Annotated in this window: 58 protein-coding genes (2 of these 58 cut by a window edge); 1 reads left to right on the top strand and 57 read right to left on the bottom strand. The window is 27.9% G+C overall.

Annotated elements, in window-relative coordinates:
- The 52 genes from aroE to BLP75_RS11105 form a co-directional block, all read right to left on the bottom strand.
- Positions 1-835, bottom strand: partial view of a shikimate dehydrogenase gene (aroE, locus tag BLP75_RS10850; RefSeq protein ID WP_092726018.1) — the 5' portion only. It extends 14 nt beyond the left edge of the window; only the first 835 of its 849 coding nucleotides appear in the window; it begins with the start codon at positions 833-835; the stop codon falls past the left edge of the window.
- A gap of 52 nt (positions 836-887) precedes the next feature.
- Positions 888-3,200, bottom strand: a complete 2,313-nt coding sequence (locus BLP75_RS10855) for a sensor histidine kinase (protein WP_170827947.1) — start codon at positions 3,198-3,200, stop codon at positions 888-890.
- Between the two features lie 172 nt (positions 3,201-3,372).
- Complete coding sequence (locus BLP75_RS10860) at positions 3,373-5,730, bottom strand: PAS domain-containing sensor histidine kinase (RefSeq protein WP_170827948.1); 2,358 nt, start codon at positions 5,728-5,730, stop codon at positions 3,373-3,375.
- A gap of 255 nt (positions 5,731-5,985) precedes the next feature.
- Complete coding sequence (gene sigK, locus BLP75_RS10865; RefSeq protein ID WP_092726024.1) at positions 5,986-6,636, bottom strand: RNA polymerase sporulation sigma factor SigK; 651 nt, start codon at positions 6,634-6,636, stop codon at positions 5,986-5,988.
- 88 nt (positions 6,637-6,724) lie between these two features.
- Positions 6,725-8,395 carry a peptidoglycan D,D-transpeptidase FtsI family protein gene (locus BLP75_RS10870; protein ID WP_092726026.1) on the bottom strand — a complete coding sequence of 557 codons (1,671 nt, stop codon included), beginning with the start codon at positions 8,393-8,395 and terminating at the stop codon, positions 6,725-6,727.
- Positions 8,396-8,481: 86 nt separating this feature from the next.
- Complete coding sequence (gene udk, locus BLP75_RS10875; RefSeq protein ID WP_092726028.1) at positions 8,482-9,111, bottom strand: uridine kinase; 630 nt, start codon at positions 9,109-9,111, stop codon at positions 8,482-8,484.
- A 36-nt stretch (positions 9,112-9,147) separates the two neighbouring features.
- Positions 9,148-10,074, bottom strand: coding sequence for a peptidase U32 family protein (locus tag BLP75_RS10880; RefSeq protein WP_092726030.1), 927 nt, complete (start codon positions 10,072-10,074; stop codon positions 9,148-9,150).
- On the bottom strand, positions 10,067-10,735 hold the full coding sequence (locus BLP75_RS10885; protein ID WP_092726032.1) for an O-methyltransferase: 669 nt from the start codon (positions 10,733-10,735) through the stop codon (positions 10,067-10,069). The genes BLP75_RS10880 and BLP75_RS10885 overlap by 8 nt, the downstream gene beginning before the upstream one ends.
- 76 nt (positions 10,736-10,811) lie before the next feature.
- Entirely contained in the window at positions 10,812-11,864 is a 1,053-nt protein-coding gene (gene mltG / locus BLP75_RS10890) for an endolytic transglycosylase MltG (RefSeq protein WP_092726033.1), read from the bottom strand.
- A gap of 273 nt (positions 11,865-12,137) precedes the next feature.
- Positions 12,138-13,463: a pyrimidine-nucleoside phosphorylase gene (locus BLP75_RS10895; RefSeq protein ID WP_092726034.1), complete on the bottom strand. Its 1,326-nt coding sequence runs from the start codon at positions 13,461-13,463 to the stop codon at positions 12,138-12,140.
- Positions 13,464-13,608: 145 nt separating this feature from the next.
- Positions 13,609-14,430 carry a purine-nucleoside phosphorylase gene (locus BLP75_RS10900; RefSeq protein ID WP_330385807.1) on the bottom strand — a complete coding sequence of 274 codons (822 nt, stop codon included), beginning with the start codon at positions 14,428-14,430 and terminating at the stop codon, positions 13,609-13,611.
- A gap of 17 nt (positions 14,431-14,447) precedes the next feature.
- Positions 14,448-15,620 carry a phosphopentomutase gene (locus BLP75_RS10905; RefSeq protein WP_092726035.1) on the bottom strand — a complete coding sequence of 391 codons (1,173 nt, stop codon included), beginning with the start codon at positions 15,618-15,620 and terminating at the stop codon, positions 14,448-14,450.
- Positions 15,621-15,643: 23 nt separating this feature from the next.
- Entirely contained in the window at positions 15,644-16,519 is an 876-nt protein-coding gene (locus tag BLP75_RS10910) for a tyrosine-type recombinase/integrase (protein ID WP_092726037.1), read from the bottom strand.
- An 11-nt stretch (positions 16,520-16,530) separates the two neighbouring features.
- Positions 16,531-17,136 (bottom strand): stage II sporulation protein M, encoded by a 606-nt coding sequence (locus BLP75_RS10915; RefSeq protein WP_092726038.1) that lies wholly within the window; start codon positions 17,134-17,136, stop codon positions 16,531-16,533.
- A gap of 61 nt (positions 17,137-17,197) precedes the next feature.
- The gene (locus tag BLP75_RS10920) at positions 17,198-17,728 is read right to left on the bottom strand and encodes an NUDIX hydrolase (RefSeq protein WP_092726039.1); all 531 of its coding nucleotides are present in this window, start codon (positions 17,726-17,728) and stop codon (positions 17,198-17,200) included.
- A complete protein-coding gene (locus BLP75_RS10925; protein ID WP_092726041.1) occupies positions 17,703-18,797 on the bottom strand; it encodes a DUF3866 family protein in 1,095 nt (364 codons plus the stop codon). Before BLP75_RS10925 ends, BLP75_RS10920 begins: the two co-directional genes overlap by 26 nt.
- Before the next feature lie 4 nt (positions 18,798-18,801).
- Positions 18,802-19,626: an MraY family glycosyltransferase gene (locus BLP75_RS10930; RefSeq protein WP_092726042.1), complete on the bottom strand. Its 825-nt coding sequence runs from the start codon at positions 19,624-19,626 to the stop codon at positions 18,802-18,804.
- 7 nt (positions 19,627-19,633) lie between these two features.
- Entirely contained in the window at positions 19,634-20,326 is a 693-nt protein-coding gene (locus tag BLP75_RS10935) for a glycosyltransferase family 2 protein (protein WP_092726043.1), read from the bottom strand.
- 18 nt (positions 20,327-20,344) lie between these two features.
- A complete protein-coding gene (locus BLP75_RS10940; RefSeq protein WP_092726045.1) occupies positions 20,345-21,220 on the bottom strand; it encodes a copper transporter in 876 nt (291 codons plus the stop codon).
- A 16-nt stretch (positions 21,221-21,236) separates the two neighbouring features.
- On the bottom strand, positions 21,237-22,358 hold the full coding sequence (gene steA / locus BLP75_RS10945) for a putative cytokinetic ring protein SteA (RefSeq protein WP_092726046.1): 1,122 nt from the start codon (positions 22,356-22,358) through the stop codon (positions 21,237-21,239).
- 141 nt (positions 22,359-22,499) lie between these two features.
- A complete protein-coding gene (locus tag BLP75_RS10950) occupies positions 22,500-23,804 on the bottom strand; it encodes a CCA tRNA nucleotidyltransferase (RefSeq protein ID WP_092726048.1) in 1,305 nt (434 codons plus the stop codon).
- Positions 23,805-23,931: 127 nt separating this feature from the next.
- Positions 23,932-24,762: a sporulation transcription factor Spo0A gene (gene spo0A / locus BLP75_RS10955; RefSeq protein WP_092726049.1), complete on the bottom strand. Its 831-nt coding sequence runs from the start codon at positions 24,760-24,762 to the stop codon at positions 23,932-23,934.
- Positions 24,763-24,893: 131 nt separating this feature from the next.
- Positions 24,894-25,934 (bottom strand): SpoIVB peptidase S55 domain-containing protein, encoded by a 1,041-nt coding sequence (locus BLP75_RS10960; RefSeq protein ID WP_092726050.1) that lies wholly within the window; start codon positions 25,932-25,934, stop codon positions 24,894-24,896.
- 238 nt (positions 25,935-26,172) lie between these two features.
- On the bottom strand, positions 26,173-27,849 hold the full coding sequence (recN, locus tag BLP75_RS10965; RefSeq protein ID WP_092726052.1) for a DNA repair protein RecN: 1,677 nt from the start codon (positions 27,847-27,849) through the stop codon (positions 26,173-26,175).
- Positions 27,850-27,909: 60 nt separating this feature from the next.
- Positions 27,910-28,722, bottom strand: coding sequence for a TlyA family RNA methyltransferase (locus tag BLP75_RS10970; protein ID WP_092726055.1), 813 nt, complete (start codon positions 28,720-28,722; stop codon positions 27,910-27,912).
- A 17-nt stretch (positions 28,723-28,739) separates the two neighbouring features.
- Positions 28,740-30,596, bottom strand: a complete 1,857-nt coding sequence (gene dxs / locus BLP75_RS10975) for a 1-deoxy-D-xylulose-5-phosphate synthase (RefSeq protein ID WP_092726056.1) — start codon at positions 30,594-30,596, stop codon at positions 28,740-28,742.
- Positions 30,597-30,910: 314 nt separating this feature from the next.
- Entirely contained in the window at positions 30,911-31,342 is a 432-nt protein-coding gene (locus BLP75_RS10980) for a divergent PAP2 family protein (RefSeq protein ID WP_092726057.1), read from the bottom strand.
- Positions 31,343-31,358: 16 nt separating this feature from the next.
- The gene (locus BLP75_RS10985; RefSeq protein ID WP_092726059.1) at positions 31,359-32,246 is read right to left on the bottom strand and encodes a polyprenyl synthetase family protein; all 888 of its coding nucleotides are present in this window, start codon (positions 32,244-32,246) and stop codon (positions 31,359-31,361) included.
- A 2-nt stretch (positions 32,247-32,248) separates the two neighbouring features.
- The gene (xseB, locus tag BLP75_RS10990) at positions 32,249-32,464 is read right to left on the bottom strand and encodes an exodeoxyribonuclease VII small subunit (RefSeq protein ID WP_092726061.1); all 216 of its coding nucleotides are present in this window, start codon (positions 32,462-32,464) and stop codon (positions 32,249-32,251) included.
- A 2-nt stretch (positions 32,465-32,466) separates the two neighbouring features.
- A complete protein-coding gene (gene xseA, locus BLP75_RS10995; protein WP_092726063.1) occupies positions 32,467-33,672 on the bottom strand; it encodes an exodeoxyribonuclease VII large subunit in 1,206 nt (401 codons plus the stop codon).
- A complete protein-coding gene (locus BLP75_RS11000) occupies positions 33,644-34,630 on the bottom strand; it encodes an O-sialoglycoprotein endopeptidase (RefSeq protein ID WP_092726064.1) in 987 nt (328 codons plus the stop codon). The genes xseA and BLP75_RS11000 overlap by 29 nt, the downstream gene beginning before the upstream one ends.
- The gene (gene nusB / locus BLP75_RS11005; protein ID WP_092726065.1) at positions 34,611-35,114 is read right to left on the bottom strand and encodes a transcription antitermination factor NusB; all 504 of its coding nucleotides are present in this window, start codon (positions 35,112-35,114) and stop codon (positions 34,611-34,613) included. The genes BLP75_RS11000 and nusB overlap by 20 nt, the downstream gene beginning before the upstream one ends.
- Before the next feature lie 79 nt (positions 35,115-35,193).
- Positions 35,194-35,556, bottom strand: coding sequence for an Asp23/Gls24 family envelope stress response protein (locus BLP75_RS11010; protein ID WP_092726067.1), 363 nt, complete (start codon positions 35,554-35,556; stop codon positions 35,194-35,196).
- A 135-nt stretch (positions 35,557-35,691) separates the two neighbouring features.
- Entirely contained in the window at positions 35,692-36,345 is a 654-nt protein-coding gene (locus tag BLP75_RS11015) for a SpoIIIAH-like family protein (protein ID WP_092726068.1), read from the bottom strand.
- Between the two features lie 38 nt (positions 36,346-36,383).
- Complete coding sequence (locus tag BLP75_RS11020; protein WP_092726069.1) at positions 36,384-36,938, bottom strand: stage III sporulation protein AG; 555 nt, start codon at positions 36,936-36,938, stop codon at positions 36,384-36,386.
- Between the two features lie 14 nt (positions 36,939-36,952).
- Entirely contained in the window at positions 36,953-37,537 is a 585-nt protein-coding gene (locus BLP75_RS11025; protein WP_092726071.1) for a stage III sporulation protein AF, read from the bottom strand.
- A gap of 10 nt (positions 37,538-37,547) precedes the next feature.
- The gene (gene spoIIIAE / locus BLP75_RS11030; protein WP_092726072.1) at positions 37,548-38,735 is read right to left on the bottom strand and encodes a stage III sporulation protein AE; all 1,188 of its coding nucleotides are present in this window, start codon (positions 38,733-38,735) and stop codon (positions 37,548-37,550) included.
- A 14-nt stretch (positions 38,736-38,749) separates the two neighbouring features.
- Positions 38,750-39,127: a stage III sporulation protein AD gene (spoIIIAD, locus tag BLP75_RS11035; protein WP_242872427.1), complete on the bottom strand. Its 378-nt coding sequence runs from the start codon at positions 39,125-39,127 to the stop codon at positions 38,750-38,752.
- Between the two features lie 24 nt (positions 39,128-39,151).
- On the bottom strand, positions 39,152-39,349 hold the full coding sequence (gene spoIIIAC, locus BLP75_RS11040; protein ID WP_092726075.1) for a stage III sporulation protein AC: 198 nt from the start codon (positions 39,347-39,349) through the stop codon (positions 39,152-39,154).
- A gap of 10 nt (positions 39,350-39,359) precedes the next feature.
- Positions 39,360-39,881, bottom strand: a complete 522-nt coding sequence (locus BLP75_RS11045; RefSeq protein ID WP_092726076.1) for a stage III sporulation protein AB — start codon at positions 39,879-39,881, stop codon at positions 39,360-39,362.
- Positions 39,871-40,839 (bottom strand): stage III sporulation protein AA, encoded by a 969-nt coding sequence (spoIIIAA, locus tag BLP75_RS11050; RefSeq protein WP_092726078.1) that lies wholly within the window; start codon positions 40,837-40,839, stop codon positions 39,871-39,873. The genes BLP75_RS11045 and spoIIIAA overlap by 11 nt, the downstream gene beginning before the upstream one ends.
- A gap of 161 nt (positions 40,840-41,000) precedes the next feature.
- Positions 41,001-42,242, bottom strand: coding sequence for a beta-ketoacyl-ACP synthase II (fabF, locus tag BLP75_RS11055; protein WP_092726079.1), 1,242 nt, complete (start codon positions 42,240-42,242; stop codon positions 41,001-41,003).
- Positions 42,243-42,256: 14 nt separating this feature from the next.
- On the bottom strand, positions 42,257-42,481 hold the full coding sequence (acpP, locus tag BLP75_RS11060; RefSeq protein ID WP_092726081.1) for an acyl carrier protein: 225 nt from the start codon (positions 42,479-42,481) through the stop codon (positions 42,257-42,259).
- A gap of 116 nt (positions 42,482-42,597) precedes the next feature.
- Entirely contained in the window at positions 42,598-43,347 is a 750-nt protein-coding gene (gene fabG, locus BLP75_RS11065) for a 3-oxoacyl-[acyl-carrier-protein] reductase (protein WP_092726082.1), read from the bottom strand.
- Positions 43,344-44,297 carry an ACP S-malonyltransferase gene (gene fabD / locus BLP75_RS11070; RefSeq protein WP_092726085.1) on the bottom strand — a complete coding sequence of 318 codons (954 nt, stop codon included), beginning with the start codon at positions 44,295-44,297 and terminating at the stop codon, positions 43,344-43,346. The genes fabG and fabD overlap by 4 nt, the downstream gene beginning before the upstream one ends.
- Positions 44,298-44,312: 15 nt before the next feature.
- A complete protein-coding gene (gene fabK / locus BLP75_RS11075; protein WP_092726087.1) occupies positions 44,313-45,242 on the bottom strand; it encodes an enoyl-[acyl-carrier-protein] reductase FabK in 930 nt (309 codons plus the stop codon).
- On the bottom strand, positions 45,235-46,239 hold the full coding sequence (locus BLP75_RS11080; protein WP_092726089.1) for a beta-ketoacyl-ACP synthase III: 1,005 nt from the start codon (positions 46,237-46,239) through the stop codon (positions 45,235-45,237). The genes fabK and BLP75_RS11080 overlap by 8 nt, the downstream gene beginning before the upstream one ends.
- 29 nt (positions 46,240-46,268) lie before the next feature.
- Positions 46,269-47,282 carry a phosphate acyltransferase PlsX gene (gene plsX / locus BLP75_RS11085; protein WP_092726091.1) on the bottom strand — a complete coding sequence of 338 codons (1,014 nt, stop codon included), beginning with the start codon at positions 47,280-47,282 and terminating at the stop codon, positions 46,269-46,271.
- Positions 47,283-47,293: 11 nt separating this feature from the next.
- The gene (gene fapR / locus BLP75_RS11090) at positions 47,294-47,851 is read right to left on the bottom strand and encodes a transcription factor FapR (RefSeq protein ID WP_092726093.1); all 558 of its coding nucleotides are present in this window, start codon (positions 47,849-47,851) and stop codon (positions 47,294-47,296) included.
- A 383-nt stretch (positions 47,852-48,234) separates the two neighbouring features.
- Positions 48,235-48,411, bottom strand: coding sequence for a 50S ribosomal protein L32 (gene rpmF / locus BLP75_RS11095; protein ID WP_092726095.1), 177 nt, complete (start codon positions 48,409-48,411; stop codon positions 48,235-48,237).
- Between the two features lie 13 nt (positions 48,412-48,424).
- Complete coding sequence (locus tag BLP75_RS11100) at positions 48,425-48,952, bottom strand: YceD family protein (RefSeq protein ID WP_092726097.1); 528 nt, start codon at positions 48,950-48,952, stop codon at positions 48,425-48,427.
- Between the two features lie 168 nt (positions 48,953-49,120).
- A complete protein-coding gene (locus tag BLP75_RS11105; protein WP_092726098.1) occupies positions 49,121-50,317 on the bottom strand; it encodes an acetate/propionate family kinase in 1,197 nt (398 codons plus the stop codon).
- 390 nt (positions 50,318-50,707) lie between these two features.
- Here BLP75_RS11105 and BLP75_RS11110 point away from each other — a divergent pair, with 390 nt between their 5' ends.
- On the top strand, positions 50,708-51,985 hold the full coding sequence (locus BLP75_RS11110) for a nucleotidyltransferase (protein WP_092726099.1): 1,278 nt from the start codon (positions 50,708-50,710) through the stop codon (positions 51,983-51,985).
- Between the two features lie 38 nt (positions 51,986-52,023).
- Here BLP75_RS11110 and BLP75_RS11115 read toward each other — a convergent pair whose 3' ends face one another.
- The 5 genes in view from BLP75_RS11115 to BLP75_RS11135 are tightly spaced (at most 22 nt apart) and all read right to left on the bottom strand, a layout consistent with a single transcriptional unit that may run on beyond the window.
- Positions 52,024-53,415 (bottom strand): FAD-binding oxidoreductase, encoded by a 1,392-nt coding sequence (locus BLP75_RS11115; protein ID WP_092726101.1) that lies wholly within the window; start codon positions 53,413-53,415, stop codon positions 52,024-52,026.
- 13 nt (positions 53,416-53,428) lie between these two features.
- A complete protein-coding gene (locus tag BLP75_RS11120; protein WP_092726102.1) occupies positions 53,429-54,640 on the bottom strand; it encodes an electron transfer flavoprotein subunit alpha in 1,212 nt (403 codons plus the stop codon).
- A gap of 12 nt (positions 54,641-54,652) precedes the next feature.
- Positions 54,653-55,441 carry an electron transfer flavoprotein subunit beta/FixA family protein gene (locus tag BLP75_RS11125; protein WP_092726103.1) on the bottom strand — a complete coding sequence of 263 codons (789 nt, stop codon included), beginning with the start codon at positions 55,439-55,441 and terminating at the stop codon, positions 54,653-54,655.
- 16 nt (positions 55,442-55,457) lie between these two features.
- Positions 55,458-56,732 (bottom strand): nickel-dependent lactate racemase, encoded by a 1,275-nt coding sequence (larA, locus tag BLP75_RS11130; RefSeq protein WP_092726105.1) that lies wholly within the window; start codon positions 56,730-56,732, stop codon positions 55,458-55,460.
- Between the two features lie 22 nt (positions 56,733-56,754).
- Positions 56,755-57,671 carry the 3' portion of an L-lactate permease gene (locus tag BLP75_RS11135; protein ID WP_092726106.1) on the bottom strand. It continues 640 nt past the right edge of the window, so 917 of the gene's 1,557 nt are visible here — the last part of the coding sequence; its start codon lies beyond the right edge, outside the window; its stop codon occupies positions 56,755-56,757.

A 57,671-nucleotide genomic window follows, 5' to 3' on the forward strand; every position in this document is an offset into this window, starting at 1 on the left:
ATAAGTCTTTTATATATTCTTCATCCTCTTTAGTTGCTTTTATTCCAGTCCATATATAAAATGCATGTAAGCCTTGATTTATAAGCATATCTATGCCATGAACTACATCCAAATTATTTTTTTTAGCCCAATTTAAAAAAGCAGTATTATGCGGTTTATAAACTATATCACACACTAACAAATTACCTTTTGGAATTAATCTTTCATCTATAGGACATAGATTGCTTTCCATACCAATTGGAGTTGTATTTATCAATATATCTATTTTATTTAAATCATTTTCATCTATAGGCTTAGTATCATAAACTACATCTAAGTTGAAATTTGTTTTAACTATTTTTCCAATTTCCTCAGCTTTATCTATGCTTCTATTTCTTATCTCTAAATATGAAATTCCTTCTGAGGCTAATTCTACACATATACTTCTACATGCTCCTCCAGCTCCAATTATTAGTACTTTTTTATTTTTTAATGTATACCCTTTTTCCAAAATAGATTTTACAAACCCTACTCCATCAGTATTGAAACCAATTAATTTGCCATCTATATTTTTTATTGTATTTACAGCACCAATTATGCCAGCATTTTTATCTATTTTATCTATATATCTCATAATATCTACTTTATGTGGAATAGTTACATTACATCCTATCATATCAAGCGTTTTTATACTTTCCACTGCTGATTTTAATTTTTTATTTTCTACATCAAAACAACAATATATATTATTTTGCTTATATTTTTCGCATAGATAGTTATGAATTTGTGGTGAAAAACTATGTTTTACAGGGTGTCCTAAAAGACCTATTATTTTAGTCATTGAATTTGTGTTCATATTTACTCCTACCTCTTTTATTATCATTTATTTAGTAATATATACCATTTATCTAGAAATTACACATTCTAAGATACTCCGTATAAATAAAATCATCTCCATCTAATTTTACTCTTTTTTTATATTCTTGCATATTTTCATTTACTTCTATATCTATCTCTACTTCTATATCTTTTTTAGATCCTACTTTTATATCTATTTTTCCATTGTATAATTCTATTATAGATTTTGCTACAGTTACGCCTATATCTAAGCTTCTTCTTTCCTGATCATTTATATATCTATCATAATCATATCCACCTTTATTTTTAATAGCTATATTTGTTTTACCTCTTGTGCTACTTAAATCTACATTAATTATACTATTCGAATATGAATATCTAATAACCATAGATAATAAAGTTAGTATTATCTTTTCTATATCATCCGGATCTACATCTGCTATTCTTTCTTCTTCATCTGTATCAAATAAAATTTCAATTCCATTGACGCCCACGTATTTACTAAACTCATCACAAACATCTTCAACTATACTAACTATATTATAATTATCTTTATTACACTCATGAAATTGAGATTCAAGTTTTGCCAAATCCATGATATTATCAATTAACCCCATCAACATATACGTATGTTTTTTTACAATATCAACAGACTTAGAAATTTCACTATTAGGATTTTTTGTTATATATTCTTTATTCATAATCTCTAATAATTGATTAGATGATGTTATAACATTTAAAGGCGTTTTGAGCTCATGAGATATATTAACAAAGAATTCCGATTTTATTTTATGCTCCTTTTTCTTTATTTCTATTTCTCTTTCAATAGTTTCAGCTTTAACTTGTTCTGTTATATCCCTTACGATACCAATTTTATTCATTTTTTTATTGATTTCAATTAGCATTTCTCCACATTCAATATAAGTATCTTGTCCATATTTATCTTTTATTGATTTTCGTTTAAAGTTTATATTTTCAGCATTTTTATTTGCCACTTGTAACTTTAATTCATCTTCTAAATTTATAACATTAAAGTCATTGAATTGTAGTAATTCTGATAGTACCTTATTAGAATAGTTAATATTTTTATTATCAATATCAGATATATATATTCCTTCTGGTATTACATTTACCAATGATTCATATTTTTCCTTACTATACTCTACAGTCTCTAAAAGCTTTCTATATTCTGTTATATCTCTTATAACTATTAAACTTTTTTCACTTTCTCCATCATTAAATTTAGCTCTATCAATATTTAAGCAGTATTCTTCATTTGATTCATTTTTATAAGATACTTCTCCTATAATAGAATTATTTAATAATATTTTTTTCATATTATCTCTATAAAAATCTACATTTTTATTTTTATTATTATTGTATAAAATTCTATTTTCATCTGTTATAAGTATTGTATAAGGAATTGTATCTACTATTTTACTGTATTTTATATTATTTTCTTTTATCTTTATTTCACTAGTTTTCTTATAAGTTATATCTGTCATTGCACAAATAGTACCTATATTCTGACTTCCTACTAAAAAAGGTGCATATATACATTTAAATATTCTTCCTTCTTTACTTCTTATTTCACACTCTACGTCTTTACCTTGCATTGTTTTTTCTATACATTTTAAAAATTTATTTTTATCTTTAATACTATCATTTAAAAACATATTAAGCTCTACTTTATAGTTATATTCAGAATAACACTCCCACATATTTGTAAAACTTTTATCCTCATTTAATATGTAACCATCTTTATCTATTATAAATGTACAAGTTTTATTTTCACCTATTATTAATTTAAGGAGATCTTGCTTTCTTTTTATACTTTCACTTATTGTATTTGTTATATTTCCATTTAGTTTTAAGTTTTCTCTTGCTTCTTTTAATTTAAGATTACTTTTTTGTAGCTTATCATTAATTTCTATTTTTATATTATATCTTTCTTTTAAATTAGCATTAAATATTTTATAAAAAATATATATTGAGCATATAATTTCAAGTGAATAATTAATAGCTTTAATAATTGAATTTGTTGGATTTAACATATATAAACCTAATTCAAAAGTCATTAAAATTATTACAAAAATATTTAATAAATTAATTTTATATCTTATAAAATTAATCATACTTATACATATTGTATTTATCACTACTAGTATAGATATAAAAATCATATATGATTTAAATTGTATTAAGTTGTGACAAATTAATAATGTATATCCTAGAATTAAATTTAAATAAATAACAAATTTATTTATTTTACTTTTATTTTCTTTTATATTGATTTGTAGTATTGATAATATAACAATACTTTGAAATGCATAATTTAAACCAAGCAAAGTCTCATTATGCATTATATACACTACTTTTAATAATAAAATCATAATAATGTTTTGTAGTAGCATAAAATTTTTATCTGTCTTATTTACACTAAAACGTGAATATAAAACATACAAGCTCATAATAAATAAAGATATACTAATTATATTTATATACATACTAATACTCCCTTTTAAAAAGTTATATTTAATAACTATAATTAAAATATATGTCTGAGAATTCTATGTCTATTTTTTCATTGTCACTAAAATCGCATCCACTGTCTATTTTCTCTAATAATTTATCCGTTTCAATATTTTCCTTTAGTATTAATGTAAATTCACTACCCTTGTTAATTTTACTATTAACTACTATTTTAGCATTATGAATATCTGCCAGTTTTTTTACTAAAGATAAACCAATTCCACTTCCTTCAGCCCCTCTTGATAGTGTCCTATCTACTTGTTCAAAGCTTTCAAATATTATGTCTAATTTATCCTCTGGAATACCATCACCTGTATCAGCTACAGTAATATGAACTTCTTCCTTTTTACAGTTTATTATTATATTTATATTTCCACCCTTTGGGGTAAATTTTATAGAGTTTGAAAGTAGATTTAATAAAATTTTTTCTATTTTTTCTTTATCTATTGCCATTACTTTTTTATGTACATCTGATTTAAAAGAAATAGATAGTCCTTTTTCATCAGTATATCTTTTTGATTTTACTACAATGTCGCTAGTTAAATTTATTAAATCATATTTTTTTATATTCATCTTATATGTCCCATTTTCTAAATGTCCTATTTGTTGAATATTATCTAACAGTCTCATTAATCTATAGCAATTCTGTTTAACTAATCTAGTGTAATTATCAATATAGTCTGAATCATACTTGTCCTTGTTTAAATAAAGTATCTTATTAGTTTCAAATATAGTATTAATAGGCCTTTTTATATCATTTGCTACATTCGCTAAGAATTCTGCTTTAAATCTGCATTTATCACTTATTTCATCTAGCATCTCTTTCATTTGCTGAGTTTTGTATTTGTCATCTAAAGTTCTAACCACAACTAAAAAAGCATTATCTTCACTTCTATCAATTATAGCAATTTCTATTTCTTTAATTTTATTTGTATTAGTGTAAAACTTTCTAAACTTGCCATAATCACATTCATTCAAATATTTTTTTATTATGTTATTTAAACTTTCAACTCCAATATTTTTTAATATTTTCATCATTGCTTTATTTCTATATATATGATTATTTGTGTTTTTGTCTATTATAACAACACCTTCTGGAAGTGTTTGAAGTAACAGCTTATATGTTTTTTCACTTTGTTCTATATCAGTGATAACATTTTCCATATTACTTATATCTATAGCTATCGTAAGTAACATTTTTATATTGTTTAATAAAATTGTTGTAGTTATAAATTCAATTGTTTTTCCAGTTTTAGTTTCTATCTTCGTAGATATTTTTTCAGCTTTACCCATACAGACTAAATTAATATTATTTATAAATTTAGCCTTAGATATTTCATCTGTTGATAAAATCATATCCTCAATTGATAATTTAGTTTGAGATTCATTTAAGTTTAACAAACTAATAGCTTTGCTATTTATGTATTTTATACTATTCATATTATGAATTATTACACCATCATTTAAAACATCCATTAATTTTTTATATCGCTCTTCACTTTCCTTTAGCTTATTTTTTATTAATGTACTTTCAGTTATATCACTTAAGATACAAATAATCACTCTATTTTCATTTAATACTTCTTTAACGCATTCAAACTTATATATCTTTCCATCATAACTTTTTAGATTTTTTTCTATATTTAAATTTTGAATTTGTTCTAATATATCTATTGAATTTAGAAACTTCGAATTCATATGCTTGAATATATCAATTTCATTTTTATGTAAATCTATATTCATCATTAACTTAAAAGCTTTATTCATATAGATGCATTCTTTATCTTTATTTAAAATAAATATAGCATTTTTTGAATCCATAATTGATTTTTTTATATCGTTATTTAACTCTAATATTTCATTTTTATATTGGTTTTGTAAGTTACACGCTAATATTGTTTTATTAGTAATTTCTAAAATTTGTTTTTTATTGGAGATTAATTTCATCTTTTCTTTCTTAATTTCATTTTCTTTATTTTTTATATAATTTATAATTATAAATTTTGATATAGATAAATTTAATATAGCATATATAATTAATTCATATTTTATTTTCATTATTATACTTAAAACATTTAAAACACTTAGAGATACTATAACTATAAAATATGTATTTTTTAACTTGTACTGATTTTTAAAAACTTTAATAACTATAACCGTCATTGTTATAGGGATTGATAATAAGTAAGCTTTCAAATTTAATATTCCTATAATAGCATGAATGAAAAAAACAAATGCTAAATATATAAAAGCCTTTTTATTATAAGTTTTAAATAATATAACCGATATAAATATAATAGAAATAATTAATGTTAAATTAAAAAGTTGCAAAGTATCAATATTTATAGTTAGTTCTTTCATTCTCATCACCATCCACTCATTTTTATTATTTTGCGATATATATTTACTTTTTGCTTACACTTTCCTTATTAACTTTTACATGTAATTGTATTTTATTTCCTTTTTTGATATATAAATAATAGTAGCACATTGTTTTATTTTTTTTTGTCAGTTTTTGAGCACTTTTTATTAAAATTATTTGCTATAAAATAATGGTTTTTGTTGAACTTTCTAAGTTTATTTCTATTCTTTTGTTTTTATATACCAAAAAAAAGCCTATGTAAGGCTTTTTTCTGGTTTAAGCTCTTTTCTTAATTTCTTAAGAGCCCTCTTTTCAATTCTAGATACATAAGATCTAGAGATATCAAGTTTTTGCGCTATTTCACGCTGAGTTTTATATCCACAAGTAGTTAATCCATATCGTAGAAGTACTATTTCTTTTTCTCTTTTAGTTAATATTTTGTCTAATTGTTCATATAGTTTACCAATCTGAACCTTTAGCTCAACTTGATCTAAAATATAATCAATATCGGTACCTAATACATCAATTAAACTAATTTCATTACCCTCTTTATCCATTCCAATAGGGTCTTGAAGAGATACTTGAACTTTATTTTTTTTATTTGTTCTTATATTCATTAATATCTCATTTTCTATACATTTGGATGCATAGGTTGCTAATCTTGTACCTTTATCTACGTTATAAGTTTCTATAGCTTTTATTAATCCTATCGTACCAATGGATATAAGATCGTCTTGATCCTCACTAGAATTGTTATACTTCTTAGCAATATGCGCTACTAGTCTCATGTTTCTTTCAATCAAAATTTCTTTTGCATTTTCATCTTTGTCTTCTTTAAATTTTGTTAGATATGTTACTTCTTCTTCAGGGGTTAATGGTTTTTCAAATGATTTAAGAATAGTCAACAGGCCACCCCCTTCTTATGGTGTTTCATTTTAAATTATATGAAAGTGGCCTGCTTAAATTGCTTGTTTTTTTTATATTTATTTTTATTTATTTATTCAATTGTGTGCATATTTCTTTAAACATTGGTACTGCTGACTTACTTTTTCCCTCTATTCCTTCTACTAATACAGTGATTGCATACTTGGGTACTTTCTCTGGATAAAATCCTGTTATCCATCCATGATTAACTGCCTTTTTATTTAATGTACTTTGAGCTGTACCAGTCTTAACTCCACACCCACCATTTAAATCTTTTAAATCTTTACCTGTACCTTCCTTTGATACGTCTTTCATCATCTCTTTAACTATTGTAAGAGTATATGGTGATATAATTTCTTCAGGCTTTGAAGTTTTAAAACTTTTAACCATGTTCTTATCTTTATCTAATATGCTATCATATATATATAATTGTTTATATGTACCATTATTAGCTATTATTTGAGTCATCTGATTTATTTGTAACGGTGTAAAGCCTAAATTACCTTGGCCTATTGCAAGATTATTTATAGGTATACTATCCTCTATTTTTCTATTATTCTCTTCTTCTAATCCTATGCCTACAGGTTCATTTAGATGTAACCTTTTCGCACATTCTATAATTTTATCTTCCCCAACTTTTTTGGCTATATCAAAAAATGCTGTATTACATGAATTTGAAAATGCCTGCTGTAATGTTTGTATGCCGTGCCCATCTCTTTTATGACAATTTAAAATCTGTTTAGTTTTACTACTTACCTCTACTTTTCCAGTACAATTATATGTGTAATTTTCATTTATTACATCTGCATCTAGAGCTGCATAAAGCACAACTAATTTAAATACTGAACCAGGAGGGTATATGCTTTGCATAGTTCTATTTACAAGTTCTCCTTTTTCACTTTCAAAGTATTTAGCTATATTATTTTGGTCGAAGTTAGGTCTAGAACTTAATGCTAAAATCTCCCCTGTATTTATATCTGATATAACTACTGCTGTTGGATTTTCTTCTTTGTCTGCTATTTTTTCTACTTTTCTTTGGATATCTTTATCTATTGTTAATTTTATATTCTTTGCATCTTCATTATCATTTACAGTTTTTATACTACCTTTTAAAATACTTAAATCCTTTGTATTTCCAGATGCACCTGCTTTAAATGCAGACACATATTTTTCATTAGATTCTTTTAACACCTTATCCATAGATTTTTCAATTCCTGATTGACCAACTTTATCTTTAGTGCTTATATGACCTAAAGTATGAGATAATAGTCCATCTGATGCATATCTTAATGTTTTTTCTTCAACAATAATATTATCATCTAATAGTTTACGTTTTGTCTTATCATCGATATTATCTACTTCAATTTGAAATACTTGTGATTTCAATTGCTTTTCTATATGCTTATAAATTTCTGATATTTGCATATTGCTGCTGTTTTCTACTATATTTCTTGTATTAACATCATTTAAAAACTTATTTTGTTCTACTATCATAATATCTTTTTTTACAGTGTCAGTAAGAGGTTTTTCATTTCTATCATAAATTACACCTCTTCCACTATTTAATTCTACTTTTTGTATGCTTTGTTGTTCTGATTTTTCTTTATACTTATCAGCTTCTAAATATTGTATTGTTGTTAGTCTATATATTAAAAATGAGTATATTATTATAGCGCATGACATCATTACCCATGCACGCCTTACAATTTGTTTAGGTATATTACTTTCTTTTCTTGACATAAAATCACCCCTTAGATACTTGTCATTTTTGACAATTTCTAAGGGGTTAATACTAAATTCATAAATTCTTCATATTTAATTTATTATTAATTTAATTGTGTTCTTATTTTACTGATAACTATGTCTATTGCAACTTCATTTTGTCCACCTTCTGGCATAATTATATCAGCATATTTTTTATACGGTTCTATAAATTGATCATGAGCAGGCTTTACTGTAGCTAAATATTGTTCTATAACTGAATCAACAGTTCTTCCTCTCTCTTTTATATCTCTTTGTATTCTTCTAAGTATTCTTATATCATCTTCTGTATCAACATATATTTTTATATCTAACTTATCTCTTAACTCTTCATCTTCTAATATCATTATACCTTCAACTATTATTATATCCTTAGCAGCTATATTAACTGTTTCATCTTGCTTTCTCGTATGAAGTTCATAGTCATATATTGGTTTTTCTATACTTTTACCTTCACATAAATCATCTATATGTTTTATAAGTAATTTATTATCAAAAGAAAGTGGATGATCATAATTAGTTTTTAGTCTTTCTTCAAAAGTTAAATGTGTTTGGTCTTTATAGTATGCATCTTGCTCTATTGTTGCTATGTTTTCTTCTGGAATGTTTTCCATTATAGCTTTACATACTGTACTTTTACCAGATCCAGTTCCTCCAGTGATTCCTATTATTAATGGTCTTTTTTTATTTTTCATCTTGTAGTACTCTCCTTACTAAGTTAGATTATTGCTTTATATTTCATCATTTGGATTTTCTAAATAAAACCCTGATGTAAATTGCCTATTACTGATTTCCTTTAATTCATCTAACCACACAGAATTAAATTTCCACTCTTGAGGATTTTCATAAAATTTATCTATTGCTACTCTATAAGCTTTAGTTACCCTCTTTATATATTCAGCATCTTTCATTCTTCCTTCAATTTTTAAGCTAGTTATGCCTGATTTTATAAGTTCTGGTATATATTCTATCATACATAAATCACTTGAGTTAAATAAGAATGTTCCTTTTTCATCTTCATAAACAGGGAAGTACTCTCCTGGTCTTTTTTCTTCCATTAGTCTATAGGATTTTTTGCTTATTTCTTTTTGCGGATTTTTACCTTTTATAAAGTTACTTAATAGAGGTCTTCCAGAATAAGATATAGTCATAACACCATGTACAAAAACTTCTATATCTAATTCAAGTGGAGTTTTAGCTCTAATTTGAGCAATCTCATCACAAGATAACTCTCTTGATACAACAACTCTCTTTATGCCTTGTTCAAACCAAAACTTAGCAGATATATAGTTTGTAGTATTAGCTTGATCACTTAAATGTATTTCCATATTAGGTATAGTATTTTTAACTATCGAAAGCATTCCAGGATCAGATATTACTATAGCATCTACACCTAAACACTCTAAGCTTTTTAAATATTCTTCAATTTGATTAAAATCATCATCATGAGGTAATATATTAACTACTACATAAACCTTACTTTTGTTTTTATGTGCAAATTCAATTCCTTCTATTAATTCTTCTTTTGAAAAAAGATTATTTATAGAAACCATCCCAAATACTTCTCCACCTATATATACAGCATTCGCTCCATTTTCAATATTAGCTTTTAACTCAGCTAAATCTCTAGCAGGTGCTAATAATTCTACATTATGCATTTATGTCACCTCTTTCAGCTTTCTTATAGCTAAGTGCCACTCCATCGCCTATAGGTATAAGTGATGTGTCTAAATAGTTACATGTACATATATAATCTAAGTAACTTCTCATTCTTTTAACAATAGTCTTTTTTCTTCTTATTACAAAATCGTCGTGTGCTACCATACCTTTGTACAGTATATTATCCGATATTAAAAGCCCATCAACTTTTAATTTATCTATAACCATATCATAGAATAATTGATATTGTCCTTTTGCTGCATCTAAAAAGATCATATCAAATTCTCCATCAACTTCTTTAAGCTTTTCTTCAGCATCGCCTTCTAAAATAGTTATATTGTTTTCAAGTCCAGCCAATTTTATATTTTCTTTAGCTTTTTCTATCATTTTTTCATTTCTTTCAACTGTAATTATTTCAACATCCTCTCCTAAAGTAGATGCAAATAATATTGAAGAATATCCTATAGCACATCCTACCTCTAATATTCTTTTAGGCTTTTGTACTTTTAATAATACCTTTAATAATTCAGAAACTTCTTTATGAACTATAGGCACATTATTTTCTAATGCATATACTTCTAAATCTCTCAGTAACCCTTCTTTATCTGTTAAAGTATTTCTTATATATCCTTCTACTAACTCATTTACTATATTACTCATTTAATTCACTCCTTAAGAGGCAAAAAAAATTAATGCTAATTTATAAAATTAATCTTTTTTTACTTGTTAATTTATTTTATTGTCTTTTCTGTTCGTTTAGCTTGTCTCTTTCATCTTTATATTCTTTTACAAATTTAAGATGTTCTTCATACTCTACACTATAATTGTTACCACCATTCATTTTAGCTACGAAATATAAATATTTAGTATCCTCTGGGTACAGTGTTGCCTCTATGGACTTTATTCCTGGATTAGAAATAGGTGTAGGTGGCAATCCTTTATTTTTATAGCTATTGTATGGAGAATCTATTTTTAAATCATCGTATGTTACTATTTTTTTTCGTTGAGGGAATATGTATTGTATCGTCGCATCAGACTGTAATGGCATGCCTATTTCAAGCCTATTGTAAAATACACTAGCTATTATAGGTCTATCTTCATCTAATACAGCTTCCTTTTCAACTATAGATGCCAAATTTACTACTTTTTGCAGTGTCATGTTTAGCTCTTTTTGTCTTTTCCTTAATTTATCATTATATACATTATCAAACGCAGATAACATTTCTATTAGTATTTCTTTTTCAGAAAGCTCTTCCGTAAAATAATAAGTTCCGGGATATAAAAAACCTTCTAATGAAACAATATCATCTTGTTTTAAATATTTAAAGTCATCATAAAATTCTTGTGGTTTTATTATTAAACTCTCATAATTCGTTTTATTTCCAAGTTTTTTATTAACCAACATAGTTATAATTTCTTTAGATGTAGATCCTTCTGGAATAGTTATTTTTATTCCATCTTGATATATTTTACCAGATATGAGTAGGTTAATAATATCATTATTTGAATAAGATTGATTTATTAAATATTTACCTGCTTTCATTTTTGGTGAACTATTGCTTACTTTAGCTACAGTTTTAAATAAAGTTTTATTCTTTATTAAGTGATTTTCATATAATATTTGTGCAATTGTGCTTGTGCTCGACCCTTGTGGTATATCGATTACTATATCTTTTTTATTATTTTTATCATACGGACCTATTTGTATAAATATGAACACACCTATTAAAATTAATATTATAGCAGAGGATATTATTGTAAATTTCCACTTATTTTGATTAAAATCCATAGGATTATCTACTCCTTGTACATATTTATATCCTTTATATTATAAATCTAAGCATAAAAATTTTCAATAAAATTGTCGAATAAATTTATTCTATATTATAAATTATTTAGATTTATAATTATTTATTTTGATATAAATATTATTTTATTTTTGAACTTTTATTATTATTTTATTTGCAATAGCTTATTTAAATAAATTTAACTACTATAAATATTTTAAAATAAAAAAGTCTAACGTTATTTTTTACACGTTAGACTTTTTATAATCATTTTTTTAGAATTTTTTTATTTCATCCTTAGTTACGACACCATAAACTAACTTTTTAGGTTCTACTTTTTCATCAACAATTTTATACGCCGCTATAAATCTTTCTTTAGCTTGTTGTAATTTTTCTTCTTTATTTAAATGCATATGTGCTAATATGTCACCTTCATTTACATAATCTCCAACCTTTTTAGTAAGTATTATACCAGCTGATAAATCTAATATGTCTTCCTTAGTTTCTCTACCTGCTCCTAATATCATAGCTGATACTCCTACCTCTTCAGCCTCTATCTTACTTATATAACCACTCTTTGGTGATTTTATTTCTACTATTTTAGATGCAGTTGGTAATAAAGAGTAATCATCAACTATATTCTTGTCTCCACCTTGATTTTCTATAAATACTTTTAATTTTTCTAATGCTTTTCCTGAACTTATAGCATCTCTAATTTTTTCTATACCTTCATCAAAATTCTTTGCTACTTTAGCTAGAACTAACATATATGCACCTAATGTTTCACATAACATAACAAAATCTTTTGGTCCATTTCCTTTTAATGTCTCTATAGCTTCTATTACTTCTAATGAATTTCCTACTGCAAACCCTAGCGGTTCATCCATATCAGTTATCATACCTATAGTTTCTCTGTTCATTCCACAACCTATATCAACCATTGCTTTAGCTAATTCAAATGAATCATCTAAAGTTTTCATAAATGCACCATCACCAGTTTTAACATCTAGTAATATAGCATTAGCCCCTGATGCTAATTTTTTACACATTATACTTGCTGCTATAAGAGATATATTATCAACAGTTGCTGTTACATCTCTTAATGCATACATTTTTTTATCAGCTACAGCTATTGATGCTGTTTGACCACATACAGCAATTTTATGTTCATTTACAGAGTCTATAAACTTTTTCGCTTCCATTTCTATAGAAAAACCTGGAATAGCTTCTAATTTATCTAATGTTCCACCAGTATGTCCTAATCCTCTACCAGACATTTTTGCTACAGGAGCCCCACAAGCAGCCACAAGAGGAGCTAATGCAATAGTTGTTTTATCTCCAACCCCTCCAGTACTATGCTTATCTACTTTTATGCCTTCTATATCTGATAAGTCTATTACATCACCAGACTTCATCATAGCCTCTGTAAGGTATACTGTTTCTTGTTTATTCATCTTATTTAAATATATAGCCATTAACAACGCAGAAGCTTGATAATCAGGTATTTCTCCCTTTGAATATTTTTCAACAAAAAAATCAATTTCAGCTTTTGTTAATTCTTGACTATCTCTTTTTTTCTTTATTATATCGTAAATTCTCATGACTTTACTCCTTAGTATTTTTATAATATTAATAAATAAATTAGTATTAACCTTAATAAGCTTAATACTAATTTATTTATTAATATTAAGCCTTATTAAAGTTATATCTATCAATTATATTTATTATCTCTATATTCTAATGTAATTATATGTTTTCAACTACACTTTTTACTAAACTTAAAAATTCGCTTTTAACTTTTTGAGTAGTTTCAATAACTTCTTCATGATCAAGCGGTTGATCTAATATACCAGCTGCCATGTTTGTTATACAAGATATACCTACAACATCCATCCCTGAATGAGAAGCTACTATAACTTCTGGAGCTGTTGACATACCAACTGCATCAGCACCTAAAATTTGAGCCATTCTAACTTCTGCTGGAGTCTCATATGTAGGACCACTAAAGAATGCATATACACCTTCTTGTATAGTCATATTTAATTTTTTTGCACAATCTTTTACTAAATCAACATATTTTTGCTTATATGCAGTTGACATATCTGGGAATCTTGGTCCAAATCTTTCATCATTAGATCCCATTAATGGATTATTTCCACTTAAATTTATATGATCTTTTATAACCATTAAATCTCCTGGTTTAAATTCTTTATTTGCACCACCTGCTGCATTTGTTACAACTATTGTATCAACACCTAAAGCTTTCATAACTCTAACTGGGAATGTTATTTCTTGTTGAGAATATCCTTCATAATAGTGGAATCTTCCTTGCATAGCTACAACTTCTTTTCCTTCTAAAGTTCCTATTACTAGTTGTCCTGCATGTCCTTCTACTGTTGATACCGGGAAGTTTGGTATATCATTATATTTTATTTTAACAGGATTTTGTATTTCATCTCCTAATACACCTAATCCTGATCCTAATATTAACCCTATTTTAGGTTCTACATTGCTTTTGCCTTTTATAAACTCTGCACTTTCTTTTACTTTATCAAACATATTTTTCATTAGTTTTTCCTCCTATGCTATTTAACTATTTCCGTCTTAAAACTTTTTCCATGTTTAGGCATTTTAACATTTAATATATCCGCAACAGTTGCTCCTATGTCAGCAAAGCTATCTCTTATCCCTAAATTTAGGCCTTCTTTCACATCTTTTCCATATACAATAACAGGTATGTACTCTCTAGTATGGTCTGTTCCCTTATATGTTGGATCATTGCCATGGTCTGCATTTATTATAAGGATATCTTCATCTTTCATACTATCAATTATTTCAGGAATTCTTAAATCAAATTCTTCTAAAGCTTTTTTATAACCTAGTGTGTCCCTTCTGTGACCATATTTTGAGTCAAAATCTACTAAGTTAGTAAATATTAATCCTTTATTATCTTTTTTCATATAATTTATAGTTTGGTCTACACCATCCATATTATCATGAGTATGTATTGCTTCTGTAATTCCTTGTCCATTAAATATATCTTCTATTTTTCCTACACCTATAACATCTAAATTTGATTCTTTTATATTATCAAGTACTGTTGGCTCAAATGGATCTAAAGAATAGTCTCTTCTATTAGAAGTTCTAGTAAAACATCCTTTCTTTTCTCCTATATAAGGTCTTGCTATTATTCTAGCAACAGCATTATCTCCCATCATTATTTCCCTAGCTATTTCACACATTTTGTATAGCTCTTCTAAAGGTATTATTTCTTCATGTGCAGCTATTTGGAATACACTATCTGCTGATGTATAAACTATAACATCACCAGTTTTCATTTGATGTTCTCCATACTCATCTAGTATAGCTGTACCTGATGCAGGTTTATTTGCTACAACTTTTCTACCTGTCTTAGATTCAAATTCATCTATTATTTCTTTTGGGAATCCATTTTCAAATGTTTTAAACGGTGTTTCAACTAATACACCTGTCATCTCCCAATGTCCAGTAGTTGTATCTTTTCCTTGTGATAATTCACCACATTTTCCAAATGCACCTATTGGAGTTTTAGTTCCTTGTAAAAAATCTGCTCCTTCTATGTTTCCAATACCTAGATTTATTAAATTAGGTATTTTTATATCAGGATAAGTTTTTACTATATTTCCTAGAGTATTTACATTAGTATCTCCAAATTTTTCTGAATCAGGTAAAGCCCCGATCCCAACACTATCAATTACAATCCATATGACTCTTTTCATAGTTTGTCCTCCTTGTTATTTGTCTACTTTCTAGGATGCTTTTCTTTTATTTCTCTTCTCATGTTTTTATTTATATGATTTAAGTATGACTGTAAACTAGCTAAGTTTGCATTACCTAATATTTTACTAACTACAGCTACATTTGCACCTTCATTTAATAAATGAATAGCAAATGAGTGTCTAAGCATACTTGGGTTTATGTTTTTATCTATGTTAGCTAAGCTAGCATGTTTTTTTATTAGCTTCCATAGGCCTTGTCTAGTAAACCTTTGCCCTAGAGAACTTACAAAAAGTGCTTTTTCATCTTCAACAGCTAACTCAGGTCTTGACTCTTTTATATATTTTTCTAAGTATAATCGTGTAATATCAGAAAGAGGAATAATTCTTTGATTTTTGTTGCTACTACAATATATATAGTCTAACTCTAAGTCTACATTATCTAAATTCATTTCTACAAGCTCTGAAACTTTAATTCCTGTACCATACAATATTTCAAATATAGCTTTATCTCTAATTTGCTTAGGTGTATTTAATTTAGGAAATTTTAATAAAGCCTCCACTTCTTCCTCTGTTAAGATATCTAAATTATTTTTTTCTATTTTTGGCTTTTTTATTTCTTTAGCTGGATTATTATTGCTCATATGGTTTAAAAATAAGTAATCGTGAAAAGATTTAATAGAAGATATCATTCTAGATATTGTAGCTACTGATATGTTATCTTTTTCAAGCTTTATCAAGTAACTAATAATATCATTTTCGACTACATCACCTATATTTATATTTTTTATAAATAAATACTCTGTGTATTTTTTTATATCTATAAAATATGATGAAACAGTATTTTCTGATAACTTCTTTTTATCCTTCAAATAACTTATATATTCCTTTACAACTTCCATAGTAAACTCCTTTATCTGACTAGGAACTTAATAACACCTATACTTAGCATATTTAATATTGATTGTAAGCCAACAGTTATAGCTAGTACAATTACTGCATTTAATGCATATCTTTGACATAAAAATAGTATATTCTCTCTTTTTCCTTTTTTCAACTCATAAATAATTTCTTTAATATAATTTAATGAAATTAAAGTTAATATGATTGCACCTGGTATGATTATTAAATTTTTAAATAATATTATGAGTATCATTTTTATAGACTTAACTTTTAATGCTAATATAGTACTATTTATAGTATATCCTATTGATAGACCTTTTAGCATAAATATTATTAATACTATCGGAAAAGTTATTACTAATAGTGTGCATATACCAATAGATGCCATAAACATTGTATCCGATTTTAAGTTTGATATTACAGCTCCTTTTAATCCACCTTTAGTCCTAAAAAATTCTACAGCTGGATTAACATTTTCTATTATACTAGTTTGAGAACTTGGCCACATTTTATTTAAATATGTCCCAAGTATTATAAATGCTATAAATATAACTCCAATAATTATTATCTGTTTGTTTAGTTCTTTAAAATTATTTTTTCTATATGTTTTTCTCAAATTTATAACCTCCTCTTGTACCTTACAAATTATTATGTAAGAAAAGAGGAGGTTATTCCATTTATATTAATTCTTTTGCTAATAAAATTCCTATCGCAGTTTTTGCATCTTCTATTTCATTTTTTGCAATCATACTATGAGCTTCTTCTAAACTTATACTATACATTTCTAAACTTTCATCATCATCAAGTTTATTTTCCCCAGGCTTAAGACCTGTTGCTAAGTATATATATATCTTTTGATTTGAGAATCCTGCAGAAGTATAAAATTTATGTATTAATCTTAAATTTTGAGCTTCATATCCTGTTTCTTCTTTTAGCTCTCTGATTGCACATTCTTTAGGATTTTCGCCAGGTTCAAGTTTACCTGCTGGAATTTCCCAAATTACTTTTTCTATTGGTTTTCTAAACTGCTTGATTAATATAACCTCATTTTTCTCATTTATAGCAACTATTCCAACTGCACCACAATGTTCTACTATTTCTCTTTTTTGATATCCTTTATTTTCGACTTCAACAGTATCTACTTTTACACTTATTACCTTTCCTGTGTAAATTCGATCACTACTAATAGTCTTTTCTTCTACTACCATCACAAACCTCCATTACATAATATGCTGCACTACTTGCTGCATCAAAGAACTCTTTATCTTGGTCATAGTTTCTACCCATGCTTCTAACTTTTAATCCAAAATAATCTAAGTCTTCTTTAGTACTGTTGTTGTTTATGAATCTTATAATATGATTCTCATCTAGGTTATTATTTTCTATCTGAGTTTTTATTAATTTTAATTTTTCTTCTTCATAATTAGTTATTGGAATATTTACACCTACATTAACAATATCTTTAAATACAGTTATACTATGATGTGATATTCCTACATGCCTATCTCTTTTATCAGCAAAACTAATTCTAGGTATAGCTATTGGATTTCCATTAAGTTTTTTTATAGCATCTAAAATAGGCCCTTGTTCTATACCTGTAAATCCATATTTTGTACCTGTTCCTGCAATTCCAGGTCCCATACTAACAAATACACAATCCGCATTTAAAATTTCTTTAGCAGTTATTAATGCTGTATATATATTTATACACTCATAATCTCCTCCAAAAGCATTTCCAATTGTTATTGTGCTATCTATTAGTCCCTTTGATTTTAATGTATCTACATTTTTACTTAAATAAATTGGTAAAGCAGCTCCATCAGTCATTATATATACAAGTTTTTTATTTGGATTATTTTTTTTATAAGAAGCTACAAATGGTGTTAACATACTGTGCAGTGTACCAACAACTACAGGCATATTTTCTAAACTTTCAAATTTGTCTATTTTTTCATGATACACACTTTCTTGCTCTTCAACTGAATCTACCTTAACCTGAAAAGGAGTATATCTTAGCTTCATTATATGACCGCCTTCAGTTAAGTTAGATTCAAGGTTATTTAAGTTAGCTATCACAAAATGATAGCCTCCTGTTCCTAGACTTAACTCAACAGCAGTTGTATTTAAAACTACTTCATCTCCCACATTTATTTTTCCAGTCATTTTTGTATAATTGTAAGCTCTTTGTATTTCTCCATTTAAACTAACTCTTATATCATCTAAACCATTACTTTGGTCTACTATTGATTCTACAATCCCTACTCTTTTACTTATCATAGGCTTACCTTCCTAACTTATCTATAAAATTCAAGAATTTATTCTTTTCTATTATTTTTGTCAACGAATACTTTTCTGTTAATATATGAATAAGAACTAAAAATACTAGCCATCCTATTCTAACTTTCATTGAATATCCCATTATAACAAGCATACCTATAGATATACCTAGTACATTAGAACCTGTATCTCCCATCATAGCTCTAGCTTTTAGATCGTAATTAAAGTAAGCCAAAACATTAGGTACTATAAGCAATATCAATGATTTAACATATCCTGTTAAAGTTAAAAATAAAACAGTTGATATAGTTAAGTATACCTTTATAGCTCTTCCCGGTCTTAAATCTAATAAGTTCATTAAATTAGTTGATAAAGCTATTATTAATGTATTTATAATTATATCTCCTATATTTTTAGAAACTGCAATAGAAATAATTATACCTACAAAACCTCCAAATAGAGCTTTGAATCCACCTGTAGTAAGACTTCCTTTTAATAAACTTTTAAAGTGTCCTTTTAATCCACTTACATCCCTATTTCCTATTATATCGTCCAATACTCCAGCAAAAAACATTGATATTAGACCAAAAATAAACATAAATAGGTATAATAAATTTTTATCTTCTTTTGTAAAAAATGCTAATATGATTCCATTTATAATTATCATAGGTAAAAATACTATTCCCATACTAACAGGTATCATATCTTTTTTATAGTTAGGCCTTAAAACATTGCTCTCTATTAATAGATTTTTAAATAGAGGTATTATAGCATATGTTCCAAGAAGCCCAGTTAATAATAAAATAATATCTAGTATATAACTTTGCACTTAGATACTACCTCCATTCTTTCTGCTTCTCTTTTAGTACTTTCTTTATATGATAATATTGCTTACCTCTATGGATAAATCCTTTTAAATCTCTACCCGTTTCACTATGAGTCATATTAACTAGTACTTCTTTTATTGTATATCCTTTTTTTAGTATATCTATAGTCATACCAACTTCTACACCATACCCAAAAGGAATTTCATCAAATTTTTCTAAAACTTCTTTTTTAAATATTCTTTGTCCTGATAAAGTTGCATCTAATTCTACACCTGTCATATCTAAAACTGATTGTTTAGCTAGTCCTTTTACAAACCCTAATCCACCTTTTTTCTTAGCTGGAGGAAACTTAGCTATTATAACATCAGCTTCATTATCTAAAATTGGTTTTATTAGCTTTTTAACTTCATTAGACGAACTTCCTAAATCTCCATCTAAGAAGCCTATTATATCTGCATTTTTCATAGCTATTTTCAAACCATAATTTAATGCATATCCTTTACCGCTATTTTTTTCTAATTTAAATACTTTTATTTTATCACTTTTTACACTTGAAGCTATTTTAGCAGTATCATCACTTGATCCATCATCTACTACTACTACTTCATTTATTTCTTTTATATCAATAACATTTTCTAGAGTATCTTTTATTTTACCAGCTTCGTTATATGCAGGTATTATTATACTTATATAAGGATTCATGTTATTTCTCCTTCTCTATTATTTCTTTTGTGGGAATAATACATCTGCAGTTTCTAATCTACCGAAGTTTCCTGTTATTCCCTTATCATTTAATAATATTACTAATGATACTTGTCCTATTCCTTCATCTATATTATCTATATTAGTTACTTTATTTTTAGAATACATATCTACATAAGAGAATTTAGAACCAGTTTTTTGAACACCAACTACAGCTTTATCTTGTCCTTTTAGAGTTGATATTAACATTTCGTCAATTTCTTTAAATTTCTTATCATCTACTTTAGATTCATTTCCACCTGCTAAAATAACTGACTCACAATTTAAAAATTCATCAGAAATAGAGTTAACTTTTATAACATCTAAATTTTGAAGTTCCTGTAATTTACTTGATCCTTCTTGAGATGCTAAACATTCAGATATATACTTAACTAAGTCTTTAGTACTTTTTAATTCCACGTTTAATTTAGTTGAAACTTCTTGTAATTTATCTTTATTTTCAACATTATTCTTTAACATTATATTAAATGCTATCGAACCATTTGCTTTAGTTATAATGTCACTTATCTCAGTTGAATAATCATTATTTTCATTAGTTGATATTATTCCAATATTTTTTTCTGATAAAGTCCCTGCTATTATCTTATCTGTATTTTTATTTATTAATTCTATAGCCTGATCATAATTAGAAGTTAAAGTTGATAAACTTTTTTCTAAATTATCATTTGTTGTTTTTAAATCCTCAAATTTATTATCTAAATCACTTATAATGTTAGCTTGTTGTTTGCTAAGTTCTTGATCATAATTTAAATTAAATCCAACTAGCATACCAATTCCTAATGCTATAAATATAGCACCAATGCTAACTATATAATATTTCATATTTATATGCATTTTTTTCCTCCTAAATTTACATCTGTAGTAATAATCTAATCTTTAAGTCCATTAAATGTACGAACTGTCTAACACTTGGTAAAAACGATGCTAAAATTAGTATTGGGAATAATGCTGTAACTATTAAAGCCCATATATACTTCATTTTTAATTTACTTCTGTATAATAAATTTACACCTTTAGCATCAATTAGCTTAGCTCCTATTTTTAATCTAACTAAGAACGTACTAGCCATTCCTTTTCTTCCTTTTTCTAAGAAATCAATCATGTTAGAGTGAGTTCCTAGAGCCACTATTAACTCAGCTTTATATTCATAAGCTATTAACATAGCTATATCTTCACTCGTCCCTGGAGCAGGGAAAACTATAGCATCTAAACCTAAATCTTGTACTCTCTTAAGTCCTGGTGCTCTTCCATCGGTATAAGCATGTACTATTATTTCTCCTGCTTTTTTCAAAGCTTCATCACTTACACTATCCATATCTCCAACAATTACATCAGGAGTATAACCAAATTCAAGTAAAGCATCAGCTCCTCCATCTACTCCAACTAAAATTGGTTTCATTTCTTCTATATAAGATAATATAGTACTTAAGTCCTGTTTGTAATCTTGTCCTCTTACAACAATTAATACATGTCTATTAGCATAATTGGTACTTACTTTAGGTATTTCAATTTCACCTAATATAAATCCCTTTTCTTTTTTAGCATATTCAATGGTATTGTCTATGAATCTATCTAATTCTACAGCTAAATTTTCATATGCTTTTTTTAGTTTAACACTTACTTCTTCTCTTCCTAAGACTTCACCTTCTCCTAAAAGTTCTCCGTCTCTATATATTTTTCCATCTATAACTTCTATAATTTGACCTTCTGACAACTTATGAAATAGTTCTTCTCCTACATTATCAATTATAAGGACATTTTTTTCAGTTAAAATCCCCGGACCTTTATTTGGATATCTTCCACTTATAGAAGGCGCCGCATTTATCACTAATTTAACTTTACCTTCTACTAAAGAGTTTGCAGCCACTTCATCAATATCTATATGATTTATTACTGCTATCTCTCCACCTGTAAGTCTCTTCGCAAGCCTTTTTGTTTTTCGGTCTACCTTAATAGGTGCTTCGACTCTCATATCTTAAACCTCCGATATCATTTTTAAAATCACATTACATTATAGCATTATTTAACAATAAAAGAAATGTTTTAAAGTTGTTTTAACTATTTAGATAAAACTTAACACTCATGTCTGATTTTATTTTTATAATAATTATAATTATTTAACCATATTTATTAGGTTTTTTTTATTATTTAAATCAGGATTTTCTATAACTTTTTCTAGTAAATAATTTAATTTTATTCCTATTTCTGAACCTGAGTATCCTAATTTAATTATTTCATTGCCATCTATTTCTAGACCTCTTATAGTATAACATTCTTTATTTTTTTCTACATTATTTATTTTATTTATACATTCATCTACTAAATCACATTTATTAAAATACATTGCTTTATCTGATATATCTAACATATTTTTATAATATATTTTTTTTAACATAAGTATATTTATAAGTTTTTTTCTACCTATTTTATTTAAAATTTTTTTAATTTCTACCTTGTCCATAGTTTCTTCTTGTATAAACATATATTCAATTAGATTATTGCAATAATCAGTAATTTTATTTGAATATTTTAATTTATTTACAATATTATTTGGCTGTATATTTATTTTATAATCATTTAACTGTTCATATTGTTTATTTATGTTATTTATTCCTCTATTAGCGATTAAATATTCTAACAACAATAGTCTGTCTTCTATTTTATCATTACACTTTGTTAGTATAGGTAAATTTTTACTTAAATAATCATATTCATTTTGATTAAAATCATCATATATACTCAAATATTTAAATATCTTTGTTCTATATAATAAATTTATTTTTTCAGGATATTTACTAAGCATAATTTTGTTAAACTCATCTGTGATTCTTTCTTTGCTTATATTTTTTATTAATTTAGAATTATTATATATACTATTTAATGTATATTCCTCTATTTTAAATCCTAATTTACTACTAAACCTTATAGCTCGTATTATTCTTAATCCATCTTCATTAAACCTTTCATCAGGATTACCAACTGTTCTTATTAGGTTTTGATTGACATCTTCTATGCCTCCAAATTCGTCTATTAATCCTACTTTATAGTTGTATGCCATCGCATTTATTGTAAAGTCTCTTCTTTTTAAATCTTCAATTATATTTTTTGTAAATTTTACCTCTTTAGGTCTTCTATTATCTTCATATTCACTTTCAATCCTATAAGTAGTTATTTCATAAATATTATCATCTATGATAATCCCTACTGTTCCATGTTTAATTCCATTTGTTATGGTTTTAAAATCACTAAATATGTTAAGTATTTTTTCTGGATTTGCACTTGTAGCTATATCATAATCATTTGGAGATATTCCTAAAATAAAGTCTCTTACGCATCCACCCACTATAAATGCTTCATATCCATTTTCATATATTGTATCTATTATAAACTCAACTGTTTTTGGCAGATTTATTCTCATTTTTAGTTCTCCTTTTTACTAATATATATGGTTGTTTTTTAGATTTAAATTAACCATTTCTTTAATTATATAATACAAAAAAATAAGCCTTCTTATTCTGAGAAGACTTATTTTGATAATTATATAATTATTTAACCATACTATGTTCTAATCTTAACTTATCTGCAATCATCGCTATAAACTCAGAGTTTGTTGGTTTTCCTTTAGTATTGTGTACTGTATATCCAAATAGTTGATTTATTGTATCAACCTTTCCTCTACTCCATGCAACTTCTATAGCATGTCTTATAGCTCTTTCAACTCTACTTGGAGTTGTATTAAATTTTTTAGCTATACTTGGATATAATTCTTTTGTTACAGCTCCCAATAATTCAACATTGTCTATAACCATCTTTATAGCTTCTCTTAAATACAAGTATCCTTTTATATGTGCAGGTACCCCTATTTCATGTATTATATTTGTTATTTCTGTCTCTATATTACCTACATTCTTTACAAAATCACTTCTCGTCATTTGTATGTCTGAATGTGTTCTTGGTTTTATTTCTACATGATGGCTAGATTTATTTGAAACTAGTTCTCTTATTCTATTTATAAATATAACAAAATCAAAAGGTTTTACTATATAATAGTCAGCTCCTAGATTTATAGCACTTTGTGTTATTTTATCTTGCCCTACAGCTGATAATACTATTATTTTTGGCATTTTAGGTATATCCATTGAATTTAATTTTTCTATAACACCTAATCCATCTAAATGTGGCATGATAACATCTAGCACTAATAGGTCTGGTTGTGTTTTCTTAACTAAATCTAAGGCTTCAATTCCATCCTTTGCTATTCCTAATATCTCTATGTCACTTTCATTAGATAAATACTCTTTAAGTACTTGACAAAAATCCTTATTATCATCTGCTAAAACTATTTTAATTTTTTCGTTCACTAAAATTCCCCCCATTAATAAAACATCTTCTTTTTTATATAATTAATACCAAAAGTTTTTCATATTAAGCATATTCGACATACCAAAATTATATTCCTTCAATTTATTTTAATAAATTAAAAAAATTTTGAAATAATATTAAATTTTTAATATCTCTTATCTAATTCTATCATCTCCTCTATAAAAATACCATATCCTTTTTTAGGATTGTCCTTAAAAACATGTGTTAATGCCCCAATTATTTTATTATTTTGTATAATTGGCGCACCGCTCATTCCTTGTACTATACCTCCTGTATAATTTATAAGATCCTTATCTATAATCTCTATTATCATATTTCTATCATTTTTTTTATCATTAACGAAACTTTTAATTTTTACATCATAGCTTGTTATATTTCTATCCTTATCTTCAAAAAGTATATGCGCATTCCCTAGTTTTATGTCTTCTCTTTTTCCTACCTCAATTAATTGTACATCTGTGTTTATTTTTCCTGTCATATTTCCACTTATTCCATAGTTGGAATTATTTCTAAATTTTCCAATCGGAATAGATGTTATTATGTCTCCTTTTATTTTACCTACATTATTTTTACTACCCTTATTAATCTGAATATTAGATAATTCATATATATCACCTTGGCTTATCTTTAAACACTCATTTGTGTCTTCATCCGTTATCGCATGCCCTACTGCCTTAAATTTCAAATTATTAGGATCACAATAAGTTATAGTTCCTATTCCTGATATTTTCTCCCTTACCCACAATCCTAATTTTACAGTTCCATTTTCATGCTTTATCTTTATATAGTCAGTCTTATATTTATTATCTCTTTCAAATTTTATTTTAACTTTGTCACTTTTAACATTTCTTAATATACTAGATACATCGTTACTACTAGATACTTTTTGATCATTGATTTCAATAATATTATCACCCTTTTTTATGCCTCCAATATATTCAACATCATCTTCTTCATATCCAATAACTAACATTCCATCCGTATTAGCTTTAACACCAATTATTTTTCCAAATGGATAAACATATTTAACTTCTTCTTTATTGTTTTTCATAACAGGTACTGATTGATTTATATTTTCATCCTTAAAAGTCTTAAAACATAAAATAAATAATGCTAATATAGATACCAAAATAGCTATTTTTTTTTCATTTAAAAATTTTTTCATAAAATTTCATCTCCCTATTTCATGTAAATATATACTTATAATTCCTTATAAGGAATTATTTATTCATCTATGTAATAAAATTCTAATCTAAATAAAAATGCATTTTCATTAGTCTATTGTTTAGGCCCTATTCTTTAATCAAGATAATCACATTAAAATAGCTAAGATAAAACTAATTAGATATAATTATAAAGCAATCTCAGGTTACTTATACAAAAAAAGAAGCCATAGGCTTCTTTTATCTTTTTGCTAATTCAATAATTTCCGTAGCATGTTCCATAGTCTTTTCTGTTATATTACTACCTGCAATAAGTCTTGCTATTTCATCTTTTTGCTGTTCATAATTTAATTTTTTTATTGTTGTAAAAGTCCTTTCATTTGAAGTACTTTTCTCTATACAGTAGTGTGTATCTGCATTTGCAGCTATTTGTGGTAGATGCGTTATGCAAATAACTTGTTTTTTCTTTCCTATATTACTAAGCTTTTCACCTACAATCTGAGCTGCAATTCCACTTATTCCTGTATCTATTTCATCAAATACTAATGTATCTATTTGATCTATATCCGATAATATAGTTTTAAATGCTAGCATAAATCTAGACATTTCTCCACCAGATGCTACTTTGTAAATAGGTTTTATATCCTCACCTAAGTTAAAAGATATCATGAATTCAATATCGTCCTTACCATTTGATGTAAATATAGATTCATCAAAGTTAACTTTAAATATCACATTTTTCATATTTAGACTTTTTAATTCTACAAGCAAAGCTTCTTCTAACTTAATAGCTACATTTTTTCTAGCATTAGTTAATGCTTGAGCCTTAACGCTTAAAGTTTTTTCTAATTTTAGAATTTCAGACTTTAGTTCTTCAACTTTTTCATCTCTATTTAATATTTCATCTAATCTTGATTTTGTATTATTATAATATTCAAGTATTTCCTCTATACTATCTCCATATTTTCTTCTTAGGTTATTTATTTCATCTACCCGAATCTCAATTTGTTCTAGTTCATATGGTTCAAAATTTATATTTTCCTTATAATTTCTTATATCCCTTGATATATCTTGAAGTTCATACATTATTCTTTCTATTTCATTATTGTAGTCACTTAATGATTTATCATACTCTGATATAGCAGATAATTCTTTCACTGCATTTCCTATAAGATCTACTGCATTTACTGAACCATCATATAAATTTTGGTAGCTTAAATTTAAATTACTGTATATCTTTTCACTATTTCTATAAACATCTCTTTGTTTTAATAAATCATCATACTCATCTTTGCTTAAATTTGCAGATTCAATTTCGTTAATTTGAAATTTTAACAAATCAATTTCTCTTTGAATTTGCATATCATCTTTATTTTCAGTTAATATATTTAACGCTTTTTTTACTTCACTATACTTTGCATATATATCCTTATAATCATATTTAAACTCTTCTAATTCAAGTTCTCCAAATAGATCCAAAAACTCTATATGCGTTTCCTTATTAAACAAAGCTTGGGTTTGATGTTGACCATGAACATCTATTAAAGTAGATGCTATTTGTTTTAATACACCCATCTTAACAGTTCTTCCATTTACTCTTGCAACACTTTTTCCGTCAGCGTATATAATTCTAGTTATTACTAACAAATTATCTTCATCTAATTCTAAATCATTTTCTTGTAATACTTTTTCTAGGTTTGAATTTCGTGAATAAAATACGACTTCGACCAATCCTTTATCAGTTCCTTTTCTTAAAAAAGATCTATCATATTTTTCACCTAGACATAAACCTAAAGCATCAATTATTATTGATTTACCTGAACCAGTTTCCCCTGTTAGTATATTTAGATTTTCATCAATATTTAGCCTTAATTCTTCTACTAAGGCACAGTTTTTCATATACAACTCAAGGATCACTTTAAATCCCCCTCTTTTATATAAAAATTATTTTTTTATATTTTTTAATGTATTAATTTTTTATTTACTCATATTATGAGAAGCTTCAACTACATTAATTATTTTGTTACTATGTTCTTCATTATTAAATACATATCCATCATTTCCATTTCTTAAATGAATTAAGTACTCTATATTACCTTCAGGTCCTTTGATTGGAGAATAATCTAAGCCTAAGATTTCAAATCCATTTTCAACTGCAAAATTAGATATCATTTCTATAACTTCTATATGTGTTGATTTTTCTCTTACTACACCTTTTTTTCCTACTTTTGATTTTCCTGCTTCAAATTGAGGTTTTATTAATGCTACAATTTGACCATCAGGTCTGATTAATTCTTTACATTTAGGAAGAACTAATTTTAAAGATATGAAAGATACATCTATTGATGCAAAGTCTGCAAATTCTTTAGTATTTTCTATAGTTACATGTCTTATATTAGTTCTTTCCATGCATACAACTCTTTCGTCTTGTCTTAATTTCCAAGCAAGTTGACCATATCCAACATCTATAGAAAATACCTTTTTAGCTCCATTTTGTAACATACAGTCCGTAAACCCACCTGTAGAAGAACCTATATCCATACATACTTTATCTTGTAGTGTTAAATCAAAATTATTCATAGCCTTTTCAAGTTTAAGTCCGCCTCTACTTACATATGGTATCGGATTTCCCTTAACTTCTATTTTTGCCTCTTCATCTACATCTGCTCCTGCTTTATCACATCTTTGATTATTAACAAAAACAAGACCTGCCATTATTGCTTTTTTGGCTCTTTCCCTACTTTCAAAATGACCTTGCTCTACTAATAATACATCTATTCTTTTTTTCATAAAATTACCTTTCTAATTTATAAGTTTTTTATTTTTTGTGCTATTTTAATTGGAGATAAACCTATACTATCATATATTTCATCTGCACTTCCATGAGGAACATATTGCTCTGGAAGTCCCATATTTACTATATTTAAATTTAATTTATTATCAATTATAAATTTATTTATTCTACTTCCAAACCCTCCAGTTATTACGTTATCTTCTATAGTTATAACTGTTTTATGTTTTGAAAACATTTCTTTTAAAATATTTTCATCTACTGGCTTTAAAAATCTAGCATTAACTATCGTAGGATTTATGTTGTCATTTAATAACATCTCTTTAGCTTTTATAGCATGATTTACCATAGATCCGATTGCTAATATTACTATGTCCTTACCTTGAGATAAGACTTCATAACTTCCAATTTTTATTGGAGTGTATTCTCCTATATTTAAATAATAACTATTTCCTCTCGGGTATCTTATCGCTACTGGTGTATCCATATCTAAAGATAAGTCCATCATTAATTCTAATTCTTTACTATCTTTAGGAGCCATTACTGTCATGTTTGGTATTGAATTTAAGTAGCTTAAGTCAAACATACCATGATGAGTCTCTCCATCATTTCCAACAATCCCTGCTCTATCTATTAAAAATGTAACTGGTTTTTTAGTTATACAAACATCATGTATTATTTGGTCATATCCTCTTTGTAAAAATGATGAATATACCGCAAAGTAAGGCTTTAATCCACTTTTAGCCAAACCTGCTGAAAACGTAGTGGCATGTTGCTCTGCTATACCTACATCATAATACCTATTTGGATATTTATTTTCAAATATATTTAATCCAGTCCCTGATGGCATGGCTGCAGTTATAGCAACTACTCTGTTATCCTCTTGTGCCATAGAAACCAATTTTTCTCCTACTAAAGCTGATATAGATTTACTTGAACCGCTTTTAACACCTTCTTTTATATCAAACTTAGAAACTCCATGATATTTATGAGGTTCATTTTCAGCATATCTATAACCCTTACCTTTTTTAGTTATAACATGAAGCAATATAGGACCTTTTTTGTTTTTAGCTTTATTTAGTATATCTATTAATTCTTTAGTATTATGACCATCAATTGGGCCATAATATTTTATTCCTATAGAATCAAAAAATGCGCAATCTTGTGGGACAAACTTACTAATAATACTATCTTTAACTTTATTAGCTGTCTTAGATATTAATTTGCCTCCAGGAGCTACATTTAATATTTTTTCCACTTCATCTTTTACTTTATTTGCTGTTGAATTTCTTATTATACCCGATAGATGTCTAGACATTCCGCCAACATTTTTATCTATAGACATTTCATTATCATTTAATATAACTATCATATCTGTATTAGTATAACCTAGATGATTTAGTGCTTCTAAAGCCATCCCTCCCGTTATAGATCCATCACCTATAACAGCTATTACACTTCCATCTTCATTTTTTATATCTCTTGCACAAGCAATACCTTGAGCCACCGATATAGATGTACTACTATGTCCCGTATCAAATATATCATGAGGACTTTCATTCTCCTTAGGGAATCCACTTAGTCCATTAAATTGCCTTAAAGATACAAAATCATCTTTTCTTCCTGTTACTATCTTATGCACATAAGATTGGTGACCTACGTCCCAAACTATCTTGTCCCTCGGGCTATCAAAAACTTTATGTAGAGCTAACGTAAGTTCTACTATACCTAAATTAGATGCTAAGTGACCTCCTGTTTGAGAAACAGACCTAACTAAGAATTTTCTTATATCTTTTGCTAACATATCCATTTCTTCAGTATTCATACTTTTAACATCACTTGGAGAATTTACTTTATCTAAATATTTATACATATTTTCCTCACCTTTTGCTTAGTAAATTTCTTTACTTGATTTATAACCATCTTTATATGTTTTATTTTCAAATATAAATTTTAATTTCAATACTTGCAACTTCTTGTATCTAAAAAATGAATATACCTTAGTATTGACTAAGTTATATTCATTTTATAACTACATTAAAACATTTGCTTATATCTTAACTCTTATGCTGGTTAAAATAAATCTTTAGCTTATTCTGTTTATAAATTTAGAAGTTATTAATGATTTCTAACTTTTCAATACTTTGATAAATAAAAATTATATCACAAGCTACAATGTTTTTCAATTTACCCTAAGATTAGTGCTGTTACTATTCCTAAAATAGCTCCAAAGAAAACTTCTATAGGTGTATGTCCTACTAGTTCTTTTAATTTTTTGTTTTCTATTTGTTTTTTATGATGTATATCATCAACAATTTGGTTTAAAATAGCCGCTTGCTTTCCCACTGAACGTCTAACGCCTGTAGCATCATACATTATTATCAATGCAAAAACACATACGATAGCAAAATCTGTTGATGCAAAGCCTCTTTCTATTCCTACCATTGTGCCTAAACTAGTTACAAATGAGCTATGAGAACTTGGCATTCCTCCTGATGTAAATATTCTAGCCAGTTCTATTCTTTTTCCTTTACCTGTAAATATTTTTATAAATTGAGCTAAGAAACACGCAAATATACTTATGCCTAAAACCTTGTTGTTAAAAACCTCTGCAAACATGTTTTTTTGTTCCTCCTTAGTATTCTCTAGCTATTATGTAATCAGCCAATCCATTTAAGAACTCAACATTTTCTGAAAGTTTTTCTATGCTTTTTTTAGCTTCACTAATTAATTCATTTGCAATTTCTTTTGATTTTTCAAGTCCTAATAGCGATGGATAAGTTGATTTATTATTATCTATATCACTTCCTACTTTTTTCCCTAATTTTGCTTCATCTCCAACTATATCTAAGATATCATCTACTATTTGGAATGATAGTCCTATATTTTTAGCATACTTCGTTATTTCATCTATTTGTTCTTCATTAGCATCACCTATTATAGCACCCGCTCTCATACACCCTATAATAATTGCTGCTGTTTTATTATTATGAATATAGTCCAATTTTTCTTTTGGTATTTGTTCATTTTCACTTTGAACATCTACCACCTGTCCACCTATCATACCATATATGCCTGAACTCTTTGCGATTTCATTTATTGCTCTTAGATATTTTTCAGGATTTTTTTTACCAAGTGAAGATGATAACATTACTTCAAACGCGTAGTTTAAAAGTGCATCTCCTGCAAGTATTGCCATATCTTCACCATAAACTATATGATTTGTTTTTCTTCCTCTCCTTAAATCATCATTATCAAGAGCAGGTAAATCATCATGTATTAATGAATATGTATGTATCATCTCAATGGCTACTGCAAAAGGAATTGCATCTTCCTCGTTTCCACCTACGATTTTACAAGCTTCTAGTGTTAATATTGGTCTTAATCTTTTTCCTCCTGCACTTAAGCTATAATTCATTGACTCCATTATGGTTTTTTGATACCCTTCTTCTTTGGGCATATATTTATTTAGTAGTTCTTCTATATAAATCGCTCTTTCTTTAAGGACTGTTTTAAATTCCAATTTTATTCCTCCCTCAGATTCATTTCTTCTTCTATACCTAATTGATTAAATTTAGTTATTTTTAGTTGGGCATTCTCTAAAAGCTTATTGCAATGTTTATAAAGACTTATTCCTTCTTCATATAAGCTCAATGATTCATCTAAACTGGAATTTTTAGATTCTAGTTTTTCTAAAATAATCTCTAGTTTATTATAAGCTTCTTCATATGTTAAATTCATATTTATACCTCTTTATTTTTTATTTTTTCTACAATACACTCTATATTGCCATCTTTTAAAGTTATATCTAAACAATCTTTAAACTCAATATCACTTATACTATTTATTACTTCTTTATTTTTTTGAACTATACTATAACCTCTATCTATAGTAGCTAATGGACTTAGATTATGTAGTATTGCTCCAAGTTTTGAAAGCTTTTCTTTTTTTAAGCTTATGTTGTTTTCTACTTCAAAATTTATTTTATCATATATTTTATCTAATTGTATAATTTTATCTCTTATTATGTATGCTTCTAGCTGTTTATGTATGTTTTCAAATGTATGTTTTAATTTATATTCATTTACTTTAGATATATTAATCAGTGACTTATTCATCCTATTTAGAATGTTTTCTAGCTTATAATTAATTTCTTGTAAAGATGGTGTTGCTAATTCCGCTGCTGCAGATGGTGTGGGAGCTCTCATATCTGCAACAAAATCACAAATAGTAAAATCTGTTTCATGACCTACAGCAGAAATTATAGGTATATTAGATTCAAATATAGCTCTTGCTACTATTTCTTCATTGAATGACCAAAGTTCTTCTAATGAACCTCCACCTCTGCCTAAAATTATAGTATCCACGTTACATCTTTCATTAAAAAATTTTATTCCTTCACATATTTCGAATTTTGAATTATGACCTTGAACGGTTACGGAGTATAACTTTATTTCAACCTTTGGGTATCTTCTTTTGATAACATTTATTATGTCTTTTATAACCGCTCCAGTTTGAGATGTAATTACACCTATTGTTTTTGGTATTTTTGGTATCTGCTTTTTATACTTATATTCAAATAATCCTTCTTCATTTAATTTTTCTTTTAGTTTATTAAATTCTATGTATAAGTTTCCTATTCCATCTAGTTCTATCGAATCTATATATAATTGGTAAGATCCATCTCTTTCATAAACTGAAATATATCCATTTGCTATTATTTTAGATCCATTATCAAGACTTAATTTTTTATCATATTTATTTTTAAATATTACACTGTTAAGTTTAGAATTTTCATCTTTTAATGACAAGTATACATTGCCACTACTATGAACTTTAAAGTTAGATATTTCACCCTTTACTTTTAAGTTATATAATATTGGATCATTACTTAAGATTCTTTTAATGTATGAATTAGCCTCACTTATACTCATCGCTCTTATTTTCAAATTTTTTCACTCCTATTGCAGCACATCCAACTGCATTATCAGTTGAGTATTCTGGTTTGGTAAAATAAGCATTTGTTTTATATTTTTTCAATTTTAGTATTAATTCTTTTGATACATATTTACTAGCTGATACGCCTCCTGCAAATACAACTTCATTTACATTATAAGCTTTCGTTAAGTAAATTATTGACTTTAACATATTTCTAACAACAGCATCTAGCAATAATTTACTTATATATTCTTTGTCTTTTTGAACTATTATTTTTTTTACCTGATTTTCTAGACCAGATAAATTCATATATCCATCTTTTACTGATGTTTTTAATCCTTGCTCTATCTTTTCATTACAATTTATTGCATTCTCATCTATATACTTTCCAGCAGGAAAGTCATATCCCATTTCAACACCAATTCTATCAATAAGTTGTCCAAAACTTATGTCTTTTGTCCCTCCAACTATATCTATATCATATCCATTTTTTTCTTTATTAAATCTACATAAGAGTATTTCTGTTGTTCCTCCAGACATATGAACAGATAAAAATCTTTGTTTATCTTTTATATTATTAGTTAATAAACTAGCTTCTATATGATTTTCTTGATGAGTAGTCTCATATATTTCACAGCTTATCATTGATGATAAAAGCTTAGAAAAATTCAAACCTACAGTAAACACAGGCATATATGATCCTTCTATTGGTCTAGGTTTTGAAGATACACATATTCCTTTTATATTATAATTTTTTAAAATATCTTTTAATTCTTTATCTAACTCTCCTAAATTTTTAACATGTTGAAATACAGCTTCACTTTGTCTTAATCCTTTGCTGTTATTTTTTACTTCCAACATGATTTTTTTGTTAAATATTACTTTTTTGCCTAAAGATATAGCTGCTATAGAAGTTGTATAGCAGCTAGTATCTATTCCGATTATTATATTATTTTCCTGAAAGCTCATTAACTACGCTTCCTAATATTCCGTTAATAAATTTAGGAGTTTTATCATCACAGTAAACTTTTGCAATTTCTACAGCTTCATTTATAGAAACTTTATTAGGTATTTCTTCCATGAAAAGTATCTCACATATTGATAATTTTAATATTGCTAAATCTACTTTTGGCATTCTTTCTATTGTCCAGTTTTTAGCATATTTATTTATTAATTCATTTATCTTATCGTTATTTTCCTTTAGTAAGTTACATATTTTTATCATATAAGTCTTGTCAACAACATCTTCTATATCTAAATTTCCAAGTTCTAATTCTGGATTATTAGAGTATTGTAATCTAAGTTCTTCGTATCTATTAACTATATATTCTAAATTATTGTTTAAAAATCCGTCTAACATAGTTTCCATTTCTTCTTTAGTTACATCCGATTGGTATATCAATTTCATCATGTACTCTCTACTAGTTACTTTTTTTGCTTTATCGTTCTTCATTGGCTGTAATCCTCCTTCAATTCCTATTATGCACACATTACACAAGAAAAAAACCCTCTGGTTTTACAGAGGGCATATATTAACTTTTCTTTACTTGCTTAGCTTCTTCTTTTTCAGCTTTTTCTTTTTTAAAGCTGATTCCTTGAACATGTATATTCACTTGAGAAACGTTCAAACCTGTCATTGTTTCAACAGTATTTTTTACATTTTCTTGAATTTTAAAAGCTATATCTGGTATAGATACACCGTACTCTATCATAACCATTATGTCTAAGTTAACTTCCTCTTCTTCTATTTGTATTTTAACGCCGTTGTTTTTAAGTATTTTATCTGTGAACGTTGTATTAGTTTCTACACCTTCAACCTCTAATGCTGCAAGTCCTGCTATAGTAGCAATTACATCATTAGATATTTTCACTTGTCCAAAATTATTATTTTCCATGATAAATTGTACCCCCTTGTTTAAGGAACTATTTTATAAATATAATAATACCAAATACCAGCCAAATTTGCAAGAAAATAACCTCAGTACTTACTGAGGTTTATTTAAACTTACTTATTTTAAATTTTAAACAATCTATTTATTATTCATTAACTTTATAGCCTCATATTTAACATTAGCTTGTTCTGCCACTAAGTCAAACACTTTAGCTGCATCTTCTTTTTCAAATTTTTCTTCATTAACAACTACATTTACACTTCCATTACTTATGTATACTAACGCATCTTCAAATCCCTTTGTACTTAAAAGATTCTCTATTTTAAGTTCAGTTTCTTGATCTTTTACTAATTGTAATTTCATTGATGATGCTTCTTTTCTTGATTCTTCAGAAGTAGATGGATTATTTATCATTTCATTTAAATCTTGTGTTAATTCATTTCTTTGTTTTTCTCTAGTCATTTTCATATCTAATATGTATGTAGCTTTTTTCATATTTTTTTCTGAAGTTAGTTGATTTTTTATTTCCTTACTAGTTTCTGTAACTTTTTCTTCTACATTAGCTTCTCCTGCTTTGCTATCAACTATTTTTATATCTTCTTCTTTTTTTGCATCTTTTTTATCTGACTTATCTGAGTTTTTATCCATTTGAGCTTGTTCATACGCTTTTAACTCTTTTCCTGTTTCTATTGCTGATTTCTCACTTAATTTATAGTTCACTATCCCTGTTACTACTAATAATGATGATAAGGCTAATACTACAAGTCCTCTTCCCTTATAATTAAATTTCATTTTTATCCCCCCAAGTTTAATATAATCAATTTTTAAAATTATTTGCTATATATTTCTACTTGATGTCCTGATATTTGAAGTGCAGTTTGTACTGCACTGTATAATGTTTCTTTTACTTTTGGATCACTAGCACCGCTAGCCACCACTATAACCCCTTTAATTTTAGGTTCATTAGTTTTTATTACTATAGGTTCATTTGAATTAGAAGTTATCATAGTTTTATTCTCGCTTGATGTTGTAACTGTTCTTTCTCCACCTTTAGTATCTTTCTCTTCTGTTTTTTCCATTGTTGAATTGGAGTTAAAAGCAGGTTCTATTGCTTCACTTGATTCAAATGTAATCATTACATCTAATTCACCAGCTCCATCAATTTGAGATAATATCTTTTTAAGTTTTTGCTCTAATGATACTTGAGATGCTTGTTCACTTTCTTGATTTACTTGAGCTTTGTTTTTTTCATCTACCTTTTTATCCAGCTCTTTTTTATCATCTGTAAAGCTAGGAATTACTATAAGAGCTATTGCACAAACAACTCCTAAGGATAAAAGTGTGTAAATCTTTTTTTTATCTTTTTCATTTAAGTTTTTAAACATTCACCCAACTCCTATTAATCAATTTCTATATCATCAATTGATACATCTAGTATTTTTACTAAATCTTTTTTCAGTTTATCGCTATCTAAATTTAGTTCATGTTCTTCTTTTACTTCTTTTTGATCTTTATCTTTAAATGCTTGTTTTAAGTTTTCCTTTTCCTTAGATTGTATGTCCTCTTTTTCACTTTTATTACTATTTTTTTCTTTAATTTTTATATTTTCTATATCTGATCCGTTAAACTCCATATCTTTGAGCTCATATCCATATTCCCCAAGCTTTAATTCTAAAACTTCCTTTAATCCATCTTCATATCCTTTAGATAAACTATTATGTCCTGTTTTATCTGCTAATTCATTTATACTGTCTACGTACTCTTTGTTGTATTTTCCTATAGACTTTAAAATTGTATCTTCTAAACTAATATTTTTTGAAAATAACCCTATTATTGGAGTTAAAACTATAAATACGAAAATAAAATTTACAACTAAATTTATGTATGGTTTTAGCTTGGACGATGGCAAAATCATATCAACAATATTAACTATAAATGCTCCTATCAATATTGTTACAATCCACATTTTTATATTATCTAACATACTACACCTCTTATCCCTGAGCTACTACACTTATTGATGTTATAATAGCAACTGTTACAAAGAACATTATTGTAATTGCTATTATACAAGCCAGCATAATTACCATTAGATTAGCTACTTCATTTAAAAAACTTGAAATCCCTTCTTCTCCTATAGGTTCTACCACTATAGCAGATATTTTATAAACAAATATTATAGATAATATTTTTATAACAGGCACTAGACAAATTGCAACTAATAATACTAATCCAATTCCTCCAAATACACCTTTTATTAATTGAGATGACGAAAGAAGTATATCTACTGAATCAGATACAAAGCCTCCTACAACAGGAATAAAATTTCCTATTGCAAATTTAGCTGTTTTCACTGTGAAATTGTCTATATTTTTTACATAGAGACCTTGCATAGACACAAGACCTAAGTATATTGTGAACATAGCTCCTAAAGATACTAAATTAATTTGTTTTATAAATGATGACAACTTTTTCAACCTAACATTTTTTGATAAGTTGTTTATAACTAAAATCGCAAATGCTACTGCTATAGATACAAATAAAAACTTCTTGAATATTACATTTATAAAAGTAACGCCTCCTATAAATAAGGGATTTAAAACTGTTGATGTAATCGGAAATCCAATAAGAACTAATAAAGTTATCAATACTGGCATTATTACTTGCATAAGCCCTACGGTGGAATCTATAGTTGAATTACATATGTCTAATACATCTTTAAACCCAACTAAAACAAGAGTAACCATAGTTATAAATATTATGTAAGTGGTGATCTGGCTTACAGCTCCTGATGAAAATGAATTATCTAGACTTTTTAATACTGATGACAATAGTGCAAGCACTAATATTATTGCAGCTATTTTTAAGCTAGATTTTAATTCTTCAAATAATATAACTTTTATACCTTCTTTATTAAATAAATCCAATAATGTTTTATCTCCGCTTATTAGGTCTTTTACAAATGTCTTCAAATTTACATCTTGAAGTGCTGATGATTCTTTTACAAAATTTTCAATTTCATCTATGTCTATTTTTTCTAACTGTCCATCAATATATTTGTCTATACTTTTTTTAGTATCCTCATAACTTTCACCTTCTTTAGTATCATTTGCAAATCCTATAAAAAATGAGCTTAACACTAATAATAAAGTGAGTATAGTTCCTAAAATTTTTTTTTTCATAAGTAATCATTCTCCTATGGGATAATATTTATTATCATTTCTACAATAGATAAGAGTATCGGGAATGACATTGTCATAACTATTATTTTTCCGCCAAATTCTAATTTAGCTGCTATATTTCCTTCCCCACAATCTTTGCAAAGCTGTATAGCAAATTCCATAAGGTACGCTATCCCAATTAATTTTATTATGAGAGTTATATACATAGAAGGTATATTAGCTTTTTGAGCTAAATTTTCAATACTTTCTACTATAAAATTCAATTTAAATATTACTGATAATAATATTGTTATTCCTGTAAGTATTGCTATAAACATCGCCATTTCAGGTCTATCTTTTTTTATTACTAAACAGAGAGTTGTTGATATTATTGCAATCCCTACTAATTGCATTACTTCCAAACTATCTCCTCCTCTTTAGTAAAGTTGAAACATTGTTCTTACAGCATTAAATAAATCTCCTATTTCGGTTAACACCATTCCTAAAACAATTATCACACCAGCTAGTGTAGTTAAGCTTGCCCAATCTTTTCTATCTGATTTTTCTAAAAGCATATTAAGAATTGATATCAAAAGCCCTATCCCAGCAACTTTTATTATTAAAGATATATCCATACTCATCCCCCTATATCAAAATAATTCCTATAGCTATTCCTATAACTGTAGATAATTTTCGGTAAACTATACCTTTCTTTTCTACGTCTTCTTTTGTTTCAGTTGTAATTTTTTTCAAATTTTCAATTGATAAATCTATCATTCTAGCTTGTGAATCTATATCGCTTCTACCTAATGTCAATAAAAGCTTTTTTAATTCATCAACCTCCTTTTCTTGCAAATAGGTTTCTTTAAATAGAATTTGCATGTTGTCATTTAAAATTTCGTCTAACATTTTACTTTGATTATTTTTTAAATCACTCTCCATTGTTTTAAAAAATAAAGATGTACAGTACTCAGTCTTATCTCCTACCCTCTTAAAAATTTCTTCTAGTGTATACATTCCAAAGGATAAATCCATTCTTATTATCTCTAATATTCTTATGAGATCATTTACTTGTTTATGCCTATTTGTATAAGCTTTATAAATGTACTCTCCTATTAAATAACTACAAGCAACTAAAATTCCAATTATAATTATTTTAATTTGCAAAATACCATCTCTTTTCTTCTAAATCATATATTTTTTCAACGGTTCCTGGTCCCTTTTTAGCTGATAATATTATTACTTTCTTAAATAAATCTTTATCTAATAAGTTACTTAATTCTTTTCTACTTTTGATATCTTCTATTGAATCGCCATGAACAGTTGTAATTAAGTTTACTCCTCCATTTAAAGCTGTATATAAAGCTTTAATTTCATCTATATTTCCAATTTCATCTGTTACTATTAAATTTGGTGACATAGATCTTAAAAGCATCATTATCCCTAAATCTTTTGGACATGTTTCAATTATATCTGTTCTTATACCAACATCCATCTGAGGCACCCCCAAATAAGATCCTGATATTTCATTACGTTCATCTATCAATGCTACTTTTATCCCTTTAAATCCATAGTCTCTATTTCCATTACTTAAGTTCCTTACTATATCTCTTATTAAAGTTGTTTTACCACATTGAGGGGGTGATATTATCAAAGTGTTATTAACCTGGTTATCTCCTCTAATAATATGAGACAATATATTGTTAGAGCACCCTATAATCTCTCTAGATACCCTTATGTTTAAAGATGATATATGCTTCATATTTTTCACCTGACCATCTTCAACAATTGCTTTTCCAACTAGACCTACTCTATGTCCACCCCTAAGCGTTATAAATCCCTTTTTTATATCATCCATAAATGAATGTATAGAGTATTTGCAAATAATTTGAAAGGTTTGCTCTATGTCTTCCTTGGTCACAATATATGGGTTGTCCATTTTTGTATCTAACTTATTTAGATTCTGATTATAAAAATAATCTCTATTATTTGCATTTAAGATAAGCGGCTTTTGAGAACGAAGTCTAATTTCTTCAATATTAATATCATTTCTAGAGATATTTTTTATTTTTTCTCTTAAATTAACTGATAATGAGTTAATTATTTCATCACTAAGTTTATTCATACCTTGTCCTCCTCCTTTGTTTATATAAACATTCTATTAATAAAAACTAAAAAATATTACAAAAAAAAGAAGTCAATTGACTTCTTTTTTTATTTAAACTTATAATTTATATAAAAATATCCCCTGGTTAAACTAAAATTAACCAGGGGATATTTTTACATTTATTTATCATACTTTTTTAATACTAAAGTAGCATTATGTCCACCAAATCCTAACGAGTTAGACATGGCATATCTTATTTCTTTATCTCTACCATTATCTAGTACATAGTCTAAATCTAAATCCTCATCAACTTCATTTACATTTATTGTCGGAGGCACAAAGCTATCATTTATACTCATTGCACATATAACAGCTTCTACTGCTCCTGCTGCTCCTAACAAATGTCCTGTCATTGATTTTGTAGATGAAACACATAAATCATATGCTTTTTCTTTAAATACGTTTTTAATAGCTTGTGTTTCCAATCTATCATTATATAAAGTAGATGTTCCATGAGCATTTATATAATCCACTTCATCTAAAGGAACATTCCCATCTTGAAGTGCCATTTCCATAGAACGAGTAGCTCCTTCTCCACCTTCTGCTGGAGTAGTCATATGATATGCATCCGCAGTTAGTCCATAACCAACAACTTCTGCATATATTTTAGCATTACGATTTAAAGCATGCTCTAATTCTTCTAGTATAAGAATTCCTGCACCTTCTCCCATTACAAATCCATCTCTATCTTTATCAAATGGTCTTGATGCAGTCTTAGGGTCATCATTTCTAGTAGACATCGCCTTCATATTACAGAATCCAGCAAATGCAAGAGCTGTTACTGGGGCTTCACTACCTCCAGCCACCATTATGTCTGCATCTCCTCTTTGTATTATCTTAAAGGCATCTCCTATAGAATGAGTTCCCGATGCACAAGCTGTACAAACATTAGTATTTGGACCCTTAGCACCTAACGCTATAGAAACTTGACCAGCAGCCATATTTCCTATCATCATAGGCACGAAAAATGGGCTTACTCTTTTATTTCCTTTATCTAATAAAATTTTATGCTGTTCTTCTATTGTTTCAACTCCGCCTATTCCAGATCCTATTATTACACCCATACGATCTCTATTTACAGAGTCTATATCTATATTTGCATCTTTTACTGCCATTTTAGATGAAACTATTGCATACTGAGTAAATTTATCTAATCTTTTTATTTCTTTTTTATTTATATATTCTTCAGGATTAAATTCTTTTAGTTCTCCAGCTACTTGTGTTTGGAAAGTACTTGCATCAAATCTAGTTACTTTATCTATACCACACACACCAGCTTTAATATTTTTCCAAAATTCTTCTTTTCCATTTCCAACAGGTGTTACACATCCAAGCCCTGTTACTACAACTCTCTTTTTCATAGAGAATACCTCCACTATTTATTAGCTTCTATAAATCTTACTATATCTCCTATAGATTTAAAGTTTTCTGCTTCAGTATCTGGTATTTCAACTCCGCATTCATCTTCTAAAGCCATTATTATTTCTACTGCATCTAATGAATCTGCTTCTAAATCTTTCATTAAAGAAGTCTCCATTGTTATTTCTTTATCCTCTACACTTAATTGATCTCTTACTATTTCTACAACTTTTTCAAACATTTCTGTTTCCTCCTAATTATTTTATATTTTTATTATTCTAAATTTTCAGTCATAATATTTTATATTTCTTACTAGGAAATATAAATCAACTTATTAGTACTTTAACTTGATTAAATTTATTGCATTACCATACCACCATCTACATTTATAACTTGGCCTGTAACATAACTTGACATGTCACTTGCTAAAAATGCAACTACATTTGCTACATCTTCAGGTTTACCAAATGTAGTTTTAGGTATGTTATTTAACATATTTTGTTTAACTTCTTCACTTAAAACTCTTGTCATATCTGTATCTATAAATCCTGGAGCAACTGCATTTATATTTATATTTCTTGAAGCTAGTTCTCTTGCAGTTGATTTAGTAAATCCTATAACACCAGCTTTTGATGCACAGTAATTTGCTTGACCAGCATTACCTATAACTCCAACTACAGAAGCCATATTTATTATTTTTCCATATTTATTTTTCATCATAGGCTTTGTAACAGCTTTTGTACAATTAAATACACCTTTTAGATTTATTTCTATAACTTTATCAAAATCTTCTTCTTTCATTCTCATTAATAATCCATCTCTAGTTATACCAGCATTATTTACAAGTATATCAACTTTTCCAAATTCCTCTAATGTTTTATTAACCATATCATTTACTTCTTCTGATTTTGATACATCACATTTCAGCGTTATGCACTTTACACCTAATGCTTCAATCTCTTCTTTAGTTTTTAAGGCTTCATCCTCTTTTGATGTATAGTTAATAACTAAGTTAGAACCTAACGATGCTAGCTTCTTAGCTACTTCTTTCCCTATACCTCTAGACCCACCTGTAACTATCGCTACTCTTGAGTTTAAATCCATCATACTATCTCTCCATTTCTGTAAATTTTAATAAATTCTTCTAATGAATCAGTATCTTCTATATTATAAATATTTACATCCATTTTTCTGTTTGATGATATTTTTTTAATAAATCCTTTTAATGTCTTTCCTGGTCCTATTTCTATAAAGGTATCATAACCTTCATCTAATAATCTTTCTATTGAATCTTCCCACAATACAGAAGAGCTAACCTGTTGTATAAGTAAATCTTTACCTTCATTTTCATAATAACTAGCGTTTACATTTGATACTACTGATATCTTTGGGGTTCTCAAGTTAACTTTGTCTAGTTCTTTTGATAATTTAATTCCAGCATCTTTTAGCATAGATGAATGAAACGGTCCACTTACATTTAACTTAACAGCTCTTTTTGCTCCATTTTCTTTTAGCTTTATCATAGCTTCATCTATATGTTTACTTTCTCCTGATATAACTATTTGACCTGGAGAATTATAATTTGCAACTTCAACAATCCCACTATCAATACTCTTTATAATATTTTCTACCTTATCTCTATTTAATCCAAGTATAGCAGCCATTGCTCCTTTTCCTTGAGGTACTGTATCTTGCATAAATTTCCCTCTTTTTTTAACAAGTGATACTGCATCATTAAATTCTATAGCATCTGCTGCTACTAGTGCACTATATTCACCTAAAGATAATCCTAAACAAGCATCATACTTTAAATCTAGTGCATCATTTAAAGCTTCAAATAATGCTATACTATGAGTAACTATGGCAGGTTGAGTATTTTCTGTTTTTGATAGTTCTTCATCACTACCTTCAAACATTATGTTTTTTAAATCCATATCTAAAGCATCACATGCATTATCTATAATTTTTTTTGCTATTTGATTATTTTCATATACATCTTTAGCCATACCTACATATTGTGATCCTTGACCCGGAAATACTAATGCTATTTTTCCCATTTATTACCTCCTACTTTATAACTCAATGTTTGGCATTATATTTTTAGCTTGTTTAACCATCTCTTCTATAATTTCTTTACATGGCTTTACATCTTTTATTATTGAAGCTATTTGCCCTGCCATAAAAGATCCATTTTTAAGGTCGCCTTCTTTTGTTGCTAGCCTTAAAGATCCAATTCCTTTTTTATCTATTTCAACTGGATCTGCACCTTCTTTTTCCATGCTTAATATATCTTTAGCTAGTTTATTTTTTAAAGCTCTAACAGGGTGACCAGTGGTTCTTCCTGTAACAATAGCATCTCTATCTTTTGATTTTAATACCATATTTTTATAATTTTCATGTACATTGCATTCAGTGCTGCATATAAATCTGGTACCTATTTGAACTCCATTTGCTCCTAATGCAAAAGCTGCTACAATCCCTCTACCATCAGCTATACCTCCTGCAGCTATTACAGGTATATCTACGTTATCTGCAACTTGTGGAGTAAGAACCATAGTAGTTAATTCGCCTATATGACCACCTGCTTCTGTACCTTCAACTATAACTGCATCTGCTCCTAGTTTTTCCATTCTCTGTGCTAAAGCAATACTTGGAACTACAGGTATAACTTTTGTGTTAACTTCCTTTAGCCTATCCATATATTTAGCTGGATTTCCGGCTCCAGTTGTTATTACAGGTATTCTTTCTTCTATTATTAAATCTATTATATCGTCTACGAATGGAGATAATAACATTACATTTACACCAAATGGCTTATCTGTAAGAGTTCTACATTTACGTATTTCTTCTTTTATAATTTCTTTCGGTGCATTTCCACCTGCAATTAACCCTAATCCACCTGCATTTGATACTGCACTCGCAAGATTGGCATCTGCTACCCATGCCATTCCACCTTGAATTATAGGATATTTTATATTCAATATTTCACAAACTTTATTCATTGTTACCTCCTTGTATACTCCAATTTATTACTGAAGATCCCCAAGTTAATCCACCACCAAAACCTACTAATACTACATTGTCTCCTTTGTGTATCTTTCCTTTTCTAAAAGCTTCATCAAGTGCTACTGGGATAGATGCTGCTGACATATTTCCATATTTATCAAGATTTACATAGACTTTATCCATGTTTAATTTTAATCTTTTAGCTGAAGCTTCTATTATTCTGATGTTCGCCTGATGTGGGATTAGGTAATCTATAGAGTCTGTGTTTAAATCAGCCATTTCTAATGCCTTTAATGATGCTTCGCTCATTATTCTAACTGCAAATTTATATACATCATTTCCAGCCATTTTTATAGTGTGTAATCTATTTTCAACAGTCTCTTTACTAGCTGGAAGTTTAGAACCTCCGGCTGGTATATTTAGAAAGTCTTTACCTTTACCATCTGAACCTAAGTATGTAGATAAAATTCCACCTTCTAAAACCTCACCTATTACAACTGCTCCAGCTCCATCTCCAAATAATATAGCAGTAGTTCTATCTTCATAGTCTAAAACCTTAGAAAGAGTTTCAGCGCCTATTACTAATACTTTTTTATACGTTTTATTCTCAACAAATTGTTTAGCTATAGTCATAGCATATATAAACCCTGAACATGCTACAGATATATCAAATGCTGCTGCATTTATTGCACCTATATTTTCTTGTACTAAACATGCTGTTGATGGAAATACCATATCTGGAGTTGCTGTTGCTACAATTATTAAATCTATATCTTGAGGTTTTAAATTTGCACACTTAATAGCATTCAATGCTGCTTTTGTAGATAAATCAGATGTTGTTTCATCTTTATTGACCATTCTTCTTTCACTTATTCCAGTTCTAGTTTTTATCCACTCGTCGCTTGTGTCCATTATTTTTTCAAAGTAAAAATTATCTATAACTTGTTCGGGTACAAAACTTCCTACCCCTAATATACCAGCTTTATTGTTCATGTATTTTAAACCTCCAAAACGAGTCTTTCCTACTCTTTCTCTTCACTACTTTCCATAGTTTTTATAAATTCTTTTATATCTTCTACAACATTTCCTTGTGCAAATTTAATACCTTGATTTACAGCATTTTTTATAGCTCTTGAATCAGAACTACCATGAGCTTTTATAACCCCACCATTAACTCCTAAAAGTGGTGCTCCTCCATATTCAGCATAATCCATAAAGCTTTTTAATTTTTTTAAATCGTCTTTTAAAAGCATTGCACCTATCTTGCCTTTAGTGCTTGATAAGAAAGTTTCTTTTAATAGACCCATAACTGACATAGCTACACCTTCAGTTGATTTTAATAATATATTTCCAGTAAAGCCATCACATACAATAATATCTGTATATGCATTGATAACATCTCTCGCTTCTACATTTCCTATAAAGTTTACATCGATATTTTTTAATTCCTCATAAGATTTTTTTACTAAGTCGTTACCTTTACCTTCTTCTATTCCAACATTAGCTAAAGCTATCTTTGGACTATTTAGTCCTAAAACTTTTTTTGCATATATATTACTCATACCAGCAAATTCTACTAGATTTTTAGGTTTACAATCTGCATTTGCTCCTCCGTCAGCTATAAGCGTCATTCCTTTTTTAGCATTTGGTATTGCAGGACATAAGCAAGGTCTATCTATTCCCTTTATTCTTCCTACTACGAATAATCCTCCAGCTAACAGTGCGCCTGTGTTTCCTGCTGATATAACAGCATCTGCCTTGCCTTCTTTAACAAGTCTTAATGCGACTACCATAGATGAATCTTTTTTAGATCTAATAGCTTTTACTGGTTTGTCTTCATTTTCTATAATTTCGGTAGTATGAACTATTTCTAATTTGCTTTTATCAAACTCATAATTTGCAAATTCTTTTTCTAATATATCTTTATCTCCTGTGATTATTAAATCAACATTATATTCTTTTATTGCTTTTACTGCGCCCTCTACATTAGACTTTGGTGCATTATCTCCACCCATACCATCAATTACTATCTTCATAACTTTTCCTCCTAATCTAATTCCTCAAAGATAAATTTCCCTCTAAAAATTTGTTCTTGTGCTTTATTATTAACTACAACTTTTACATAGTGCTTTTTATCAGCTTTTTTATAAATTTCAGCCTTTGCTATAAGCCTATCTCTTTGTTCTATTAATTTCAAGCATTTTACATTTGCAAATCTCATAATTACCTTTGGTGCATCTATTATCGCCATAGCTAATGAGTCTGCTAGAGAAAATATATAAGTATCCTTTAAAGTATTAGTCTTAGAGTAAAGCATATCCTCTGTAATTTCTAACATAGATATTCCTAACTGCCCCACCGATAAGTCAATTATTTCTCCTGTAATTTCCTTAATTCCTAATGTTTTAACTTTAGAACTTTCTGTTTCTGCTATTGACTTAACTCTTTCTCTTAATTCGGGTATATTTAAACTCATTCTGTCTAGTCTAATTGTTTGAATGCTTACTTCAAATAAACTAGCTAGTTCTTCATCTGTATAGAAAGGATCAGCCTGTAGCATCTCTACTAATTCTTTTTGTCTTTGGGCTTTACTTTTCTTTTTCATATTACCTCCAAGTTTTTATAGCTGTAATTAGTACCAGCTACTAATAGTAGTATATAATATCCTAATAAATTTAGCAACACTTTTATGATTATTTTTTATTACCAGGTACTAATTTTTTTAAATATATTAGTATTGCAACGTTTTCTAAAACTATACTTTAGATTTAACTAAACTTAGCTTTACCTAATTAATCCCTAAATAATCTACGCTTATATATTTTCAACACTGTATTTAGTACCTTTTTAAATAATACTAACTATAATAGTAACTTAGCATTTACTTACGCATATTTTAATAATTTATTATATTTATTTTAATTAACCATTATATTTTATTTTAAACAAAAAAAACATGTAGAGTAATCTACATGTTTTTAGAAGTTACTAGTTAGAAGCAACTTCTTTACCTTTATAATATCCACAATCTGGACATACTCTATGTGGTAATTTTGGCTCATGACATTGTGGGCAACTTACGAATCCAGTTGCTACCATCTTTGAGTTAGCTGCTCTTCTCATTTTAGTTTTTGATTTAGATGTTTTACGCTTTGGTACTGCCATTTACGCCACCTCCTTAGTCGTTTTTAAATATATCTTTTAATTTAGCAAAACGGGGATCTATAATCTCCTCGTCGTTCGCGATTTCATTGCAAGAACAAGCTTCCTTATTTAAGTTTGCTCCACACCCTGGACAAAGACCTTTACAATCCTCATCACAAAGTACTCTTGCTGGTAATTTGAAGTCTAATGTTTGCTCTATTATCTGAATAAGATCTATATCTTGTCCATCATATATAAATGCATCATCATCTTCAAAACTGTCTTCGTCAAAGTCTTCTTTAACTAAAAAACCTTGTATCGAGTATTCTATTGGTACTTCTACCTCTTCTAAGCATCTTGAACAATTATCAAGAACTGTAAATTCTACATCTGCGTCTAAGTAGAAACCACTTTTAGTAGTTGAGATTTTACCGTCTATACTTATTGGAGAAGCTAATTCATAACTTGTATCACAATAATTAATAGTATCAACTTTTTGACAAAAATTCAAGTCTATTTTGTCAGTTTCTCTTCTAATTAACTTATCTAAACTGATTTTCATTAAATTCACCTCAATACATTACCAATTTATTATACAAATTTGGCTACTGTTTGTCAAGTATTTTTACTTGATAGATATTTTTGGCATAAAATCAATTATTTATATAAAATTTAAACAAAGTTTAAGGTAGGTTTTACCCTACCTTAAATCTATTATAACCATTTATAATTATTTTACTAAAGATAAAGTATCTCTAGCTATCATTAATTCTTCATTAGTTGGTATTAATAATATCTTAACTTTAGAATCTTCAGTAGATATTACTCTTTCTTTTCCTCTAACTTTGTTAGCTTCTTTGTCCATAGTCATTCCTAAGAAGTCCATGTTTTCACATATAGCTTCTCTTATTTCTATACCATTTTCACCAACACCAGCAGTAAATACTATAGCATCTGCTCCATTCATTTCTGCTATATAAGATCCTATATATTTCTTAACCTTTTGAACGTATGCATCTAAAGCAACTTGAGCTTTCTCGTCACCTTTTTCAGCAGCTCCTTCTATATCTCTGAAGTCACTTGATATTCCAGTCATTCCGTATACACCAGACTTCTTGTTCATTAAGTCAGATAATGCTTTAGCATCTAATCCTTCTTTTTCCATTAAGAATGGTAATATAGCAGCATCTATATCTCCACATCTAGTACCCATTATTAATCCTTCTAATGGAGTGAATCCCATAGATGTATCTACACACTTACCACCATCAACTGCAGCTATAGAAGCTCCGTTTCCTAAGTGACAAGTTACAACTTTAACGTCTTCTACATTCTTTCCTAACATAGCAGCAGCTCTTTGAGATACATACTTATGAGAAGTTCCGTGGAATCCGTATCTTCTTACACCGTATTTAGTGTATAATTCATGAGGTAAACCATATAAGTATGATTTTTTAGGCATTGTTTGATGGAAAGCAGTATCGAATACTCCTACCATTGGTACACCTGGAAGTATAGCTTCACAAGCTTCTATTCCCATTATGTTAGCTGGGTTATGAAGTGGTGCTAATTCAACACATTCTTGTAATGCAGCTTTAACTTCGTCAGTTATTAAAACTGAACCTGCGAACTTTTCTCCACCGTGAACTACTCTGTGTCCTACAGCTTCAACTTCACTTATTTCTTTAACTCCACCAAACTTAGCATCAACAACAGCGTCTAATACTAACTTTATAGCATCTTGATGGTTGTTCATTGGTTGTTCTATAACTAATTTACCTTCAACACCATCTTTTTCTTGCTTAAGTATAGAACCTTCTATACCTATTCTTTCAACTAATCCTATACATAAAACTTCTTCATTTGACATATCTATTAATTGATATTTTAATGAAGAACTACCACAGTTTAATACTAATATTTTCATTAGTATACCTCCTTAAAATTTTATGAATAATATGTAAAAAGCCTAAATGGCTAATCTTTACAATGTATATTATTTTTATATTGTATACAGTAAACATCTTTCGACATAAAATAATATACCACTTTTTTCTCCAAAAGTACAGTATTTAATACATTTATTTGAATTTATTGTTCAATTATATTCAATTAGAGAAAAATACTTACTTAAATACAATATATTTTGCTTAACATAGATTATTTTTATCTTTTTGTTATAATATTATAATATAATTATTTAAATTTATTATTTATATTTTCTTAAAATAATATAGAACGTATTTTTGCTTACAATTAGATTTCTATTTATTTTTAAGAAATCCTCTATTTCAAATAAAACTAAAGGAGAAAATTTATGAATATACTTGGCTTAATAGTTGAATATAATCCTTTTCATAATGGTCATCTATATCATTTAACTAAATCTAAAGAAATAACAGGTGCAACTCATACCATAGCTATAATGAGCGGTAATTTTTTGCAAAGAGGTGAACCTGCTTTATTCGACAAATACACACGAGCTGAAATGGCTGTAAAAAATGGTGTGGACTTAGTTGTAGAGCTTCCAACTATGTTTGCATGTCAAAGTGCAGAACTTTTTGCTCAAGGCGCTATAACTACTCTTAACTCATTGAATTGTATAAATTCTATATGCTTTGGTAGTGAAGAAGGCGATGTCGAAATACTTTATTCTATTTCTAAAATACTAGTAAATGAACCAGATGAATTTAAAGAAATTTTTAAAAATTACTTAGATGAAGGTATGCTTTATCCTACAGCTCGTAGTTTAGCATTATTTGACTATATTAATAACTATAACTCATTAAATATTTCAAAAGAAAAACTTTTGTCAATTTTAAATTCCTCTAATAATATTTTAGGACTAGAGTATATAAAATGTCTACTTAAATTAAAAAGTAATATAAAACCTTTTACTATTTCTAGAGTTTCAGCTTCATATAATTCTGAGGAAATAAAAAATGATATATGCTCTGCTACTGCTATTAGAAAATCACTAAAAGAAAATAATAATTTATTACTTCTAAAAAATGTAGTTCCTTATAATACCTACGAGACTTTAAATAGTAAATTAGATAATAATTTTTCACCTATGTTTGATGATAAATATTTTGAAATTTTAAGATCTATAATACTTAGAGATAGTAATATTTTGAATACTTACTTTGATGTAAACGAAGGTATCGAAAACAAAATTTATCAGAATGTTTTCACATCATCGTGCCTTAATGATTTACACATTTCTGTAAAATCAAAAAGATATACTCTTACTAAAATCAAAAGAACTTTTAACAATATCTTACTAGGAATAACAAAAAATGATATGAGTTCAGTAAAAAACATATCTCAAATGCCTTATGTAAGAATACTAGCTTTTAATGACAACGGAAGAGAAATAATAAAAACTATAAAAAACAGTTCTGATATAAATATTATTAATAAGTTTTCTAAAACATCATTTTCAATGGATGATACAGTATTTAAAACCTTAATCAATTATGATATTAAAGCAAGTAATATGTACAATTTAATATATTATAAAAACAACAAAGAGTTATTAAAAGGTCCTATGGACTACTATAAATCTCCAACTTATATAAGAACTACAAAATAGAGTGCATGATTTAATTGCACTCTATTTTTTTATTTATATTAATATATTTTTCCTGGATTTAATATATTTTTAGGGTCAAATGCCACTTTTATATTTTTTATTAAATTCATATAAGGTTCATTTTGAGATTCATGTAAATATTCTTTCTTTGCATATCCAATTCCATGTTCACCTGAGACTTGACCTCTAAGTTCTCTGGATTTTTTATACATACAATCAAAACTCTGTTTTAATTTCAATTCCCAAGTTTCAGCATCCATTTCATCTCTTAATGTATAAACATGAAGATTCCCATCGCCTGCGTGCCCAAAACTTTTTATTCTAACATTTAATTCTTTTTGAAGATCATGAGTATATCTTATAAATTCTGCTACTTTATCTCTAGGAACTACAACATCACACTCATCTATTTCTGTTGTTGATGCTTTTATAGCCTCTAAGAATGCTCCCCTAGCTGACCATATAGATTCATTTCTTTCTTGTGTATCTGATATAAATACATCATATGCATCATTATCTAAACAAAGATGGGCTACATTTTCATACTCTTTTTCTATTTCTTCTTTGCTGTTTCCATCAAATTTTAATAAAAGATATGCATCTGATGTATTATCAGGGAATTTTTTACCTAAAAATTCTTCTGCTGCAAGTATTACATCTCTTTCCATAAACTCTATAGCTGTTGGTATTGATTTTGATTTTATTATTTTAGGCACAGTTTCTATAGCTTGTGTTAAGTTAGGGAATGGAACTAATAAACTAATATCTTTTTTAGGTAAAGGTAATAATTTAAGTATTGCTTTTGTTACTATTCCTAATGTTCCCTCTGAACCTACTATTAAGTCCTTTATACTATATCCAGAACTATTTTTAACTACTTTCCCACCTACATTTATTATTTCACCGGTAGGAAGTACTACCTCTAAACCTCTTACATAATCTCTTGTAACTCCATATTTTACAGCTCTCATACCACCGGCATTTGTATTTATATTTCCAGCTATTGTAGCACTTTTTTCACCTGGATCTGGTGGATAAAATAAATCTTTTTCTTGGACATATTGGCCTATAGTCATTAACAATACACCTGGCTCAACTGTAAGAGTTAAGTTTTCTTCATCTAATTCTAATATTTTATTCATTTTACTTAAATTGAGCATTATACCGCCATTAATAGCTACAGCAGCTCCGACTAATCCAGTTCCTTGTCCTCTTGGTGTTACTGGTATATTTTTTTCATATGAATACTTCATTATTTCAGATACTTGTTCTGTACTATTTGCATAAACTAAAACTTCAGGATATTTTTCTACTCCTCCTAATTCATCATGAGAAAAATCTTCGCTTATATCTTCCCCAACGATAACTTCCTCTTTTCCACAAACTTTTATTAAAAAATCTATATCATTTTTATCAATTTTTTTATACATCTATATTCTCCCCCTATTCTTCTACTGTAAATGCCATCTCTAATTGATTTTGTTCTATTTTTTCAATAATTTTTGGAACTATTTCATAAACATCACCTACTAAAGATACATGAGCAACATCAAATATAGGAGCTTTTTCATCTTGGTTTATTGCTACTATATAATCAGACCCTTGCATACCAGCTACAAACTGAACTGCACCAGATACACCACAAGTTATAATTAATTTAGGTTTAACTGTTCTTCCGCTAAGACCTATTTGTTTTTTTGCATCTATCCATCCAGATTCTATCAATGGTCTTGTTCCTGCCACTTGAGCATCTAAAACATCTGCTAGTTTGTATATCATATCCATATCTTCTTGTTTCTTTATTGCCCTACTAGCTACTATTATAACTTCTGCATCTTCAAGCCCTACTTCTCGTGTCTTAGGTTTAGTACTTAAAACATTTATATTTGATATTAGCTCTTTTTTATCAACATTACATAAAGTAACTTTACCTTTTGGATCTTCAACTTCTTGAGGTGCTGAGAATATTTTATATCTTACTGTTGCAAATTGAGGTCTATTATTCGGTGTATGTATGTGAGCCATTATATTACCGCCAAATGCCGGTCTTATTTGATCTAGGTCAGTATTTTCTTGTATATCTAATATAGTACAATCTGCTGTAAGTCCTGTTTTAAATCTAGCAGCAAGTCTAGGAGCTAAAGATCTTCCTAGAGTTGTTCCTCCAACTAGCATTATCGTTGGTTTTATATTATTTATAAAGTTTTCTACAGCTTTAGTATATGGCTCGATTCTAAAGTTTTTAAATTCTTCACTGTCATAGACAAATACCTCATCAACTCCATAAGACAATAATTTATCACATTTATCTTTTATATTACTTCCTATAAATACACAGTATACAGGATGATTTATTTTGGCTGCCATTTCACGTGCTTTACCTATTAGTTCATAAGTTACAGGATGTATATCTCCCTCATGATGGTCTACATAAACAGTTATGCCTCTCCATTCATCTTTGTTTATTTCTACCCTTTGATCTTCTTCAAATTCAAATACTCCTTCTGGGCCTTTCTTTACACACAACTTACACATCTTACATCCAGAATTTATTTCTAGTTTATTATCAACTATTTCTAAAGCATTGAACGGACATATTTTTACTATTTCTTCAATATTTTTTACTTTTTCATGATTTATAATTATTTTAGCCATATTTATCCCCCCTTAAATTAACTTTAATTCTTTCATTTTTCCAACTAAAATATCTGTAACCTCTTCTGCACTACCTTTTAAAACCTCTTTTTCATTGTTTGATGTAGGAGGGAAGATTCTTAAAACTTGAGTTGGAGAACCATTTAATCCATAATTTTTTTCATCTTTATCTTCAAAATCATTTAAACTATACATTGGTATTTCTTTATCTTTAGTTTTTAGTCCTAATTTAAATGAAGGAAGTCTAGGTTGGAATATTCCTTTTTCTACAGTCATTAAACATGGAAACTCGATTTCACATACTTCTAGTGTATTTGGCATATCCACTTCTACTACTATACTTTTTTCTTTTACCTCTACTATCTTAGTTACATTTGTAACATGTGGAATATTCAAAAATTCAGCTATCTCTGGACCAACTTGAGCAGTATCTCCATCAGTTGTTTGTTTTCCACAAATTATTAAATCGGGATTCCCAGTCTTTTTTATGCCTTGAGATAGTGTATATGATGTAGCTAAAACATCTGCTCCTGCAAATTTTCTATCACTTAATATAGCACCTTCATCAACACCCATCATAAAGCTTTCTTCTATAATTTGTTTCGCTTGCGGAGGACCCATAGTTATAACTTTTAAAGTCGCACCTTTTTCTTGTTTTATTCTAAGAGCAGTTTCTAGTGCATACAAATCATATGGATTCATTTTAGAATCTATACCATCTCTTTTTAGAACCCCTGTTACTTCATCTACTTCTACTTCGCTAGTTCCTGGAACTTGCTTTATACATGTTAAAATCTCCATTACATTTCCCCCTTATCTACTTTACGATTACAGATACTCCATCTGGAATAACTACAACTTTTGCATCTTCACCTTTTATCTCAAATGCCATATCTAAAGCTTCTTTAAAGTTATATGCATGCTTCATATGCATTTTTTTTATCAAATTAGGATCACATTTATCTGTAACCATTATTACTGTGTGTTTTTCTAATATTCTAGCTAATATCTGAAACTCCCATTGATCTGGTACTGTTTCACTTCTAGGTACTTTCCTTACCTTATCTAATACCTCTTTAGGAGACTTAGAATTTGCTATGTTGTCGTAAAATGATTGACCTCCATGCCCATCATTACATGCTGCAATCATTATTATTACTCCATTATCTTTACATGTAGCTTCTGCTGCTGTCATTCCCTTAACTGCTTGATATACATTTTGATCTAATGGATAACCTCCATTTGTACTTACAACAATATCTGCTTTATTCGAATCTATCTTTGATAAATTTGTTACAAATTCACAACCTTCGCTATGAGCTTTTTCAACATCTCCAGAAAAACATTCTATAATATTTTTGTCTTGATCTATTACTACGTTCACTATAAACGCTAATTTAGCAGTTTTAGCTGCGTAAACCATATCTTCATGAATAGGGTTTTTGCTTAATAATCCAGTTCTTGCATTTTTGCTATCTATAAAATCACTGCAGTGATTGTACATTATTGTCTTAGCTGATGCTATTCCAGGTAATACACTTTTTCTTCCTCCTGAAAAACCAGCAAAGAAATGAGGTTCTATAAAGCCTTCAGCAATTAACAAGTCCGCCTCATAAGCAAGTTTATTTAAATAGAAATCACCTCCAGACGGTAATACGCCTGCTTTTATCATTTGACTATCATCTGTAGATATATGCATGATTATTTCTTCATTTTCTACTATTTCTTCACCCATTTTGTAAATTAATTCTTCTCTTGTACTAGGTCTATGAAAACCTGTTGCTATTAATATTTTTATTTTAATATTTGGATTTGCTTCTCTTAATCTTCTCAATATTATAGGTAATGTTACTCTACTAGGTACAGGTCTTGTATGGTCACTAGTTATTATTACAACATTATTTTTATCTTTTGCTAGTTCTTCTAGTTTTTTTGAACCTATAGGATTATCCATTGATTTTTCTACTATTGTATTTTGATCTAAATTTGCTTTATATTGATGTGCTTTTGATTGTAATATGTCTAAAAAATTCTTATCCGGTATATCAATACTCATACCATTTTTAGAATAAGGAACTTGAAATTTAGTCATTTTGTCACCCCCATTATTTTATTTATATTCCTACAAAATTCCCACCTAGATAGACTACTATCCCTAGTATGATTACATACACTAAACAAAACTTAATTGTAGAGCTAAATATTTTACCTTCCTTACCTATTAAACCTGTAGCAGATGTTGCTATTGCTATACTTTGAGGAGAAATCATCTTTCCTGCAGTTGCACCAGCTGTATTAGCCGCTGCTATCCAATACGGATTTATTCCTAGTGATTTTGCTGCTTCTGATTGTAATCCTCCAAATAGTATATTTGCTGAAGTATCACTTCCTGTTACAAAAGTTCCTATAGCGCCTAAAAGTGGTGCTATTATAGGATATAAAGTTCCTGTTATGGCACATAACCCAAAAGATATTGAGCTTGTCATAGTGCTATATGACATTATTTTTGATATTGCAACTATTGATGTTATAGTTATAAATGATTTAGTTAATTGCTTTAATGTTTTTATGAATACATCTACCATAGTTGATATTTTAATTTTTTGAACTAATCCAGCTATAAATGTGGCTATAATTATCATCATACCTGGAGTATTTATCCAAGTAAAATGTATTGGTTTTGCGCCTTCTCCACTGTATATTTGAATATTGCTACTAAACTTAGCCAAAAACTCATTAACAAACGGAAATAAAGGACTTGCAATTAAAATTAACACACATAGTAATATGTACGGAAGCCAAGCTAGTACACCTTGTTTAAGTGAAATTTTTGATTGAACAATTACTTCACTATCTGAGTCATGTTGGATAATTTCATTTTTATTTTTCTTATTCATAAATTTAGCTATTAATATTGTTGTCAACATGCTACATAAACTACCTACTAGCGCTGGTAGCTCCGCTCCTAAATATTTAGCTATAAATATCTGAGGTATTGCAAATGAAACTCCTGACACTAATGTTATCCAAA

This window comes from Romboutsia lituseburensis DSM 797, from assembly GCF_900103615.1.
Classification (GTDB): Bacteria; Bacillota; Clostridia; order Peptostreptococcales; family Peptostreptococcaceae; genus Romboutsia_F; species Romboutsia_F lituseburensis.

Coding starts and splice junctions, on each gene's coding strand:
- BLP75_RS11110 (WP_092726099.1), top strand. CDS start 50,708: ATGAATATACTTGGCTTAATAGTTGAATATAATCCTTTTCATAATGGT.
- fabG (WP_092726082.1), bottom strand. CDS start 43,347: ATGATGGATTTAAACTCAAGAGTAGCGATAGTTACAGGTGGGTCTAGA.
- fapR (WP_092726093.1), bottom strand. CDS start 47,851: ATGAAAAAGAAAAGTAAAGCCCAAAGACAAAAAGAATTAGTAGAGATG.
- spo0A (WP_092726049.1), bottom strand. CDS start 24,762: ATGGGGGGAATTTTAGTGAACGAAAAAATTAAAATAGTTTTAGCAGAT.
- BLP75_RS10860 (WP_170827948.1), bottom strand. CDS start 5,730: ATGAAAGAACTAACTATAAATATTGATACTTTGCAACTTTTTAATTTA.
- fabD (WP_092726085.1), bottom strand. CDS start 44,297: ATGGGAAAAATAGCATTAGTATTTCCGGGTCAAGGATCACAATATGTA.
- BLP75_RS11125 (WP_092726103.1), bottom strand. CDS start 55,441: ATGGAGATTTTAACATGTATAAAGCAAGTTCCAGGAACTAGCGAAGTA.
- rpmF (WP_092726095.1), bottom strand. CDS start 48,411: ATGGCAGTACCAAAGCGTAAAACATCTAAATCAAAAACTAAAATGAGA.
- fabF (WP_092726079.1), bottom strand. CDS start 42,242: ATGAAAAAGAGAGTTGTAGTAACAGGGCTTGGATGTGTAACACCTGTT.
- mltG (WP_092726033.1), bottom strand. CDS start 11,864: ATGGATTTTAATCAAAATAAGTGGAAATTTACAATAATATCCTCTGCT.
- dxs (WP_092726056.1), bottom strand. CDS start 30,596: ATGTATAAATATTTAGATAAAGTAAATTCTCCAAGTGATGTTAAAAGT.
- larA (WP_092726105.1), bottom strand. CDS start 56,732: ATGACTAAATTTCAAGTTCCTTATTCTAAAAATGGTATGAGTATTGAT.
- BLP75_RS10900 (WP_330385807.1), bottom strand. CDS start 14,430: ATGAAAAATATGTTTGATAAAGTAAAAGAAAGTGCAGAGTTTATAAAA.
- BLP75_RS11015 (WP_092726068.1), bottom strand. CDS start 36,345: ATGAAATTTAATTATAAGGGAAGAGGACTTGTAGTATTAGCCTTATCA.
- xseB (WP_092726061.1), bottom strand. CDS start 32,464: ATGAATTTAACATATGAAGAAGCTTATAATAAACTAGAGATTATTTTA.
- spoIIIAD (WP_242872427.1), bottom strand. CDS start 39,127: ATGCAATTAGTAGGGATTGCAATAATATCAACAACTCTCTGTTTAGTA.
- BLP75_RS10960 (WP_092726050.1), bottom strand. CDS start 25,934: ATGAAAAAATTTTTAAATGAAAAAAAAATAGCTATTTTGGTATCTATA.
- BLP75_RS10910 (WP_092726037.1), bottom strand. CDS start 16,519: ATGGAAGTTGTAAAGGAATATATAAGTTATTTGAAGGATAAAAAGAAG.
- nusB (WP_092726065.1), bottom strand. CDS start 35,114: ATGAAGAACGATAAAGCAAAAAAAGTAACTAGTAGAGAGTACATGATG.
- BLP75_RS10885 (WP_092726032.1), bottom strand. CDS start 10,735: ATGAGTAATATAGTAAATGAGTTAGTAGAAGGATATATAAGAAATACT.
- udk (WP_092726028.1), bottom strand. CDS start 9,111: ATGAAAAATAAAAAAAGACCATTAATAATAGGAATCACTGGAGGAACT.
- BLP75_RS10980 (WP_092726057.1), bottom strand. CDS start 31,342: ATGTTTGCAGAGGTTTTTAACAACAAGGTTTTAGGCATAAGTATATTT.
- BLP75_RS10950 (WP_092726048.1), bottom strand. CDS start 23,804: ATGAGAATAAATCTGCCAAAAACAGTTGAGTTTATAATAGATACAATA.
- spoIIIAC (WP_092726075.1), bottom strand. CDS start 39,349: ATGGATATATCTTTAATAATAAAAGTTGCTGGGATAGGGCTTTTGATA.
- spoIIIAA (WP_092726078.1), bottom strand. CDS start 40,839: ATGAATAAACTTAGTGATGAAATAATTAACTCATTATCAGTTAATTTA.
- BLP75_RS11115 (WP_092726101.1), bottom strand. CDS start 53,415: ATGTATAAAAAAATTGATAAAAATGATATAGATTTTTTAATAAAAGTT.
- BLP75_RS10870 (WP_092726026.1), bottom strand. CDS start 8,395: ATGTCAAGAAAAGAAAGTAATATACCTAAACAAATTGTAAGGCGTGCA.
- BLP75_RS11120 (WP_092726102.1), bottom strand. CDS start 54,640: ATGGCTAAAATAATTATAAATCATGAAAAAGTAAAAAATATTGAAGAA.
- plsX (WP_092726091.1), bottom strand. CDS start 47,282: ATGAAGATAGTAATTGATGGTATGGGTGGAGATAATGCACCAAAGTCT.
- BLP75_RS10880 (WP_092726030.1), bottom strand. CDS start 10,074: ATGCATAATGTAGAATTATTAGCACCTGCTAGAGATTTAGCTGAGTTA.
- BLP75_RS11000 (WP_092726064.1), bottom strand. CDS start 34,630: ATGAGCTTTCAGGAAAATAATATAATAATCGGAATAGATACTAGCTGC.
- BLP75_RS10925 (WP_092726041.1), bottom strand. CDS start 18,797: ATGATAAGTAAAAGAGTAGGGATTGTAGAATCAATAGTAGACCAAAGT.
- BLP75_RS10970 (WP_092726055.1), bottom strand. CDS start 28,722: ATGAAAAAAAGAATAGATGTATTATTAGTAGAGCAAGGTCATTTTGAA.
- BLP75_RS11025 (WP_092726071.1), bottom strand. CDS start 37,537: ATGTTAGATAATATAAAAATGTGGATTGTAACAATATTGATAGGAGCA.
- BLP75_RS10895 (WP_092726034.1), bottom strand. CDS start 13,463: ATGAGAATTTACGATATAATAAAGAAAAAAAGAGATAGTCAAGAATTA.
- BLP75_RS10920 (WP_092726039.1), bottom strand. CDS start 17,728: ATGGTAGTAGAAGAAAAGACTATTAGTAGTGATCGAATTTACACAGGA.
- BLP75_RS11020 (WP_092726069.1), bottom strand. CDS start 36,938: ATGTTTAAAAACTTAAATGAAAAAGATAAAAAAAAGATTTACACACTT.
- BLP75_RS11105 (WP_092726098.1), bottom strand. CDS start 50,317: ATGAAAATATTAGTATTAAACTGTGGTAGTTCTTCATTAAAATATCAA.
- BLP75_RS11010 (WP_092726067.1), bottom strand. CDS start 35,556: ATGGAAAATAATAATTTTGGACAAGTGAAAATATCTAATGATGTAATT.
- BLP75_RS11100 (WP_092726097.1), bottom strand. CDS start 48,952: ATGAAAATCAGTTTAGATAAGTTAATTAGAAGAGAAACTGACAAAATA.
- BLP75_RS10940 (WP_092726045.1), bottom strand. CDS start 21,220: ATGCATATAAATATGAAATATTATATAGTTAGCATTGGTGCTATATTT.
- spoIIIAE (WP_092726072.1), bottom strand. CDS start 38,735: ATGAAAAAAAAAATTTTAGGAACTATACTCACTTTATTATTAGTGTTA.
- fabK (WP_092726087.1), bottom strand. CDS start 45,242: ATGAATAAAGTTTGTGAAATATTGAATATAAAATATCCTATAATTCAA.
- acpP (WP_092726081.1), bottom strand. CDS start 42,481: ATGTTTGAAAAAGTTGTAGAAATAGTAAGAGATCAATTAAGTGTAGAG.
- BLP75_RS10855 (WP_170827947.1), bottom strand. CDS start 3,200: ATGCATAATGAGACTTTGCTTGGTTTAAATTATGCATTTCAAAGTATT.
- BLP75_RS10935 (WP_092726043.1), bottom strand. CDS start 20,326: ATGAATCCTTATATAAGTATAATAATACCTGCATATAACGAAGCTGGT.
- steA (WP_092726046.1), bottom strand. CDS start 22,358: ATGAGAGTCGAAGCACCTATTAAGGTAGACCGAAAAACAAAAAGGCTT.
- BLP75_RS10905 (WP_092726035.1), bottom strand. CDS start 15,620: ATGAAAAGAGTCATATGGATTGTAATTGATAGTGTTGGGATCGGGGCT.
- BLP75_RS11080 (WP_092726089.1), bottom strand. CDS start 46,239: ATGAACAATAAAGCTGGTATATTAGGGGTAGGAAGTTTTGTACCCGAA.